At 44.8% G+C, this 50,830-nt stretch carries 42 protein-coding genes and 2 pseudogenes; 25 read left to right on the top strand and 19 right to left on the bottom strand.

The window, feature by feature from the left end; all coding sequences use genetic code 11:
* Positions 1-191, bottom strand: a 191-nt coding sequence (locus H6F77_RS02495) for an IS1/IS1595 family N-terminal zinc-binding domain-containing protein (protein ID WP_190485033.1), incomplete at its 3' end; no start/stop codon positions are given.
* A 57-nt stretch (positions 192-248) separates the two neighbouring features.
* Here H6F77_RS02495 and H6F77_RS28640 point away from each other — a divergent pair.
* Positions 249-2,096 (top strand): annotated as a pseudogene (locus H6F77_RS28640) (alpha/beta fold hydrolase); the annotation flags it as partial.
* A 322-nt stretch (positions 2,097-2,418) separates the two neighbouring features.
* Positions 2,419-5,766: pseudogene (locus tag H6F77_RS02505) on the top strand (amino acid adenylation domain-containing protein); the annotation flags it as partial.
* A 92-nt stretch (positions 5,767-5,858) separates the two neighbouring features.
* Here the strand turns inward: H6F77_RS02505 and H6F77_RS02510 are convergent.
* The 7 genes from H6F77_RS02510 to H6F77_RS02540 all read right to left on the bottom strand — a co-directional run bounded on the left by H6F77_RS02510 (position 5,859) and on the right by H6F77_RS02540 (position 14,286).
* On the bottom strand, positions 5,859-7,037 hold the full coding sequence (locus H6F77_RS02510) for an endo-1,4-beta-xylanase (protein ID WP_190485039.1): 1,179 nt from the start codon (positions 7,035-7,037) through the stop codon (positions 5,859-5,861).
* Positions 7,038-7,050: 13 nt separating this feature from the next.
* Complete coding sequence (locus H6F77_RS02515; protein WP_190485041.1) at positions 7,051-7,809, bottom strand: WecB/TagA/CpsF family glycosyltransferase; 759 nt, start codon at positions 7,807-7,809, stop codon at positions 7,051-7,053.
* Positions 7,810-7,944: 135 nt separating this feature from the next.
* Positions 7,945-9,132, bottom strand: a complete 1,188-nt coding sequence (locus H6F77_RS02520; protein ID WP_190485043.1) for a glycosyltransferase — start codon at positions 9,130-9,132, stop codon at positions 7,945-7,947.
* Positions 9,133-9,195: 63 nt separating this feature from the next.
* Complete coding sequence (locus tag H6F77_RS02525) at positions 9,196-10,224, bottom strand: glycosyltransferase family 2 protein (protein ID WP_190485045.1); 1,029 nt, start codon at positions 10,222-10,224, stop codon at positions 9,196-9,198.
* Between the two features lie 19 nt (positions 10,225-10,243).
* Entirely contained in the window at positions 10,244-11,527 is a 1,284-nt protein-coding gene (locus tag H6F77_RS02530) for an oligosaccharide flippase family protein (RefSeq protein ID WP_190485047.1), read from the bottom strand.
* Positions 11,528-11,650: 123 nt separating this feature from the next.
* Positions 11,651-12,904 carry an O-antigen ligase family protein gene (locus H6F77_RS02535; protein WP_190485048.1) on the bottom strand — a complete coding sequence of 418 codons (1,254 nt, stop codon included), beginning with the start codon at positions 12,902-12,904 and terminating at the stop codon, positions 11,651-11,653.
* A gap of 332 nt (positions 12,905-13,236) precedes the next feature.
* Positions 13,237-14,286 (bottom strand): Rieske 2Fe-2S domain-containing protein, encoded by a 1,050-nt coding sequence (locus tag H6F77_RS02540; RefSeq protein ID WP_190485050.1) that lies wholly within the window; start codon positions 14,284-14,286, stop codon positions 13,237-13,239.
* 429 nt (positions 14,287-14,715) lie between these two features.
* Here H6F77_RS02540 and H6F77_RS02545 point away from each other — a divergent pair, with 429 nt between their 5' ends.
* The 10 genes from H6F77_RS02545 to H6F77_RS02590 all read left to right on the top strand — a co-directional run bounded on the left by H6F77_RS02545 (position 14,716) and on the right by H6F77_RS02590 (position 23,912).
* On the top strand, positions 14,716-15,429 hold the full coding sequence (locus tag H6F77_RS02545; RefSeq protein ID WP_190485052.1) for a hypothetical protein: 714 nt from the start codon (positions 14,716-14,718) through the stop codon (positions 15,427-15,429).
* A gap of 75 nt (positions 15,430-15,504) precedes the next feature.
* Positions 15,505-16,593 (top strand): aromatic ring-hydroxylating dioxygenase subunit alpha, encoded by a 1,089-nt coding sequence (locus H6F77_RS02550; RefSeq protein ID WP_242021852.1) that lies wholly within the window; start codon positions 15,505-15,507, stop codon positions 16,591-16,593.
* A gap of 3 nt (positions 16,594-16,596) precedes the next feature.
* Positions 16,597-17,529, top strand: a complete 933-nt coding sequence (locus tag H6F77_RS02555) for a ferritin-like domain-containing protein (RefSeq protein WP_242021854.1) — start codon at positions 16,597-16,599, stop codon at positions 17,527-17,529.
* A gap of 40 nt (positions 17,530-17,569) precedes the next feature.
* Positions 17,570-18,811, top strand: coding sequence for a P-aminobenzoate N-oxygenase AurF (locus H6F77_RS02560; protein ID WP_190485056.1), 1,242 nt, complete (start codon positions 17,570-17,572; stop codon positions 18,809-18,811).
* Complete coding sequence (locus H6F77_RS02565) at positions 18,808-19,101, top strand: 2Fe-2S iron-sulfur cluster binding domain-containing protein (RefSeq protein WP_190485058.1); 294 nt, start codon at positions 18,808-18,810, stop codon at positions 19,099-19,101. The genes H6F77_RS02560 and H6F77_RS02565 overlap by 4 nt, the downstream gene beginning before the upstream one ends.
* A gap of 101 nt (positions 19,102-19,202) precedes the next feature.
* On the top strand, positions 19,203-20,279 hold the full coding sequence (locus tag H6F77_RS02570) for an aromatic ring-hydroxylating dioxygenase subunit alpha (RefSeq protein ID WP_199321142.1): 1,077 nt from the start codon (positions 19,203-19,205) through the stop codon (positions 20,277-20,279).
* Between the two features lie 84 nt (positions 20,280-20,363).
* Positions 20,364-21,095 carry a sterol desaturase family protein gene (locus tag H6F77_RS02575; protein ID WP_190485059.1) on the top strand — a complete coding sequence of 244 codons (732 nt, stop codon included), beginning with the start codon at positions 20,364-20,366 and terminating at the stop codon, positions 21,093-21,095.
* A 26-nt stretch (positions 21,096-21,121) separates the two neighbouring features.
* Entirely contained in the window at positions 21,122-21,808 is a 687-nt protein-coding gene (locus tag H6F77_RS02580) for an acyl transferase (protein WP_309228787.1), read from the top strand.
* A 29-nt stretch (positions 21,809-21,837) separates the two neighbouring features.
* A complete protein-coding gene (locus H6F77_RS02585; protein ID WP_199321143.1) occupies positions 21,838-23,391 on the top strand; it encodes a GH3 family acyl-acid amido synthetase in 1,554 nt (517 codons plus the stop codon).
* A 131-nt stretch (positions 23,392-23,522) separates the two neighbouring features.
* Entirely contained in the window at positions 23,523-23,912 is a 390-nt protein-coding gene (locus tag H6F77_RS02590; protein ID WP_190485061.1) for a signal peptidase I, read from the top strand.
* Here the strand turns inward: H6F77_RS02590 and galK are convergent, their stop codons facing one another.
* Positions 23,913-24,983 (bottom strand): galactokinase, encoded by a 1,071-nt coding sequence (gene galK / locus H6F77_RS02595; RefSeq protein ID WP_375335913.1) that lies wholly within the window; start codon positions 24,981-24,983, stop codon positions 23,913-23,915. It lies immediately after the preceding gene.
* A 403-nt stretch (positions 24,984-25,386) separates the two neighbouring features.
* On the opposite strand from galK, the gene H6F77_RS02600 reads away from it, so the two are divergent.
* The gene (locus tag H6F77_RS02600; protein WP_190485063.1) at positions 25,387-25,605 is read left to right on the top strand and encodes a hypothetical protein; all 219 of its coding nucleotides are present in this window, start codon (positions 25,387-25,389) and stop codon (positions 25,603-25,605) included.
* 52 nt (positions 25,606-25,657) lie between these two features.
* On the opposite strand, the gene H6F77_RS02605 is transcribed toward H6F77_RS02600, so the two are convergent.
* The 8 genes from H6F77_RS02605 to H6F77_RS02640 all read right to left on the bottom strand — a co-directional run bounded on the left by H6F77_RS02605 (position 25,658) and on the right by H6F77_RS02640 (position 37,809).
* Positions 25,658-26,968: a glycosyltransferase gene (locus tag H6F77_RS02605; RefSeq protein ID WP_190485065.1), complete on the bottom strand. Its 1,311-nt coding sequence runs from the start codon at positions 26,966-26,968 to the stop codon at positions 25,658-25,660.
* Positions 26,969-27,425: 457 nt separating this feature from the next.
* A complete protein-coding gene (locus H6F77_RS02610; RefSeq protein WP_190485067.1) occupies positions 27,426-28,499 on the bottom strand; it encodes a DUF6745 domain-containing protein in 1,074 nt (357 codons plus the stop codon).
* A gap of 173 nt (positions 28,500-28,672) precedes the next feature.
* Positions 28,673-29,773 carry a M24 family metallopeptidase gene (locus H6F77_RS02615; RefSeq protein WP_190485069.1) on the bottom strand — a complete coding sequence of 367 codons (1,101 nt, stop codon included), beginning with the start codon at positions 29,771-29,773 and terminating at the stop codon, positions 28,673-28,675.
* A 249-nt stretch (positions 29,774-30,022) separates the two neighbouring features.
* Positions 30,023-31,123 carry a galactose-1-phosphate uridylyltransferase gene (gene galT / locus H6F77_RS02620; RefSeq protein ID WP_190485112.1) on the bottom strand — a complete coding sequence of 367 codons (1,101 nt, stop codon included), beginning with the start codon at positions 31,121-31,123 and terminating at the stop codon, positions 30,023-30,025.
* 615 nt (positions 31,124-31,738) lie between these two features.
* Positions 31,739-33,646, bottom strand: a complete 1,908-nt coding sequence (locus tag H6F77_RS02625; RefSeq protein WP_190485071.1) for a glycoside hydrolase family 2 protein — start codon at positions 33,644-33,646, stop codon at positions 31,739-31,741.
* 700 nt (positions 33,647-34,346) lie between these two features.
* Positions 34,347-34,712, bottom strand: coding sequence for an STAS domain-containing protein (locus H6F77_RS02630; protein WP_190485073.1), 366 nt, complete (start codon positions 34,710-34,712; stop codon positions 34,347-34,349).
* A 305-nt stretch (positions 34,713-35,017) separates the two neighbouring features.
* Complete coding sequence (glf, locus tag H6F77_RS02635; RefSeq protein WP_190485075.1) at positions 35,018-36,235, bottom strand: UDP-galactopyranose mutase; 1,218 nt, start codon at positions 36,233-36,235, stop codon at positions 35,018-35,020.
* A 296-nt stretch (positions 36,236-36,531) separates the two neighbouring features.
* Positions 36,532-37,809, bottom strand: a complete 1,278-nt coding sequence (locus H6F77_RS02640) for a glycosyltransferase family 1 protein (protein ID WP_190485077.1) — start codon at positions 37,807-37,809, stop codon at positions 36,532-36,534.
* Between the two features lie 24 nt (positions 37,810-37,833).
* Here H6F77_RS02640 and H6F77_RS02645 point away from each other — a divergent pair, with 24 nt between their 5' ends.
* Both H6F77_RS02645 and H6F77_RS02650 read left to right on the top strand, forming a co-directional pair.
* The gene (locus H6F77_RS02645) at positions 37,834-38,001 is read left to right on the top strand and encodes a hypothetical protein (protein WP_190485078.1); all 168 of its coding nucleotides are present in this window, start codon (positions 37,834-37,836) and stop codon (positions 37,999-38,001) included.
* Positions 38,002-38,468: 467 nt separating this feature from the next.
* Positions 38,469-40,961, top strand: a complete 2,493-nt coding sequence (locus tag H6F77_RS02650) for a CHAT domain-containing protein (RefSeq protein WP_242021856.1) — start codon at positions 38,469-38,471, stop codon at positions 40,959-40,961.
* A gap of 104 nt (positions 40,962-41,065) precedes the next feature.
* Here the strand turns inward: H6F77_RS02650 and H6F77_RS02655 are convergent, their stop codons facing one another.
* Positions 41,066-42,121: an agmatinase family protein gene (locus H6F77_RS02655; RefSeq protein ID WP_190485082.1), complete on the bottom strand. Its 1,056-nt coding sequence runs from the start codon at positions 42,119-42,121 to the stop codon at positions 41,066-41,068.
* Positions 42,122-42,275: 154 nt separating this feature from the next.
* Here H6F77_RS02655 and H6F77_RS02660 point away from each other — a divergent pair, with 154 nt between their 5' ends.
* The 5 genes from H6F77_RS02660 to H6F77_RS02680 all read left to right on the top strand — a co-directional run bounded on the left by H6F77_RS02660 (position 42,276) and on the right by H6F77_RS02680 (position 45,971).
* Complete coding sequence (locus tag H6F77_RS02660; protein ID WP_190485084.1) at positions 42,276-43,061, top strand: 5-formyltetrahydrofolate cyclo-ligase; 786 nt, start codon at positions 42,276-42,278, stop codon at positions 43,059-43,061.
* A gap of 397 nt (positions 43,062-43,458) precedes the next feature.
* Positions 43,459-43,656 (top strand): hypothetical protein, encoded by a 198-nt coding sequence (locus H6F77_RS02665; protein WP_190485086.1) that lies wholly within the window; start codon positions 43,459-43,461, stop codon positions 43,654-43,656.
* Positions 43,657-43,852: 196 nt separating this feature from the next.
* Positions 43,853-44,824, top strand: a complete 972-nt coding sequence (locus tag H6F77_RS02670) for a sodium-dependent bicarbonate transport family permease (protein WP_190485088.1) — start codon at positions 43,853-43,855, stop codon at positions 44,822-44,824.
* Positions 44,825-44,828: 4 nt separating this feature from the next.
* Positions 44,829-45,140, top strand: coding sequence for a P-II family nitrogen regulator (locus H6F77_RS02675; protein WP_190485090.1), 312 nt, complete (start codon positions 44,829-44,831; stop codon positions 45,138-45,140).
* Between the two features lie 114 nt (positions 45,141-45,254).
* Entirely contained in the window at positions 45,255-45,971 is a 717-nt protein-coding gene (locus tag H6F77_RS02680; protein WP_190485092.1) for a carbonic anhydrase, read from the top strand.
* 281 nt (positions 45,972-46,252) lie between these two features.
* Here H6F77_RS02680 and ilvA read toward each other — a convergent pair whose 3' ends face one another.
* Positions 46,253-47,797, bottom strand: coding sequence for a threonine ammonia-lyase, biosynthetic (ilvA, locus tag H6F77_RS02685; protein ID WP_190485094.1), 1,545 nt, complete (start codon positions 47,795-47,797; stop codon positions 46,253-46,255).
* 119 nt (positions 47,798-47,916) lie between these two features.
* On the opposite strand from ilvA, the gene H6F77_RS02690 reads away from it, so the two are divergent.
* From H6F77_RS02690 to H6F77_RS02710, 5 genes are all read left to right on the top strand, one after another.
* A complete protein-coding gene (locus tag H6F77_RS02690; protein WP_190485096.1) occupies positions 47,917-48,195 on the top strand; it encodes a BrnT family toxin in 279 nt (92 codons plus the stop codon).
* Positions 48,176-48,418, top strand: coding sequence for a hypothetical protein (locus H6F77_RS02695; RefSeq protein WP_190485098.1), 243 nt, complete (start codon positions 48,176-48,178; stop codon positions 48,416-48,418). The genes H6F77_RS02690 and H6F77_RS02695 overlap by 20 nt, the downstream gene beginning before the upstream one ends.
* Before the next feature lie 537 nt (positions 48,419-48,955).
* Positions 48,956-49,603, top strand: a complete 648-nt coding sequence (locus H6F77_RS02700) for a DUF4145 domain-containing protein (RefSeq protein ID WP_190485100.1) — start codon at positions 48,956-48,958, stop codon at positions 49,601-49,603.
* Between the two features lie 115 nt (positions 49,604-49,718).
* Positions 49,719-49,883 (top strand): hypothetical protein, encoded by a 165-nt coding sequence (locus H6F77_RS28990; protein ID WP_514131582.1) that lies wholly within the window; start codon positions 49,719-49,721, stop codon positions 49,881-49,883.
* Positions 49,884-50,011: 128 nt separating this feature from the next.
* Positions 50,012-50,641, top strand: a complete 630-nt coding sequence (locus tag H6F77_RS02710; protein ID WP_242021858.1) for a LysE family translocator — start codon at positions 50,012-50,014, stop codon at positions 50,639-50,641.
* Positions 50,642-50,830 lie beyond the last annotated feature (189 nt).

Consider the following 50,830-nt stretch of genomic DNA (forward strand, 5'->3'; position numbering starts at 1 on the left):
TCAATGCCTCGAAACCCCATGCCATTAACATACATTTTCAAACATAAAGCTTTGATCTCATCGGAATATCCTTGGGGGGCTGTGTAAACATCAATAAACTGACGACCACAATCTACACAAATGTGATTTTGTTTACCTCGCATCTTACCGTTCTTACGGATATGATTGGAACCGCATTCAGGACATTGCATCAGATTTAGCCTCAATTCATAGCACCATTATGCAACGCCAAAAATTGCACGCTGCACAATCAATATGGCCCTTCCGAAAGCCATGTAGTAACAGCCTTTACCCTAACAGGAGAGCCAAGTGATTGGCCTGCGCTTCCCCCAATTGGTCGCCCCATTGCCAACAACCAGATATATCTGCTAGATCGGCATCTGCAACCAGTGCCCGTCGGCGTACTGGGAGAACTCTACATCGGCGGTATTGGTTTGGCGCGGGGCTATCTCAACCGCCCCGAACTCACCGAAGAAAAATTCATTGCCAACCCCTTTATCGATTTTGGATTGCCGATTTTGGATTTTGGATTGGAGGAAGAATCAAATAATCCAAAATCTAAAATCCAAAATCCAGAGTCCGATAATTTTATGCGCGATCGCGCACAAAATCCAGAGAAAGAAAAATCGCGTTTGTACAAAACTGGCGACTTAGCCCGCTATCTACCAGACGGCAACATTGAGTACTTGGGTCGCATCGACCATCAAGTAAAGATTCGCGGCTTCCGCATCGAACTAGGAGAAATCGAGGCTTGTCTAGCCGCCCATCCAGCGGTGCGGCAAATGTTGGTTATGGCTAGGGAAGACGTTCCCGGCATAAAACGCTTGGTAGCATACATCGTCCCTCACCCAGATCGACCTCCCACGACTGGGGATCTGCGGCGGGGTCTGAAGGAAAAGCTGCCCGACTACATGGTGCCGTCGGCTTTCGTGATGCTGGACGCAATGCCGCTGACGCCTAATGGGAAGGTAGACCGCCGCGCACTCCCGAAGCCGGATTTTGCCGGTTCCGATCCGGAAAAAATCTTTGTAGCACCCAGGAATAAGTTGGAACGCCAGTTGAGTTCGATGTGGGAAAAAGCTTTAGGCGTAAAGCCAATCGGCGTGACGGACAACTTCTTCGATCTGGGGGGGAACTCGCTGATGGCAGTGCAGATATTCGCCTCAATTGACAAAGAATTCGGCAAAAGTCTGCCTCTGGCTATTCTGTTCGAGATGCCGACAATTGAGCAACTGGCAACACTTCTGGGTGAGGGAGAAAAATCGGCTACGCGATCGCTGGTGGCAATTCAGCCCAAAGGTTCCAAACCCCCTTTATTCTGCGTTCACGGAGCAGGCGGTCACGTCCTCAACTACCGCGATTTAGCGCGTTATTTGGGTTCGGATCAACCAGTTTACGGGCTGGAAGACGAGAGACTGGAGGCAAACCAATTCCACCCCATCCAAATTGAGGATATGGCGGCGGGCTACATAAAAGAGATACAGACTATCCAGCCCAAAGGACCTTATTTTCTAATAGGCTACTCCTATGGAGGCATAGTAGCCTACGAGATGGCGCAACAACTCCACGCCCAAGGCGAGAAAGTAGCTATGTTGACGTTGTTAGATACACTCGCGCCGGGGGGACTGAAAGTATTGCCAATTCACAAGCGAATCTGGTGCCACTTGAATAACTTTTTACGAATTGGCCCGACTTACTTTGTGAATAAGGTAAATAAGAGGATGGACACTATCAAAAAAAGCCTCCAGGCCATTTACTACAAGTTTTACCCTCGTGGCGATCGCCCCTTGCCCCGCGCCATCCGCTACTTACTCGTCGAAAAGGCCAACACCAAAGCTGGAATGAATTATATGCCGCAAGTCTATGAGGGTCGTGTTAACTTTTTTCTAGCTGTAGATGAACCTCCCCCTGTTGGACATTACTTTGAACCGCTATTGGGCTGGAGCAATCTGATTGGTGAAGAATGGGCGATCCATGAGATTCCTGGGGAACACACGAACTTGTTAGAAGACGCTTACACGCAGGTGTTGGCTGAAAAATTGCAATCTTGCATAGATAAGGAGCAGGCGGATACTTTAGCCTTCGAGAAGGGATAAATCTTCTCTACCTACTGCTGTCTACCTGATAGAAAATACTTTCGAGGAGCTGCGATGTCTTCATCAGGACATCGCCAAAAATCTTGTCAAAGAAACCCGGTTTCTGGGTATAGAAACCGGGTTTCTAGCCTCAGCGTGCGCGTTCCATTACGCGATCGCAGCTCCTCGATCCGCGAGGGTTCTTGGCGGCTGAATATTTGTATAAAAAATCACCGCTTTTTTCCAAAACGACTATATATTTAGGTAGATGATTTAAACGGTTAAATTAAAGGCAGAGGTTGAATTAAAGAGTATAATGGGCAATCCTAGCTTTGAGAGAGTACATCAGTTATTTGAGTTACAGGTGGAGCAAACCCCGGATGCGATCGCTGTGATATTTGGACAACAGCAGCGGACTTATCGAGAACTCAATGCCAACGCCAACCAGCTGGCGAACTATCTCATCAAGCGCGGCGTGACACCTGAAGTACGAGTAGGAATTTGCGCGGAACGTTCCCTCGATTTTGTAGTAGGAATTCTGGGTATTCTCAAAGCGGGTGGTGCCTATGTTCCCATAGATCCAACCTATCCAAAAGAACGTCTTGCTTTCATATTGGAAGAAACTCAGGTGCCAATCATGTTAGCTCAGAGGCAGTTGGTAGAGAAGTTTCCCCATCATAAAGCATCAATTGTTTGCCTTGACACAGATAGCGCCGATATTACAAGAGAAAGTGAAGAAACTCCACTTAGTCAAGTGACAGCGCAGAACCTGGCCTATATAATGTATACCTCTGGTTCCACTGGCAAGCCAAAAGGGGTGCAAATTACTCACGCTAGCGTGGGGCATTATATTCAGTCAATCAACAATGTGTTGCAGGTAAATGCTGAAGATGTCTATCTCCACACGGCATCTTTCTCATTTTCTTCCTCGGTTAGGCAGTTTATGGTGCCTCTGTCTCAGGGAGCCAAAATTGTCATTGCCAGCTATGAACAAACAAGAAACCCTCTGAGCCTTTTCGAGCTGATTCAGAAACAGGGTGTAACAGTCTTTGACACCGTTCAGTCGGTTTGGCGTTATGGACTTCAGGCATTAGCAAATCTGGACGAAGTATCCAAAGAAGCGCTCCTGAAATCTAACTTGCGACTGCTCGTGTTTTCAGGTGGATTACTGCCATATGAACTGGTCAAAAAAGTACGCGACGAGTTAAAAAATAAACCGCGCATTGTCAACGTTTACGGTCAAACAGAAACGATAGGGGTCTGTGCTTATACCATCCCAGCTGAATTTGACCAAGAACAAGGATATGTACCAGTGGGAAAACCCTATCCCCACATCCAAGCCTATATCCTCGACGAGCATCTCCAGCCGGTTCCGGTTGGGGAGACTGGGGAGCTGCATATTGCTGGGGAAGCATTGGCTCGCGGGTATTTCAACCGAGGCGACCTTACAGATGAAAAATTTATTCCCAATTTCTTTGAAAAGTCAGGGGTCGGTCGTCAGGAGTTGGTCGTCCGAACTACTGCTGAATCTCACGAGCATTTTAATAATCTAAAATCGGCATTCTCTGGCGATCGCCAGGGAACGAGCCAAAGTCCAGAGAAAGAAAAATCGCGGCTGTACAAGACTGGGGACTTAGCCCGCTACCTGCCCGATGGCAACATCGAGTGCCGGGGTCGATGCGACTACCAAGTAAAAATTCGCGGTATGCGCGTCGAGTTGGGAGAAATTGAGACGGTACTATTGCAACACCCAGGTGTGCGGGAGAATGTAGTTGTAGCAAGAGAGGACGTTCCTGGAGATCTGCGCCTAGTGGCTTATATAGTGGCAGACTTCTGGGTTGAGCGCGTGCCGTTCGTGAATACGTGCCTGTGCCAGGTGAGCGGAGGCGAGTGGGTAAAAGTAAGCACGGTGGATCTATCCTTTAGTGGCATCGGGCTGGCAAATGTGCCAGCTACCTGGAAGGAAGGCCAAGACGTGAGGCTGCGCTTGCAACTGCCGAATGTTTCTGACGAGGTGTTGCTCGACGGAAACGTAGTCTGGCGGTCGGGAAAAAACGCCGGGATGCGGTTAGCGATCGCGCCACAGGAACAGGCTTGGCTGCGTCAGACATTCAAGCGCATCGCCCAAAGCCAGCAATTGCTGGTGAGCGACATTCGCCGCGAAGCAGTTCGGGTGCCGTTCGCGAACGTAGCAAGCGTGGAATTCGAGTCGGGTCGCACCATAGAGGTGACTACAGAAAATATCTCATGCGGCGGCATCCGCCTGGTCGCGATCGCAGCCGATATCTGGAAAGAAGGCCAAAGCCTCCGCCTGTGCCTGCAACTGCCAGGAGTTCCACAAAAGCTGTGGTTTGAGGGAACTGTCGCCTATAGCTTTGGGGAAGGCGCTGGGATTAAGTTCAATCTCACGCCGACACAGCAGGCTGTACTCTATAAGAGCGTGGAGTACATCATTGAAGCGAAGAGCGTCTCGCTGAAGCGCTTGCGCTCTTTCCTAACAGAGAAACTGCCTGATTACACGATCCCTTCTGCCTTCGTGCTGCTGGATGCCCTGCCACTAACGCCTAATGGAAAAGTAGATCGCCTATCGCTACCAGCTCCTGACCAGCAAGGCTCTAATATGGAAAGAGCCTTAGTGGCTCCTAGGAACGCCTTGGAACTCGAGTTGACGCAGATTTGGGAAAAAATTTTGGGTATCAAGCCCATCAGCGTAACAGACAATTTTTTCGAGCTGGGGGGGCACTCACTGCTAGCGGCGCAGATATTCGCCTCAATTGACAAAAAATTCGGCAAAAGTCTGCCTCTGGCTATTCTGTTCGAGCTGCCGACAATTGAGCAACTGGCAACACTTCTGGGTGAGGGAGAAAAGTCAGTTTCTCGGCGATCTCTCGTGGCAATTCAGCCCAAAGGTTCCAAACCACCTCTGTTCTGCCTTCATGGGGCTGGGGGCCACGTCCTCAACTACCGCGATTTAGGGCGTTATTTGGATGCCTCTCAACCAGTTTACGGGCTGCAAGACGAGAGGCTGGAGGCAAAACAAGTCCATCAATTGCCGATTGAGGAAATGGCGATCGAGTATATCAAAGAAATACGCACTATCCAGCCATCTGGGCCTTATTTTCTAGTAGGTTACTCCTTTGGAGGTTTAGTTGCCTACGAGATGGCGCAACAATTGCACGCTGCGGGTGAGAAAGTAGCTATGTTGACCTTGTTGGATACACGCGCTCCGGGTGCAGTCAAAGTATTGTCAACCCAGAAGCGAATCTTGTGTCACTGGAATAACTTTTTACGAGTTGGCCCGACTTACTTTGTGAAGAAGGTGAAGAGGAGGTTTGGGAGTATCACAAACAGCATAAAGGAGATTTACTTCAAGTTTTACCCTGATAGCGATCGCCCCTTGCCCCGCGCCATCCGCTACTTCCTCGTCGAAGCGATCAACACAAAAGCTGCAAGAAATTATATACCGCAAGTCTACGAGGGTCGTGTTAACCTTTTTCTGGCTGTAGATGAACCTCCCCCTGTTGGACATTACTTTGAACCGCTATTGGGCTGGGGCAATCTGATTGGTGAAAAATGGGATATCCACGAGATTCCTGGGGAACACCTGAATTTTTTAGAAGACAGTAACGCACAGTTGTTGGCTGCAAAATTGCAATCTTGCATAGATAAGGCGCAGAATTATGAAAGATGAATTATGAATTCATCGCTGAAATGCGAATTTTCCAACAGCCAGACCGTTTGCAATCTAAAAACATCCTCCAAAATCTAAAATCAAAAATGATATTAGCGCTTGGGGGCGCTATCAAGTGCCCTAGCGATCGCATTCCACGCTAGTTTGGGTTTTAGGTCAGCATCCATTGGCAGAGGGCGGACAGCAGCACCATCTGAGCGGGACTGAAAATCGGAAAGCCAGGTTACGCGATCGCTCAGTCCCCAGGTTAGCACGGCGATTACTGCTGGCTCGTCTAGGGCGACTGCGAGATAATCTTCCAGGGAAGCGGCGACAATGCGATCGCGCACTGCCGTATTTTTGGGTAAATTTTTGTCCGTTACATCCAACTCGGTAATCAGAATCTTCAGACCCATACTAGCCACATTACTGAAAAACTCGCGCAACTTTTTAGAGTTAAAGCGAGTTTCACCGCCCAACAAATGAGCCTGAATTCCCAAAGCTTGCACTGGCGTTCCCTTTGATTTCAGACGCTCTAACAACTTTAAAACTGCTGTCCTCTTGGCTTCATCTTCAGGAGTGTCATATTCCAGGCCAAAATCGTTGTAGACTAACAATGCTTTGGGGTCAGTTTCAGCAGCAACTCGAAAAGCGGTGTCAATATAATTTGGGCCTAAAAGTTCCAACCAAGGCGTTTTTCGCAAATTATCCTGTCGTTTTTCGTAAGTAGCGATCGCCTCATTCACCACATCCCACGAGTGCATTTTCCCCGCATAACGCCCTGCTACTGTCTTAATATGCTTCACCAAAACCTGTTCGGCATTTTGGCTGTTTACAGTATCCTTAAACCAGGGCGGTAAAGACTCGTGCCAGACTAAAGTATGTCCTCGATAAAGCAAGCTATTTGTTTTAGCAAATTGAGCCATCCAATCCGCTTCAGTAAAGTCAAATTTATCCGGGTTGGGACGCAGGGGAACGCCTGGAACATACCATTTTAGTCCCCATTCTGGGACAAGAATCCCACACTCTCTCACAAAACAATTAGCAAGTTTGGCGTCTGAAAGTAAAGCCGGGTATCGCATCGCCGCCCCATAAATCAAACCTTTAGCAGCAGCACGCTCCTTTAAAGAAGCTTCCCCAACCGCTGTAAAGTCCCGCTTTGGATCGTCAAGCGCTTCAATTTGGTAGCTCAAATACTTCGATCTACCCATTCCCAGCGTACCCATACTCGCCAAAGTTCCCAATCCTAACAAAAGGGCACGCCGTCTGCTCACTAACGGATGTTTAGGCATTTAGAATAATTCCTTATTCAGACTTAGAAAAACCCAGCCGCTGTCGCAGCACCAGCAAAATAAAGAGGGGATTGCCGATGATGTAACGTTTCCACAAGCGACCGGGTTCAACTATCAGGCGAAAGAACCATTCTAAACCTGTTTTCTGCATCCAAATTGGCGCTCTTGTCACCATACCAGCAACTAGCTCAAAGCTGACTCCAATACCAACTGAAACTGGCACTCCTAGTTCGCGATAATTGGCATATGTCCATTTTTCTTGTTTTGGAGCGCCGAGTCCGACAAACAGGATATGGGGTGCGGCTGCTATTATTTTGGAGTTAATCAGTGCTAGTTCTTCTGGTTTTGATTCAAAGCCATAGGAGGGACAATAAGTACCTGCAATTTTAAGATTTGGATGCCGCGCCACGAGAGTTTCTGCTGCTTTATCGGCGGCGCCAGGACGACCGCCTAGCAGAAATATTTTCAATTTTTTTTCAGCCGCGATCGCGCACAGTTTTTCAAACAAATCTGTACCATTAACTCTATCCTTTAATGGTGTCTTCAAAAATTTAGCTGCCCATAGCAACGGAACGCCATCTGGCACTACTAAAAAAGCGTGACGATATATTTCCCGAAAGTGGGCATCCTCCTGTAAACTCAGAACGTGCTGTGCATTCGGAGTCACCACATATTCTGGTTTACCGCCTGCGATCGTATGCTCCACAATCCGTTCCACTACTTCATTGAAACTATATCTATCAATCGCCACACCGCAGATATTTATCCTCATTTGCTACCTCACTTTTATATTGTGTTAAAAGTCCTCGTCATCTCTACTTCGAGCTTCAGGAATATACCCAGCCTAATTCTCACAATTATTTGTGGTAGTTTTTATCATGCTGAAGCTTTATCCCTGTGGTTTTATTTAAAGTCCCTTTAGAGCTTTAATATCCGACACCACACCTTCAATAACCTTATAACCAAACATAGACTCAAGCAATTCTCGATCTGCATTAGTCGTGACGGAATTTGACAAAGCTTTGATTACTTCTGCTGCAAAAGATTGCGCGTCAGCGGCAATTTTAAAATACTGCCGAACCTCTTCTGGCAACCCCGATACTCCCTCCGGGGTAGAAACAAGAGGTTTCCCGTATATCAGCATTTCTATGGACTTTATCTTAACACCGCTACCTTTTAAAACCGGATTGATCAGAACTCGCCCCGACTGGTAAATTTCTACAGCTGACACCGGATTGATGCTCAGATCGACTCCTTCGACTTCCTCACATAGCTGCTTTATTTCCTTCCCCGGATTTAACCCTGCTATTAACACTCTAATCTTCGGTAAATTAGCGCGTATAATAGGTATGACATCATTCAAAAACCAAACTACCCCAGCCGCGTTATTTTCTAAAGATAAATTACCTAAAAATACAAGATCGTAGATAGGGTATTTTGGCGTGGTGCTGTATTCTGGAAACTCAACAATAGGCGGCAACCAACGCCCATTACTGTAACCCTGACTTTGCCAGAACTTTAAGTCGTCAGCAGATATATCGTAGAATAAAGTACTATTTTTGAGAAGGTTTTTCTCGTATTTTTCTAAATTACTAACTGATAAAAATCTTTTTATTTTATTTTTCAAGCCGCGTGCAGATGCCAGCATTCGACGGTAGTAAAGGTGTTCGATGTTGTGGGAGCGAGTAAATAGGGGCACATTTAAGCGTTTGCTCAAAGCAGTTGCAATTTCTCCGCCGTGAATGCCATCGAGCAAAATAACATCGGGATTAAAAGCGCGGACATCATAAAGCAGGGAATTTAATTGTTTTCCTCTAATAATTCTAGAAGTCACCTCTAAAGGATAATATAGTAAGTCAACGATTCGACGAACGCGATCGCCTAGTGTACGTTTAATCGGTACGATACAGAGTTGTTTCACATACTTGTTAATTTCAGCTATTTCCTCATGTGTCGGTGGAGTATCGTACCACCAGCAGATTAGTTGAAGATCTACACCAAAATGAGAGAAAGCTTTTAGTCGGCGCCACATATCTATCCGTCCGCCATGAATTGGGGGGTAAGGAATTTCGTGACATACTACAGTAATCTTCATAAATTTGGTAGCTTGTAGGATTGCTAGGTTATTTTCTAGATAGAGCGATCGCGAAGCCACTAACTATCTCGCCTGCTCCTGAACAATGCGGCGTTTTTGGCGATCGCCAGTCATCTTTAAAGCAACATTCTCCATCTGAGTGTAGAGTCGCTGCGGTAAAAGCCAAAGCAAATAAGAAGCACCTAATGTCAAACCTGTGCGACGGGGTTCGTCAACAAGAATGCGCCAGTAAGTAGCCAAAGCGCGATGACTTAATTGCACAGCCATCGAACCATCTTTCAGAGTTACTGCCCTTCTAGCTAAATACCTAAGCTGATAAGCCAGAGCCTGATTTCCCCACTTATCCATCAGTTCTGGAGCATAAGAACGAATTTTTTCAATCATCCTTTCCCAAGACTTTAACTTTTTAAGCAAGTTAGCTGAAAATCCCCCCGAATTCACTCGGTAAAGTGTCAGTGGTTCGGAAAGACCTTCGATTTCCCAGTTAGTCTGAATAGCAATACGAACCCAACATTCAACGTCCTCAGACGGGTGTAATTCCCTATCATTATCAAAATAAAAATCTTGCACAGTTCCATAAAGATTGTCTTGAAATTTAATCGCTGACAATACTTCTCGTCTAAATACCGCAGTCGATCCATTTCCAATAGGACTGCGACAAAGGAAATCAAGCGGGGTAATTTCCTTGAGTTTAGACATCTGATAGATACCTAGAGGATTCCCCTCTTCATCGATAAAAGCACAGCGACTAAAACTAACTCCCAACCGCGGGTTACTTTCCAAATGAGCAATATGTTTTTCTAGCTTCTCTGGAACCCATATATCATCCGCATCCAAAAAAGCCAAAAATTCGCCCCTAGCATTGCGAATCCCCATGTTTCTAGCTTCGGAAACTCCCCGATTTTCCTGATGGATAATTTTAATTCTAGGATCTGTAAATTGCTGACAGATTTCTATGCTTCGATCTGGCGAACCATCATCGATAATTAGCAGTTCAAAGTTTTTATAAGTTTGAGCTAAAACAGATTGCACTGTAGCAGCGATGTATTTTTCTACTTTGTAAACTGGAATAATGGCAGAAATTAATTTCATATTGAATTCTTCGATTATGTTAGTTGATACTTTGAGTTTGTTTCCTGTGGTAGAAAGCCACCAAAAACCACAAACCTAGCATTAAAATTCCATCTGAAACCAAACTAGACCATGCTGCTCCTCTCCACGAATACAGTGGAATTAGCCAAATGTTAATTGCGAAGTTGAACGCGGCTACAAGTGCTTGCATTGCACTGCGTATTCCCTGAAATCCTGCTCCTGTAAGCGTGTCCGCAGCAAAATATTGCATGGCTTTGAGAAAGAGTAAAGGTGCTAGCCAACGCACGGCTTCTACGGCATTTATATATTCTTTACCTAATATGTAAGGTACAAATGGAGCGATTAAAAACAACACTATACCAGCAGCAATACCGTAACCGCCTGCAATTGGCGCTAAACGCTTGGCAAAATTCAAACTGCCCCTAATACCAGCTTCTCCCTCCTGAAAAAACTTTGCATAAGCAGCACCTAAAAGCGAGTACACGGGTACAAATGCAACATCAATCAAACGGTAAGCTGCTGCATATATACCTGTAGCTTCTAATGTTGAAAGACTTGCCAGCATTGTTTTATCTATATCGTTATTTATAGTTTGGGCAGATAAGCTGATAGAAAAGTAAAATCCCTGACGAATATCAGGCTTTATCAGCGATAGTGCCAGTTTTGGATATCCCAACATCCGCGTTACAAGCAGACAAGCTATTAATGCCGCAACTGCTGTACTTGCAAGATATAAACAAGCCCATACTAATATATCTGGATTTTTAAAGAAGCTAACCAAAATAAGTGCTGCTATTAAGTTTTTCAGGGTTAGCAAAACGGTAATTTGAGCGGATCTGCTGACCAAATTCATAGCTAGGAAAGCCTTAGAAGCTGTATCCAAAGTTCTTAAAAAGAATAAATCGGATAAAGCCACACAAAATAATACAATTATAGGAATTGTTTTAGGCAGTAAAAATGGTGCTACAACCATGACTAAAATTAGCAACATAAAGCTAGAAACCACTAACATGAATAGGGCATTTCCCCAGTAGTCTTTAAATAATTGTGGGTTTCTAGAGACGTTTTTAATCAGGATATCTCCGCTGCCCAAACTAGCGAAAGGAGCTAAAATTGCTGCCAGTGCTGTAGCGCCAATAAAAGCCCCGTATTGTTCTGCGCCCAGAGCGCGGGCAATAATCACAAAGTAGGCTGCTTGCAAAACTAAACGCAATCCTTGGGAAAGCATCATCCACAAGGTATTGCGTACTAAACTTTTTTGAAATAGGCGCTCGATACGGGCTTTTATTGAGTTCAAATTCATTTTTTTGGGGTTTGGATCTTCAGGGAGCAGAGCTACATGGTTAGGAAAGACAAAATTTGTTTTACTTTTAAGCGCAGATTAAGGATAATTTTTCAACGCTTTGGCAAGAGTCTGGCTGCGCGTTTATGTCAAGGCTTTTGTTTGTTGTTCGGGCGGTATTAATACTGAGAGAGCTACTGCTACATAGAGTACCCAGAAAATATCGTTTTGGATCATCAACGAGCTTTCAGCCATATTAGCTTGCACCATGTATGTCATATACAATAATGGCCAAAGACCCTCGGATGTTCTAGTCAGGCGCACCCATGCCATCGACTTGACTAAAGTTGTCCAAAATCCGATCAAAAATATGACTACTCCTAATATTCCCAAATCGAGCCACAGATCTAACAAGCCGTTGTGGGAATTTGGCGGAGTCCACATCGTTGTATACCAAACATAAGCGGACTCACCCTCCCAACCCACCCAAAATCCTTTGTACCCATAGCCGAGCCAAGGTTGTTTCCAAATCATATCCAATACTGCTGGCCACAGTTCTGTACGTCCGGTGAGTGTTGTATTTTTACCGACTGAACCCAGCAGTGCGTCGGCGTTAGCTACAAACCATAGATAGAAACTTGTACCTGCGGTTGCGATCGCAAAAATTGCAGGGAACAGCAGTTCGTAGCGCCACCTTAAAGTCCGGTAAACTTGTAATGCGGTTAAAATAATTACTAGATTGGCGATCGATGTTGTTGATTTTGCCAGGATTATTAGAACCAGTGACAAGCTAAAGCCCAGCCACAATAGCCAACGATTTTTCTTCGCTTCTGTAGCAAGAAGTAAAAATACTATGATGCTCAGTACCATGACTTTGCCTAGAATATTTTTATGGGTGTAAATTCCTCGCACTGCTCCTGTATGAATTCCACCCATAATGCCATATTTCCGCAATACCACAGCATATATCAGACTTAGAACTACTATTATGCAAAAAGTCCACCCGAACATTTTTAGCTGTTCTTTCATGGTGTAGCGCGTGGCTAAGTAAAGTCCGAATAGGGTTGTCCCGACTAGGGCGATCGTGCGGCGGATGGTCATTTGTGGTGCAAATGACCAAGAGATAGAAACTACAGCAAACGCTACCAATAACCAGATAAATTTATCTTTACTCAGCAGGTAAACTACTTTCTTCCAACGCGCAACAAGCAGGAAAAAGGTGACTGCATAAATTAATAGGAAAATTAGCTGAATTAGGGCGAAATCACCTTCTTCTGCTGCTCCTTCTTCCCCCTCGCTTGCACCTCCCGTTAGAATAACAGTCAGCGGGCCTCCTGAATAAAGCACCAAGGACAAGGCTGTGAATGGCTGTTCAAAAAATTCTAAAATCTTTTTCATAACCCGATCGGGGATATAGTTCTCCTGTCCATCGCTTTGCGGTAAAGCACAAATGTTCGATGGCTCTATTCGACCAGTGTAAATCGAACCGCGAGAGATCCAGCGTTACAGTTCGCATCTGCTGTTGCAAGCTAGAGCATCCAGCTATATGCACCCCAAACAAAGTGGTTTTAGCGGCGGTATACCGCCGAGAATAGTGTTCGCCCCCAACCAGGCTAAAAATACGGACGTCAGCGCGATGTCCGCTAGAACCTGAATCTGTGCGATCGCCACTACAAGACTCTCGCCATTGCTCCCAAGATTCAGGGTTTAAATTACCTTAAAATCTCAACTTATTTTACTTTATTCAAATATTTTGACCATATAGATGGTTCAAGTTGATTTACATATTGCATATACTTTATCAACGGCATATCAATAGAAAGCATTGCATTCGGGTTATAACGGATATTGTCATAAATTTTCCCGTCTTCACCTTTCAAAAAATAGTATGCCAGCTTTGTTAGTAACAATAAAAGCTGCGTCACCAACCAACCACCAATACCTTTTCTCTTCTGTGCAACATAAATTGGCTGAATGCGGGTTTTTCCTGGTGCGACAGGAGTATAGGCGTAAATCATGTGCAGCGAGGGAACCAAGCGCACCTTTTTCATGGTGGTTAAAAGCCCGATGCAGCCGTCAGCATACCTCATCGAGTATTCGTACTTTTCTCCGAGAATTTTCCTAGCAAATCTTTCTCGCCTAGTGGTATTAGGAAAATCGCCACTAAGGGTAAAATCTACCATCGTGCCAGAGTCATTCTGTTGCAATGATAAATTCATATTTATATCTACTTTATGTACGGTTTGAAGATGTTGAGCATCAATTCCATTCATCATACAAATGTGGTGGTGGCAACTGCGCTCAAATGCTTTATCGCGTACTGTTACAATTGATTTTCCTTTAAGTTCTTCAAATTCGGCAACACCTTCAGGCGCTTTTGCATCTGGATACACCCAAATAAAATCATATTTTTCTTCAGTGGCATAAGATTGCAGGCAAGCTTTTTCAGGAATGGCTGACTGGCAAGGGATATCCTGACAGGTTCCTTCTCCATCAAATGCCCAATGATGGAAAAAACAGCGGATTGTATTTCCATCAACTCGCCCAATTGCTAAATCGGTTCCCAGATGCGGACAATAGGCATCTAACGCTCTAATTTTTCCATCTTCTCCTCTAAATAGAACAATTTTTTGTCCGCAAATATCCAAAGATTTTGCCTTGCCTTTAGGTATATCTCGACTAGGACAAGCAATGTACCAGCCTTTGGCAACAACGTCCCAATTGTTAAAGATTTTCATCTGTAAAAGGGGCTGTGTATTTTGATTGTGAAACTGGTTCATTATGGTTAGATGTCCTTAAAACAGCAGGAAGGCGCGATAGCGTCAGCGGAGCGAAGGCGTTAGCCGTTAGCGCTGCTGCTTTCAGCAGATCGCTATAGGTCTTAATTCAGCATTTTAACCGCATGGTTGCTATTCCTGCACGGCTTGGCAATGCGTTCTAGTTGCGTGACAGCTGGCAAAGTGTCACTGTAAATATTTATTTAAGGTTGGTGAATTATGCCGTCTTTTCTATAAGCAGACTGTTTCTTATAGATACCTGGGAAATAGTACTTTTCTCCAGACAGAGGACAGATTAATTTTTGCCACACAGCTATATTGTTTCAGGAAAAAGCTAGTTACCGTTGTCGTAATAAATAGCGGCGATCGCATATAAAGTCATATCCAAATCTATTTTCCAGTTAAAACCGCCAAATTTGGTGTAATTACCCTATGAAAGCTAATCTTGTACGCACAGAAAAGTTATCTCTCGAAGAGCAAGATGCTATGTATTTCCTCCTTAGCTCCCATTTTGGGGGTGTAAAGCGAGAAGTTTTCGAGGCAGACTTAGACCAAAAAAACTGGGTTATTTTGCTACAAGATAACGAATCAAACGCGCTTAAGGGCTTTTCCACCCTTTTAATGTACGAAACCGAATTTGAGGGAGAAATCCTCGCTGTAGTTTATTCAGGAGACACCATCATGGACCCCAGCGCTTGGTCTAGTTCGGCGCTGTCGCGGGCTTGGATTGCCTCCGTGAACAAGCTGCGCCAAGAGTATCCTAGAGGAAGACTCTACTGGCTCCTGATCTCTTCAGGCTATCGTACCTACCGCTTCCTGCCGACCTTCTGGAACGAGTTCTACCCGCGATACGATGCGTCCACACCAAAACGGACGGAGAAACTGATGACGTCCCTGGCTGGCGGACTGTTTGGCAAATTCTACGACGAGGAAGCTGGAGTCGTGCGCTTCCCTCATCCCCACGTCCTGCGCGACGGACTTAGGGGGATTCCCGAAGAAAGGCTGAAAGACCCGCACATCAATTTTTTCCAAACGCAAAACCCCGGACATATGCAAGGCGATGAGCTAGTTTGCCTCACGGAGATTTGCGAGGAAAACTTAACCCCGGCGGGTAGGCGAATGTGGTTCGCAAGTTCCTGCAATTAATTTTGTTGTTGTTCGATTGATGCAAGGAAATTGGGAACTATATAATTAGCCGATTCACTATAAGTGAAACCGTCAATGATGAATTTAAACTATAAAGCTTCTAGCTCGATTCATAAGAGCAAAACTTTCAATAATCCAGAGCGTTTCATTGAGGGTTGGTACTGGGCTATACCCTCGCGGGATATTAAAGTGGGTGAGGTTAAGCCTGTCACTCTTTTAGGCAGAGATTTAGTAATTTACCGGGGTTTAGACGGGAAAGCGATCGCTCTCGATGCTTATTGTCCCCATATGGGCGCTCACCTGGCTGAAGGAAAAGTTGAGGGTAATGGCATTCGCTGTTTCTTCCACAACTGGAAGTACGACGCCAAGGGTAAATGTGTTGATATTCCGTGTATGGAGAAGCCGCTTTCGGCAAAGGTGCAAAGTTGGCCGACTGGCGAAAAATACGGCACGATTTGGGTTTGGACTGGGGAAACTCCTCAACAACCACTACCGTTTGCACCCGAACTTGAGGATGAGGAATGCGAGGCTGCGATCGCAAAAAGCTTTGTAAAAAACTGCCATCCTAATGTTGTAATGATCAACGCGATCGACGCTCAACACTTTAATACAGTCCACAACTTGCCGCTAAAAATCGTTTTTGAGAAGAACGAAATTAACGAAAACGCTATTACTTTTAGCAACACCACGCGGGGAGGGGAAGATTCTTTATTCGTGAAGTTAATTCGCCCCCTATACAAAAAGCAGGTTACATATAGTATGTGCTACTGGTATGGAAGCACTGGAACCGTGACAGTAGGGCCAGATTTTTTGCATTTTTACATAATGTTTGCTCTGCGCTTGCTTGAAGGAGGAAAAACCGAGGGGCAAACTCTGCTAATTACTAAAAAGCGTCGGGGTATTTTGGGATGGTTTTTCAATCGAATCGTGCTGTGGCTAACCAAGATGGTTGGTAACTACTTCGCAAAGGGCGATACTCAGGTTTTTAAAACTATCAAATTTGATTTTAAGACCCCAACAAAGGAGGATAAAGCAATCATTCAGTTTATCCAGCACGTAGAAAAACAGAAAGCGATCGCTTGGGGTACTTGGGAAACCGTTGAGCAGGTGTCCCAACCTGTAACTGCTAACGCACAACCCAAAGATATGCTGAATGTAATATAAATTATGGCGCAGTATTTGATGAGCAAAGATTTTGGGATAGCAGGTTTAAACTTGCCCCATGTCTCAGAAGAAGACAAACTCCGCCGCGTGCTTTCCTCCGCTTTAAAAAGCAGGTTGGGCAACCAAATAGAGTTTTCAAATAACAGCAAAAATCCATATTGGAATGCTGCTCACTTTGGTCTTGATAAAGTAAAGCTTTTCCAGGATTCAAGGGTTGAGCAACAAGCAGAAATTTTGCGACTGTGCGGCGAAAACCTTCTAGAAGAAGCCTATTTTGTCGAGAAGTCTGGTGTTGGCTACATGGCAAAAATGGTTTTGCTAGCAGAGACTACTGAGGAGAGGATGCTTTACGCGCTTTTCAGCTCTGACGAAGTTACCCATCTTGCTCAAATTAGCCAATTTTTGCCTGAAAAAGAGCCAATAGGAACGGATAATGCTTTCTTGCGCTTCCTGGCAGATTTAGTTGAAACTGATGATAAGACAGTGCTTTTATTTGTGCTTCAGGTAATGCTAGAAGGTTGGGGATTGAGTCATTACAGAAACCTTGCTAAGGGTTGTTTAAATCCTGAGTTAAGTAGTATTTTTGAGCAATTCTTGCAAGCGGAGAGCCAGCACCATGCAGCAGGATATACACTTTTTAATCAAAGGCAAGTTACTAAAGAAAGTCGAGCAACGATCGTAGAAACTTTAGCATTATTTTTGCAGATGGTTCAGGTTGGCCCGCAGAGCGTTGTTGCAGCAATAGAGGCGGTTTTGGGTCATTTATCGCGCTCGCAGAAAATCGGGCTGTTCGAGGAACTGGACGCGGAAACTCATAGCGGAACGAGGCTTAATTTGCTGCGATCGCTAATGCGAGGAGAAAAAGCGGGAACTATAGTTCAAGAATTAGAAGAAAGGGGCGCATTCCAGCCTTTCCCAGCTCAAAAGTGCGTTTAAAATATGTGGCTCATAGTTGAAATTATTCGCAATTAGCAAAATGAACGAGAAAAGCAACACACTTTTAGAAAATCAGAAAGTTTATCGCAAGCTTCAGATCAACCACACGCGCAACAAGCAGCAGGATCATACTCAATTGCTGGATGAAGCGGCGGCGTCTTTCCGATATGAAGATTGTAAGGACGAATATTGGAATCCAGAAGAATTTTCTTTATTCTATGGAACTCCTTTATGGGAGCAGGCTAGTCCAAGCCAGAAAGTAGTATTAAACCAGCTATATTGGGTAGCTTACTACTCGCAAATCGTCTCCGCAGAGATTGCCACAATCTACTTTAATCAAACTAGCGCCGCCGGACTTTATGCCCAAGAAGACTTTCGTTTAGTCTGCGATACTCTAGACTTAGAATCTGCTCAGGAACGCGCACACATCAGCGCTTTTAGAACAGTCTCTACTCAGGTAGAATCAGCCTTGTTTGGCAAGCGTGTATTCAGCTATCCTATGCGCGGGCCGTTTGCAGAAACAATGATTTTTGCTGACACCAACGCTTTGAAGACGTGGTGGAAAAAAGTCCAGCTTCAGTGCTTTGGAATGCTATCAGCCGGAAACACATTCTTAGCTTGCCAATATTTTACGGTGCGGGGAGTGCGGACTCTAAACGGAAAGTTAGTTCAGCACAAACTGAGCAATTACTACCAGAAACATCCAGACCAGGAAAACGCGCCTATACCAGCAAAAATTTCTTTTTATCACTTCATGGATGAGAGCTTTCACTTTAACAGCTCTACGATTCTTTCCCATGATGTGGTTAAGTGTCTCAAGCCGCCGACACCTTTTGAGAAGTTAGTAGCTAACTTGGGTTTACGCGGTTGTCAGAGAGATCATTATCACTTTTCCGCTGCTATAAACGGCATATTTTGGTACGATGCGGCGCTGTATTCTGCGATTTACGAAGTGCTGCGATCGCCAGTTTTTGGCATGAGCGATCGCGATGCTAAAGAAATGATGCGCCTGTGTTTTACCCAAGAATCTGATGGGCTGCACCGCAGCTATCAAACTCATCAAGAAGCAATGGAGTCTTACAAAATTTATCTCGAAAAAGTTGACTACGCTTGGCAGAGTAATAAGGAAATGTCTATTATGGCTGCCAATTCTATCCCTAAGTATCTAGCAACTCAAAAAAAGGCTTTCTCCTCTATAGGGAATAGAGAATGGAGGGTAAGAACTGGGGAAAAATCTTCCCAATTCGCAATCCCCAATTCGCAATCCCCGCTCCCTTTATGAATATGCAAAGCTGCAAAGTTGACTTTCTAGGAACAGATTACCAAACTCTTACGCTGGAGAAACACTCCAATCTTTCTGAGTATTTGACGGTGCAAAATTCTCCGGTGCTTTTCGGATGTCGCACCGGAATTTGCGGAACTTGTCTTGTAGTTATCGATGGCGATATTCCACCTCCAAGCGAAGAAGAAAAAGAGCTTTTAGAGACTTTAGCACCAGAAAACTCTAGAGCAAGGTTAGCGTGTCAGCTAGATCTTACAAGCGATATTAAAATTGCTCCTTTTGCAGAGTAGTTGTATCGGTAAAAAGATACCGTTAAAGTGGCTCAACTTTGGGGTAAAGCGGTATTTTTTAATTCCTAAGTTTCACTAGCGAATTTACTTGGTATTAACCATTGAATACACTATCAATTTCTACTCCAGCATCGATAATTAGTAAAAGAGGAACGGTTAAGTTTGAGGACTTTTGGTATGTCGTAGCACTAAGCGAACAACTCCAAGGTAATACTGTGTTAGAACGCACAATTCTTGGAGAATGGCTGGCGGTGTTTCGGGGAGATGATGGTAAGCCTGTGGCGTTGCGCGATCGCTGCATGCATAGAAACAGCCGTCTCTCTAAAGGTAAAATCTGTCAGGGAAAAATTCAGTGTCCCTATCACGGCTGGGTTTATGACAAAAATGGCAAAGTTGTAGCTGTCCCCGCTGAGGGAAAAGACTTCAAAGTTCTCGATTCTCGCAGAGCCAAAACATACGATACAAAAGAGCAGGATGGATATGTTTATGTAAGGCTAGCAAACAACCCAAGCGAACAATTTGAGCCTTTCCCAATGCCTTATTATGGCAAACCTGGCTGGGAGACAGTTCGAGTTATTAACCGCTTCCGAAACAACGTGACTAACTGTGCGGAGAACTTCATTGATATCCCCCACACAGCCTCAGTTCACCCAGGTGTATTTCGCAAGCCTCGCCAACAGCAACTCGAAATGGCTGTAGAGAGACGAAACGGTTCTGTTTTCGTAGAATATCGCAATGAAACTAGCAACCTTGGCTGGTACACGCGCTTTTTAAATCCGAAAGGTTACGAGATTCGGCACACGGATAGCTTTCATATGCCGAACATCACAAGCGTCGAGTACGATATGGCTGCAAAAAGGAGATTTTTTATTACCAGCCAATCAATACCCGAAACTGAGGATTCAACTTTAGTTTATACGGACGTTACTTTCAACTACGGAATTTGGAATAAAATCGCCCGTCCTTTTGTGCGCTGGACGGCTCAACACATTATCAGTCAGGATGTGGCAATTCTTGGTATCCAGCAAGACGTAATCGATAAATACGGCAATCAGATTGCCAACACGCCAGCCGACACAATTCACGTCTTTGTTGAGTCTATCCGGAACAAGATTGAAGCTGGAGAAGATCCTAGAACGCTTTCAGATAAATCAGTCGAAGTAACTTTCTGGGTGTAATAGGGTTTTGGATTAGCAACTATTAGATAGTAAAAAATTATTTCAGCAACCAAGCTACTTTTCCCCAAAGGGGTGTAATTAACTATGGGCGTTTTCGCTGCATTCGTAGTTTTGATGGCGCTGACGGCTTCCAATGAGCGCAGGTTATCCGCTCTCCGAGGAAGAAGCTACGAGGATTGGGTTTTGGATTGTATTGGCCTATTTTTTCAGGGAATTGTTATCCCAATACTTCAAATTACAGCGGTCTATCAGTTATACCGCTATCTCTTACCCAGCTTTAGCGGATGTTTGTCCGTTCACCCTATAGCAGCCGTTTTTCTCAGCTTCGTTTTTGTAGATTACGTTTACTATTGGAACCATCGCTTGCTTCACAGTCGGTGGTTTTGGCCTGTCCATATGGTTCATCATACCAGTACAGAAATGAACGTACTTTCTACCTCTAGGAATACTTTGTGGACAAGCTTCCTAATCGTCTACTTGTGGGTTCATGCTCTGTTTATTTATCTACTACAAGAGCCAACTTGGTACATTGCAGGTGTAAGCCTAACTTGCGCTTTAGACTTGTGGCGTCACAGCGCGATCGCCCCGAAGCCAAAATCATTACTTTATCGCTTGCTATCGGTCTTGCTAATCTTACCCCAAGATCATGCATGGCATCATGCTACTGCAAGCGATCGCGCTAACTATGGAGCAAATTTTAAGTTTTGGGATAAGCTTCACGGAACTTATTATCACTGCGAAAATCCACCTGATTCTTTAGGAGTTAAAACAGACCTCACCTTAATAGAAAAGTTAGTCTGGCCCTTGGGATTTTAGATTTTATATTGAGGATATAAAAAGCAGTGAACGAAGAAATAATAGACGCAGCCCCAACAACGCCAATAGACAAAGCTGAAGAGTCAAAGGCTAATCCCATAACTTTTTTAAGCATTATCCTTTCCTGCTTTCCCGCCTTAGTTATTTTGATGGCGATCGCGTCATTTTTATGGATTTGTTTTTCCCCAGGAATCTTCAGCGTTTTGGCGTTTTTATCTACCATTTATATATTTCCCTTACTTGTATATCGAGTCCATAATGCTGTTTATCCACTAAAAGAAGGGGTTAGCTATTTAGGCGGAAAAGGCTATTCGCCTTGGTGGGGAAGCCACCAAATTCAAGTTATATATATAGCGTTCCCTACACTAGAAGTATTGCTTCGCCTTATCCCCGGAGCTTTTTCATTGTGGCTGAGACTTTGGGGATCTAAAGTTGGTAAAAACGTCTACTGGACGCCGCAGTTTGAAATTGCCGATCGCGGTTTAATCGAAATAGGCGATCGCGTGGTTTTCGGGCACGGAGTCGGTATTTATCCGCACATTATAAAACCCAGAAAAGAAAACTTAATGCTGTATGTAAAGAAAGTAAAAATCGGCAGTAACGTCTTCTTAGGAGCATGGAACCACATTGGCCCCGGAGTCTCAATTGAAGAGGGAACATACCTTCCTGTCTTCACCCACATCTATCCCAATAAAAAATTTTCTCAAACTTAGTAAATTATCAATCCAAAATCTAAAATACTATGATGTCTCCTCTTGTAAAAATATTCGGCAACCTTCTTGCACCTTATGTCTGGAAATTCCATAACGCACTGCAAAATCCGCAAGCAGCGCAGCAATCTGTTCAGCAAGAAATTTTTAGTCATCTCGCCGCTAGTGAGTACGGCAAATCTTTAAATATCAGGTCGTTCGCCGATTGGAATCGCATCCCCATTGTTGACTACGACGACATGAAAGAATGGCTCGATAAACAGCAAAAAAGTAATGCTTCCATCCTCACTCCAGAACCAATTCTGTTATACGAGAAAACCTCTGGTAGTCGCGGGCCAGCTAAGTTAATTCCGTATACTAAATCTCTTAAAAATAGCTTTAACCAGATGTTCTGCATTTGGGCGCACGATTTGATTATGCATGGCCCAAGTTTCTCGACGGGCAAAATATACTTTTGCATCTCCCCCCAGCTTGACAACTCTCCTAAAAATGAGCAAGGAATTACCGTAGGAATGAGAGATGACTCAGAATATCTCGATGGCTGGTTGAGGTCGTTTCTGAGTCCGTTTCTAGTTGCTCCGGCGGGATTGCATCGCCTTAAAAATGCTGAAGAATTTAAGGAAAAACTTTCACAAGCTCTCCTAATAGAAGAAAATCTGGAAGTTATCTCGATCTGGAGTCCGAGTTTCTTAAAAGTTATCCTCGACTACATCCAAACTAACCGAATGCGGCTGCGTGAAAAACTTAAAAATAAAATATCAGCTAAACGTTATAGGCTGCTATTAGAGCCAAACATCGAGTGGATGCAAATTTGGCCAGAACTAAAATTAATCTCCTGCTGGGATAGCGCCAACGCTGCGGATGGTGCGGGTTTTCTGCGATCGCTCTTTCCCCATGTCCTCATCCAAGGAAAAGGACTCCTCGCTACTGAAGCGCCAATGACGATTCCTTTAATTGAAGCGAAGGGATGCGTTCCCCTAGTTGATGAAGTGTTCTTTGAATTTGAGGATAATGAGGGCAAAATACACCGCCTCCACGAGATTAAACCGGGAAATATTTATGAGATTATTATTTCTCAAAAGGGAGGTTTATACCGTTACCGCATGGGCGATCGCGTGCGCGTCAGCCATTTCTACAAAGCTACGCCTTGTCTGGAGTTTATCGGAAGAACTCAAGAAACTAGCGATCTTGTCGGCGAGAAGCTTTATTCTGATTTCGTGCGCGATGTTATTGAAGATTTAGCGCTAGAAGGGACTTTTTTTAAAAGCTTGGTTCCCGCAACTAAACCGAAAGAACATTACATCCTTTTGCTCGATAGTGCGAAGGAATCTCCCGATGCGATCGCTCAACGCTTAGACAATGCTTTAATGCGATCGCACCACTATCGCCATGCTAGACTATTAGGCCAATTGTCCCCGGCGCGGGTGCTGGTGTCGCCGCAAATACCTGAGATTGCGATCGCCTACAAAACGCAATCTGGAATGAAGTGGGGAGACATGAAACACCCAATTCTTATCACCAAACCGCTTACAGAAGAACTCCTCAACAAACTAGAGAAAGTCTCCCAAGAGAAATCTATTTGTTGATAACATAGCAGAGACGCTGATTTATCGCGTCTCTACAACTAACATTAATCTTTTGTTTATAAACATTTGGATTTGGTAAACTACCTACTGGCATGGATGTTTAAATCCAAAATCTAAAATGGTATAAGCCAATGCAACCTAATGTAGTATTTGGAAATGCACCTCTTGAAGGTGCAAATCGTGGTGGTTGGTTCATGGGGCACTTTATCACCCCTAGCGATGACCCTCGTTCGCTCTCAAACCTAGAAGTAAAATGGGGCGTCCACAAAGCAGGAGAAGGTAGAACCCAGTGGGCAACAAACGTCGAAGCAACTACACTTTCAATACTCGTTAAAGGGCGATTTCGATTGCAATTTCCAGAGCAAGAAATCGTATTATCTAGTGAAGGCGACTACGTTCTTTGGTTGCCTGGAGTGCCCCATTATTGGAGTGCTGAGGAAGATTCTACCATTCTCACTGTTAGATGGCCCTCGAAGTCAGGAGATAGCGTAGCAACTCCCACTCAGGGCGAGCAAAGTTAGCTAACTTGCGTCTGGAACCAATATGGTTCCGCTGTAACCTGCACTGTTGTAGCGTGCAAGTACGTCAGCGGCGATCGCTTTCGCCTTCCCCGCCTCAACCAAAGCCACGCACGCACCCCCAAAACCAGCACCAGTAAGCCTTGCACCAAAAACTCCCGGCGTTTCTTGCAACATCGCCACGAGGGTATCCAGTCCTAGAACGGAAACTTCGTAATCGTCGCGCAAGCTGGCGTGAGAAGCGTTCATCAATTCCCCAAACCGCTGTGCTGACACTCCTTGCAGAACCTCCAGCACCCGGTTATCCTCGGTGACGACGTGACGAGCGCGACGCCGCTGGGGTTCGGGTAAATTTTCCACTGCTTGAGGATCTGTGATATCTCTGAGGGCTTTAACCCCCAGCAATCGCGCCGCTTCTTCGCACTCAGCGCGACGCTGGTTGTATCCGCTAGTCGCCAACGTGCGCGGTATGCCACTATCGATCACCAAAACTTCTGCACCAGCAGGGAAAGGGATAACTTGGCGTTCGAGCGATCGCGTGTCTAAAAACAGCATAGAATCCGTGTCAGCCAAGCTCGAAGCCATCTGATCCATAATGCCGCAGTTGACGCCAGCATATTGAATTTCCGCCTGTTGTGCTAGTTCGGCGATGCGGACATCATCGAGATCGAGATTGAGGAGCGATCGCACTCCCCTGAGCGTTGCAACTTCCAAAGCCGCACTGCTAGACAAACCCGAACCCATCGGTACCGACGAACTTACGTGCAGATTCAGCGGCGGTATTGCTTTTCCTTCCTGCTGCAAAAGCCTGATACACCCCAATATATAGCTGGCGAATCCTGGCGGAGTGTGTTCGTTGTCTGAAATGCTTACCCGTTCGTCGAGTTCTTGCGAATAGAAGTGGTGCTGTCCATCCTTGCTGAAACCCAAATTTACCGTTGTCCGTTGTGGAATCGCTGTTGGTAACACGAATCCATCATTGTAGTCGGTGTGTTCGCCTAGCAAATTCACCCGTCCTGGTGCGCTGGCTTGCGTTTCAGGTGTTTTACCAAATATCTGCTGGAAGTCCATCATAATTTATTACGAGCTAGCGTTACATTGACATTTTTTCGTATTTTATTAACGAAAAAGTTTTAAAATTAATTTGTTTGTGGCTGGCTATCCCTAACTGAATTAACTATGATAGTTATATAAAATTATAGGCTTGATTAACATCATATTATGCATCATTTTGTTAACCTTGCCCTCAACCAGCCATAGTTATTCTTTCAATATTTAATCTATTTCCACACCTTTAACTATTTAAAAATAACTATTGTATTGTTTATCACAGCACTGCTTAACGATACATCCTACCGGAGATAGACCTAAAAATAAGCTTGATTAGCTCGTAGAAAGAGCAAATAATAAGTAGAGCTTCTATAAAATAAATGGCACAATCGGAAAGCTTTTAAGGAAACAAAGAGGGCTAGTAACTATGCTTAATATAGGTGATTACGTCCTAAGTCAAAAAACAGGCCACATCGGCAAAGTTATCGGCTACGGCCATCAAATACTTGAGAACACTTACACTTCAACACTCAAAGTGTTAGTCGATCGTACCCCAGATTTTAGTAAGAAAGCTGTTGTGGAGGAAGACGTATATTCGGCATGGACAGCTTGGCAGGGAGCTAATAATTCCAACCTCATGAGTTAACTGCCATGACTAGGATTAACTAAAGTTGAGAACCTACTCCCTGCCAAAATCATTAGGTAGAATAGGCAACCCGTCTAGATACAACTGGCGTTAATCCCGACAGGACTGGATGCCCGGATTTGACAACCTGCTCAACAATATCGGCAGCTCTTTTTACTCCACCTGATTGACGGATAGATTCCTTCAACCTTAAGGCATTATTTAAGTAAGAATCCTCCGTTAGCACCCGTTGAATTGCTGCTTGCAGCTCGGTCGCGTTCAGGCTAGCTAAAGGAAGCACTTCCCCAGTCCCTGTCCACTTAATTCGCGCTCCCGTTCCTGGCTGTTCGTATGTAATTGGAATGGCAACCATAGGAACCCCTTGACTCAGCGAATCTAGTACCGTGTTGAGTCCTCCGTGAGTGATGGTTAACCTAGCTTTGGAAAGCAGTTCTAGTTGAGGGGCATATTTTACAACTAAGGGAGAACCGGGCAGTCCTTGCACCGCTTCTACATCCATCCCGCCCCCAAGAGTGATAACCAGTTGCACATCCAGCCCCTGACAGGCTGCGGCGATGTAGTGATAAATATCCTCTTTAGTATTTTGCACAGTTCCAAGCGAAGCATAGATCAGCGGTTGTCCGGTCAAGCGTTCGTAGGGAAAAGAAATTTTTCGCGGCGATGCATTGCGAAAAGGGCCAACGTAATGGAAGTGCTTTGGTAGGTTGGTGCAGGGGAAATCAAAAGCAGCAGGTTGCTGGCTAATTTGGGCAAGTCGAGAACGCGATGCATACAACTTGCGAACCGCTGGCAACTTCCACTGTTTACGATACTGATTGAGAGCTTGCAGAAGCGGTTGGCTATTGCGATCTAATAGGTAATAAGCAGCCTGATTGCGAAGACGCGCCCACAACTTATTCTCGTAGTTCCAAAGAGTAAAGAACGGAGGAATTTCTGCTTTGCGGTGGATCGCTTGGGCACAGGATACGGTTACAAAAGGCATACCCAAGTATTCGCCTACTGTTTCGCTTGCTGGTTCTAGCTGATCTGCCAGCAGTGCTTCAATTCCCGCTTCTGCAATTGCACGGGGAGCATCTTTGCACATCGTAGCTGTGAAACGTTGGCACAAGTCTACTGAATAACGTAGGGATTCTATACCGCTTAATTTACCTAATTCTGTGAAGCTTTCGGCAAGTTCGCCCGGTCGATAAGCAGACTTTCCAATAGGCCAAAAGTTTAGTCCTTCAGAGAGTACTGCTGTTTCTAAATCGGGTATTTGCAGGAAGGTGATGCGATGACCGCGCCGTTGCAGCTCTCGTCCCAAGGCTGCCATAGGATGAATATGACCAGCAAAAGGTGGGCAAATTACACCAAAGTGTGTCATGGCTTATATAGATCTTTTAACGATGTTTGGGTTTTAGGGGAGTGCTATACATTCAGAAGATAAACTCCAAAAAGCGCTCGCTGGAAAATTTACTTCAAGATCGCGAAGTTAACTTCTGAGACTAATAGCTAAAAGCTAAACTCACTAATTCAAGCACAAAAGATTATAAAAAAACTTGCTTTATGGGATGTACAATCCCACGACAAGTTTTTTATTGGGTGATAATAGCTAACTTTATTGCTAAGATTTAATCTATACTTCTAGCTAAAGAATAGTCTTACTGTTAAAGCAATTTGTTATTTTAAATACAAAGGATGCTAGTATATATCAAATACCGATAAGCGCAGAGTCATTAAACTATAATATAATAAAAAAATGCTTATAATAGTTGGGTTTCGTTACTCAACTCAACCTACGTGGCTTTTATATTTTTAGCCCTAATGTATATGAATTTGGTTCAGGTTTGAATGGCAAACTCTTCCGGATCAATTCCCCAATTCACCCAACGAATAGCCTCCCGTGCCGATTCAATATCAGGTGGCACGCGCAAGGCGTGAATGAATCCGGTGCTTGGGCAAGTCATCTTTAATAAATATATTGGCTCGACATCAACATTATTATCTATTTTTAATAAAGTATATTCTTGATACGAATCTAACTCTATTGCTCCTAATTCCTGGGCGATGCGTTCGTAGCCAATTCCTTGAATTAGCACTCGCCGCAGTTCGGCGTTATCTTCTTCTAAAAGCCATTGGGGTTGCCACTGATTCGGGTGGAGTTTCCCATATTTTTCAGGTAGTGTCACGCCATGATAGGCGTAGAGACTGTATCCATCGGCAAACTGTATTGCTGGTGCGCCTTCCGCGTGGAGACGATATTCGTTATCGAAGGAGAGAATGCGGGGGCGATCGCACACGAAGCAAATCTTTTCAAAGGTGAAAATCCAGCCACTATGTTTGACTAGCTGCTGATATATTTTCCATTTTTCTATATCTGCTTGGTAACTAAGGGCAGAAACACAAAATTCATATAAACTAGCCAAACCAGTCCAGTCTTCTGGTAGGACTAAGGGTTCAGCCGCGTAGTAATCCCTATACTCAAATTGAGTTTCTAATTGGCTTTCTAGTATTTTATTTATGCCCATCTCTAAATAACTCATCAATTCTTGATATTCTTGATCTTGCAGTATGCTTTTCACTTGAATATAAAGGTTACTTTCATACCATAGGTCACACCACATCCGATCCTTCAGCCCGCTACCTAATCCACTCTCTATTTGCTCCCCCATTCTTGTTTCCCATCCACCTATCGGTATATTTTCCCAATAGCTAAAAGCCGAATAAGGGCTATCACAAAAAATAATTTTAGGCTCTTCTTCGCCTATCATTTCATAAGCATTTTTTACCGCTTCAGCAGCTTTTTCTCTATCAATCGGTTCAGTAGAAAGCGCAATCTTTCTCCACTTTTCACGATAAACTGGAATTAAAGCTTCTTGCTCTGGAGTCAGCTTTTCAATCTTTTCGTGTGACATATTGCCCCGCGTTGCTGAATATACCTTTGGCAGAAAATCCCCTAGCGATTATAAATCGCGGCTACACAAACAAAGTCCGCCTGCGCGGACTTAAGAAAAATTGGTATTTTTAACCCTTTGTCAAGCAGGTTTTGTCTGTATAGCCGCGAATGGAATTCGCTAGGACATTTCCATTATCCAACTTCCAAAGGTACGGGTCGCAACCTTCCCTCTACCTCTACGCTAGGCCAATTTGGATCTAAAGTCATATTTTCCAACTTTCCATCATTAGCAAGAACAAAAGTATCTTCAATCTTTGCCCCTGGTAAACTTGGATTCCAAGCAACAGCCATATTCTCCGCCAGAGTGTCATTAGTTGTGGGATTGGCTACAACTTCTCGCGCCATATATCCCGTAGTTCCACCCTGATGATGTTCGCGGATTGCATTAGGAAAACCGTGCTTTTGATAAGCATTAGCTAACGTGTCATAAACTGCATTAAGGGCTACCCCAGGTTTTAAAGAATTCAGCGCTTCCGCTTCAATTTCCCGGACATGGTGGTGCAATTTAGCACGTTCATCGGAAAGCGAACCGAATGATACAAATCGGGTAAGATTCGCATACAAACCATGTGCCCTAGCGCAAAATACCAGCATCGCTTGCTGTCCAATTTTTTCCCCGCTAGCCGTAGCGTGACGGTAAAGCGGCAAACGCCTATCGCCTGCTACTAGCGTCAGGGCTGGATGTATGCCCCTCGCCCACAAAGCCTCTGCACCCGCGCCCGCAAGCTGATATTCTGTCCAATCAGGCTTGGCAGCTTTTAGCACCTCTGTCATCGCTTCGCTAGCCTTACGCCCAAGTTGACGATATCGCTCTAGCTCGCTTGGCGTCATGGTTAGTTTATGTTGTTGTAGAGACGCGGGTAATCGCTTCTCTACATGAGGGATGGGGCGATCGCTCAAAATTTTCCCACCATTAGTAGCTTCTCGCACAAAAGATTCGCGATTTTCCGCATCTGCCCAAGGATTGACGTAAAACTGGAAATTTGCCGGAATTTCCTCATCTTTAAAACGTTGCGCTTCTATTTCATCTGTCAATATCCAAGCATTTTCTAAAGTTACCAGAACCTCTGCAACTCCAGTTTCAGCCGTCAGCAAAACTGTATTTGAACCCCCAGCAGTCGCCCAAGCAAACCAATCTGTACCGCGCAATCGCAAACCCTGGGCGTCATTTTCACTGAGCGCTTTCCGGATTAATTCTATTTTGGATGAAACTTCTTCACTTAATTGATTCATAGCATTTATTGATTCTGCTGTTACATTTTTACTCGCCCCTAGTCCATCTTAAAAAGGGGGATTAATTTCAAGCCATCTTTAAAAGAGGGGTTTATCTAAAGCCGTCCTTAACTAAAGAAAAATCTAAAGATTCCCTTAGCTAGAAGAGGAATCTTAAGCCTCCCTTAAACAGGGATAAATTTAAAGCCATTTTTAACTAGGGGAAAAATCTAACGCCCCCCTTTTTAAGGGGGGTTGGGGGGATCGTCTTCACAAACGCACTGGCGTTTCCAGGGTTACAGCTACAGCCTGTAAATCCTTAGCCTTTTCCTCTGGCAAAGCATCATTAGCAAACATCCCCGCAGCAAGTTCAGTACCCGCCAGATACTTCAGCCTATCTTTAGTACGATAGGGGGGAAAAAACTCGGCGTGCAGGTGTGCTTCTGGGTGCGGATTCCCATCAGTAGGCGCTTGAAACCAAGCCATCAAATAAGGAAAGGGACGATTCCACAAACCATCATATTTAAGAGTGACAGTCTTTAGAGCTTTAGCAAGTGCGCTACGCTGTTTTTCAGTAAGATCCATGAACGTCGCGACTGGCTGAATTGGGGCAACCCAGACTTCATAAGGATAACGGGCGCAAACAGGAACGAATGCGATCGCGTCATCATCCAAATAAATCAGCCGCTGCTTATCCTCAATCTCCTTTTGTATCAAATCTTGCAGCAAACCCCGCTGATGCTCCTGATAATAAGCTTGCTGTTGCGCCAACATTTTTGCTGGAACGGGAGGCACAAACGGATAAGAATAAATTTGTCCGTGAGGATGAGACAAAGTTACTCCCATTTCCACACCCCGATTCTCGAACGGCAGCACATACTGAATGTGTGGATTTTCTCCAATGACGCGAGTTCTATCAGCCCAAACTTGCAACACCAATTCCAGATGATCCAGTTCCAGAGAACCCAATGAAGTCTCCGGATCTTGAGTAAAAACTACTACCTCACAAGTACCGTTTGCCGGAACAGTTTCCACAATGCTGGCAGGCGGATCGTGAGATGTCAAAACCATAGATGGGAAGCGGTTATCGAAAACCGCCATATCATACCGACCTTGGGGTATTTCTGTCGGAAAATCAGGATCTTTGGTGGGTGCTAGCGGGTTATATTCCGGCGGCGGCATAAAAGTCCGCCCCTGTCGGTGACTGGCATAAGCAATCCATTCTCCGCGCAACGGATGCCAGCGCAAGTGTGGATTTGCCTGAACTGGCTCGTTACTTGGACTGGGGGCAATGATGCCCTCCTCTATGGGATATCTGCTGTATAGCGTAAGTTTGCGACCATCCGGCTTTAAGAGTTGCTGGGAGTACATCTTCACTCTGGCTATGTCCGGCTGAAACTCTTGGGAGTATAGCTTTGTACTGATTTTCTTTGCCTCTACCGAGAGTTGCAAATGCTGTAGAGTTTTTAGGACATTGCTACAAAATGAAAACCGCAGATAAACTGAGTTTATCTGCGGGTATAACCTTTGAGAAATTTATGACTCTACCTAAAGTGCGACTAGATTTAAGGCTTTATCTGACTTTTGCCTAGTAGTTGCTCAATTTAGTGTCTTTGGTGTTGCCAATTTTTGGCTAAAGGCTGGTAAATTTTGCGCTCGCCCTCTTGGTAAATTACCCTTATCGGTTTACTCCGTTAGCACTTTTCTAAAGGCAAAAGCCATTCTTTCAAAGCGCTGCACCAACTGTTGACTAAAAATATAGATATCGTCATCCCAACCATCAGCGATTACATCCAAGTGTTTTCTCGAAGGCAACGGATGGGCGGAACATTCAAAGCAATCCATAAACAAGTCTAAAAGACGCGATCGCGGATTCCATCTCTTGCCAGCAGTTTACTCCATTACAAGTGTTGCCCTTATTAGTAGGTAGACTAGGCCACCTACTAATAATTGGCTGGGGGTGGCGGCGTTGAAGAAAAAGAGCTATTACTGGGCACACTGGTGGGCTGGCTGTCCATGATCCGATTGCGACCATGTTGCGTCAACACATCCTTCTATTAGATCTTCCTCATCATCACCCCAGCCCATAGTCGCCGCTTTGATTGCCTCAATTGGGAATTTAGGAGTGCGATCGCCATACAACAAACCGTTAGCTTCCTGGAAAGTATCCGTCAACTGGGTGTAACAAAAACCGCTGAACAGTTCAACTTTGTTAACCACATTCAGAAGCGCAGTGTATCGTATTTGCAGTTCCGATAAATTCTCAGAGCGCACGTATCCCCAAGCTTTGCGATCTTCGCGACCAGCATAGGCAATCCCCCCAAATTCAGTAAGCATGATCGGCTGTCCTTGATGGGGATGACCGTCAAGCGTCAGAACCCGCCCGCCCGGACGCTGGCGATCGAAGAGATCTGCTAGCTTGACTTCAGGCCCATAGCGCTTTGCTAACCGTCTGGGCTTGTTATCGTAGTCGTGGATGGCGAGGATGTCTGTTGCGGCACTTTCCCAACCGTCGTTCCCGATTACTGGGCGAGTCGGATCTAAGGTTTTCGTTAGGTGATATAGCGCTTGGACGCAGTGTTGGTGTGCTTGCGTTGCTGTCAGGTCGGGAACTCCCCAAGATTCATTAAAGGGAACCCACACCACAATGCAAGGGTGGCTGGAATCGCGCTCGATTACCTCTGTCCACTCTTTGGTAATGCGTTCTACTGCTTTGGGAGTAAAGCGATAAGGGCTGGGCATTTCTTCCCAAACCATCAGACCGAGTACATCTGCCCAGTATAGGAACCGGGGGTCTTCGATCTTCTGGTGCTTGCGGACTCCGTTGAAGCCCATAGCTTTGGCTAGTTCGACATCGCGCCGCAATGCTTCATCGGAAGGCGCGGTCATCAGAGTTTCGGGCCAGTAACCTTGGTCTAGAACTAGGCGCAGATAGTAAGGGCGACCGTTGAGCATGAAGCGATCGCGCTGTATTGCCACAGTCCGCATCGCTGTATAGGATTTAACTTCATCCACTAGCTCGCCATCTGACCACAACTGAATTTCAGCATCGATCAAAGTTGGCTTCTCAGGACTCCACAGCAATTCGTTGCGGTAGTCGTCAATACCAGGGTCAGATAGGGCGATGCGTCGGTGAATCTCACCGTTGATCACTTCGTAGGTGTCGTTCACAAGCAGATTACAGCCAACTGTCAATCTGACCTTGATTTGCATACCATCGCGTTTCGCACCCTCGACGAAAGCCTCAAACCCAATCTCCCAGCGCTCGAAGTGTGGAGTCCAGCGTAGACGATGTATATAAGTAGTAGGAACCACCTCAGCCCAAACCGTTTGCCAGATACCGCTGGTGCGCGGATACCAAATGCTATGGGGTTCAAGCTGCCAATCTTGCTTACCGCGAGGTTTAGCCAAGTCTTGGGGGTCGTCTTGTGCCCAAAGTGTCACCCTCTGCGACCCGGTTTTATTCAAATTAGGTGTAATATCAATACTGAACGGGGTATGTCCACCCTCGTGGTCAGCCATAAATTCGCCATTGACCCACACCTTAGCGCGATAATCTACAGCTCCGAAGTGTAACAGCACTCGACCCTGATCTACAGGCACGTCAAATTCACGCTCGTACCAGCAGTTGGGGTGAAAGCCAGTGTCGCCAATGCCGCTTTTTGCGGACTCGGGCGCGAAGGGAACTTGAATAGTATGAGTCCAAGATGAAACATCTTGCGGTCGAACCATTTGACCATCGTCATCAAATGTAAACTTCCACGGGCCGTTCAGAGAAATCCAGTGTTGGCGCTGCAACTGCGGACGCGGATAAGCCAAATCAAAAATAGCCTCAGAATCGGCTCCGGGGGGCTTGATGTAGCAATTTTCTAGCAACTTGCCTAAAGAGTTCATACAGACATCTACCAAAGGTTATATATCTAGCGTACCCACAAGTACACCCGCTTGAACTCTTTTTCGGGATTTATTGAAAACTTTTTTTCAAGCCTTGCACAGTATGGGTTTGAGCGATTTGATGCCAATTAAGCGGTGCTGGCGGGTTGTAGATAAGTGAAAATACTGAGTTATCGCCTTGGCTCAGATACCTAACTAGGTTTTCAAGCCCCGCTGCTGCAACTGCCTGGATAAATTTTTCTAGCGGCGATTTAAAAACCCTGTAACCGTTGTAGTGGCTCGGTATCGCGGTAAGCCGGGAAACGCTCTGCCTCACCCTGACACCTAGCTCGCCATCGGCCAAAAGCTTTGGTTGGCTGCCAAGTGCAGCAAAGCAAAGTATATATATATAGTAACGTTAATGTCTTTCAGTGGCTGGTTAATTAACTTATTGCCAGTAATGTAGAACTGAACGCTCGTTTTAACCTCTGAAACTATAGGATGCTTGCCCATTACGGGCGGTACTATGACTGAGACGATTCCCTTAAGACATTACGCTTGATTGAGAAAGTTAGGGTCACTCAGAATTATGAATCCTGCGTAGCAGCGAATGACTGTTGTCTTTCCGACGAAGAAGATAGAGTCCTTAGAAGCAGGACAAGTGCTTTTGTTTATTCTCTGAGTGACCCTTACTTACGTTAAGTTTAAGCAGTGCTATGCTTCAACGGCCAATAAACTCGCAAACTTGATCTAAACCTGTTATTTCAAATAACATTGTGACTTGCTCGTTTGCTGAACGGATTAAAAGTTTGCCATTAGCTTCTCTAATGGTTTTCAGTATGGAAACGAGAGTCATTAAGCCAGCACTGGACATAAAGGTGACATTTTTGAGGTCAAGCACAATAGTTTTTACTCCAGCCTCAACAATGCTCTCAACCTCGCGGGTAAATTGAGATACTTTATCAGTATCCCAATTATCAGGAGAATGGAGAATTTTAATAACGTTCTGAACATCACGACTGAAGTGAGTTGCCTTTGGACTATCGAAAATATCGCTAGAGGGGACAACTTGAAAAAGAGTATTCATATGCACAAGCCTCAATTAGTAATGTGTAGTTTTCAAATGTTGGTAAAAAGGGAAGCGCGATCGCCTTTTCAAGGCAGGTACAGCAAGTTAGGGGTGTGAGACAACAGCATCAATCTCGACAACTAACAGCTGTTTAGCAATGAGCGATCGCAAAAAGTGAAGAGCGTGGCGAATGCAATCTTGTTATCTATGATGGCGAATTTTATTGCCCTATAAATCCCTCTTAGGGATTGAAAATAGCTCTGATAGAGGAGGCAAGGGCTAGAAAAACCCTTACCTCAGCTTTCTAGCAATACGTCTATCAGCTATTTACTAACAGCTTTTCCGTTACCGTTTGCCACTATGGGTTCCACAGGAATTGCTTTATCAACAATATCAACGCGGCTTCCATTCTGGGCAGAGCCATTCATACTCCCTAGCAGTTCTATCGACGGTTTGGTGCCGATCTGCTTGAAGATTGTGAGAGCTTGAGCGACTACTTGATCCATGTTGTAATACTTGTAAGTAGCCAAACGTCCCACAAAATGTACGCCTTGAGTTGCGTCAGCTAGATCCTTATATTTCTTGTAGAGTTCTGCATTTTCTGGACGCGGTACGGGGTAGTATGGATCTCCCTCGGCACGCGGATATTCGTAAACAATGCTAGTTTTGGAGTGTTCTTGTCCGGTCAGATACTTAAACTCAGTAACGCGGGTGTAAAGATGTTCGTTGGGATAATTCACTACCGCCTGTGGCTGATAGACAGACACATTATGCGTCTCGTGCTTAAACTCCAACGAACGATAGGGTAGCTTCCCGTAGCGGTAATTGAAGTATGCATCGACGGGTCCGGTATAGATCATCTCTTTATAAGGGATCATTCCCAAGATGTCGCGATAATCGGTGTTAAGCATGACCTTGATGTTGGGGTGATTCAACATCTTCTCGAACATCCGGGTATAGCCGTGCAGAGGCATTGCTTGATAAGCGTCTGTAAAATAGCGATCGTCGCGGTTGGTACGAGTTGGTACTCTTGCGATTACTGACTTATCTAGATCGGATGGATCTATATCCCATTGCTTGCGGGTATAGTTGCGGAAAAACTTTTCGTAGAGTTCCCGTCCAACTTTGCTGACAACTACATCTTCACTGTTACGGATATATTCTTTGGGTTCAGCAACAGATGCAAAAAACTCTTGGACTTGGAATGAAGTGAGGTTTAATCCGTAGAGCTTATTAACAGTGTCGAGGTTGATGGGAATGGGGAGAAGTTGGCCGTCTACGCTAGCAAGTACGCGATGTTCGTATTGCCGCCAAGGGGTGAATTGGGAGAGATACTCGAAGACATCGCGAGAGTTGGTGTGGAAGATGTGCGGGCCGTATTTGTGAACCAGGATGCCAGCATCATCGTAATGATCGTATGCGTTACCGCCAATGTGGTTGCGGGTATCAATAATCAAAACTTTTTTGCCAGCCTGAGTCGCCAAACGCTCTGCAAGTACGCTTCCAGCGAATCCTGCTCCAACAATTAGGTAATCAAACATTTTATTATTCCGCCTTTTTTACGATTAATGAAGTTGCTGGCGATCGCGTCTGCCAGCTAAGTACAGCCAAACCCTACTAAAACTTTGAGCAAAAGCCTCGTGCAATCTGCTTTCAAAGTTTTGTTTTACTAAACGTCGAACAACTAACTTTGCTATGCCAATCTCAGGTAGCAAACGCTAAATATTGCGTTTGCTAGCGTGTTAACATCACGCGGCGAACTACTGGGTCGATTGGTTGCGTCGATCGGCAAGCCGCGATCGCTGTTACTATCCAGAACGCTCCGCTTAGCCTGAAGTTAACCCGAAGGCAATGCTACAGGATTTTCTACGGATGCTTTGCGATCCTCAATTGCACCCTGCACCAGTTGCATCATGTGCGCCCAAGTAGCATCCCAGGAATTCTGCGCTAGGAACGCATCTACTCTATCCAACCATCCCGATTCATCGGGCTTTTGATTCATCGCCGCTTCCGCTGCGGCAACGAAATCTTCTACTGTGTCTGCAATCGCGACTAAACCCTCGTCCCCGTAAGGACGAACTACGTCGCGGATTGAAGTGGACACAACTGGCTTGCCTGCGGCTAAGTATTCTGGGGTTTTTGTGGGGCTGATGAAACGTGTTGACTCGTTACGGGCAAAGGGCAGCAATGCCACATCCCACCCAGCTATATATGCAGGCAACTCTTGATATGATTTGCCCCCAAGATAATGAATATTTTGGGGGCGCGGCAGAATTTCTGGATCTATTTTGACTACTGGGCCAATAATAACTAGATGCCAGTCAGGACGCGCACTTGCAATCCCGCCTACCAGTTCGATATCCATCCGCTCGTCGATCACGCCGAAGAATCCTAGACGCGGGTGGGGAATATCCACTTGATCTGCTGGTTCCTGTGCAAGCGTCCTGGATTGTGCGAAGTGTTCTTTCTCAATGCTGCTAGGAAAGGCGTAAACGTTGGGGTGCTGGTTGCGTTTGCTCTCGTAAAGGCTCTGTCCCCCAGTAAACACCAAGTCTGCACGTTTAAATAGTTCGGCTTCGCGTTCTTTCAAGGCAGGTGGTGCCCCCTTGAATGCAGACAACTCATCCATGCAATCGTAGACAACTACCAACGGCTGCAAGTGGCTCGTGAACGCGATCGCCATCGGTGCGTAGTACCAAAGGATGTAGTTGCGTATATTTTCCTTGGCGAACAGTTCATCTACTAGCGCTTTTTGAGCATCGATCAGCTCTTGTTCGCTCAATCCTTCCGGTAGGTGCGGAACTGCAACGCAGACTCCAGACTCGCGTTTTGTAACATCAAGCCGTCTTGATGGATCGGCACTAAACATCGGTTCTTCGATAATGAATACACGTCTTCCTTTTGCACAACGCGAGAGAAGATGTTGCGGTCTTTGGTAGACGAAATCCCAACGCAAATGGGACAAACAAACGAGATCGGGTGCTTCTGAATCAGATTGCTGCAAACTTCGTGAGGAGGCTTCCTTTTGTGGCGTTGGGTCTGGGAAGTCAAATTGCGTTTCCCATGCCACGACTTTATTAATATTATTATTTTTTTGCTCTTCGGGTCGGGACATCGGTAGCCTCAGATAGTAAGTTTGATGGGAACTTTTCAGCAAATGTGTTACAGGCTGGGCGCAACACATAATCTGGGAGGTTCAATATTCCCCGGCGCGACTAAGGCGGGAGTTCTACGGCAAAACCTAGCACAACCAGCAAACAAGATGATCTTCCGGGGCGATCGCTCCAATACTCAGCTTCACAACTAACCCCCGGCAGTTATTCTTTTTTCGATGTGCTATTGCTCTTAATCATAAGTGTTAAATTTTTCCGAAACTTCTCCCAGAGGGATGAATTTTCTGCTAAGGCTTAACAAATAACTCCTAATGTCTATCTTTTAGCTTCTACCTCAAGAATGGATCTTCTTGTTCTAAGGTATAGGCATAATGTTAAGCCACGTTGTTACGATTAATACAAACTTTCCCCCAGTGATATCACTGAGGGTTGCATATAGAGGGTTAGAAGCAAAATTAAAAAAGGCTGAAATTCTTTCGCAGCTTAGGTTTTAACCTTTAAAAACAATTTTATATACAAAATCTAAAACCTAACATCCCTCAACCTCACGAGCCACCGCAGACTGAGATAGGGTTGAATAAGGTGAGATCTAATTAGTAAAAACTAAAAACTTGCGTCTTAAACAGCCTAATTTTGCCAAATGTCAAAATTTTACCGCAATTTGCTTCGATTAACCTTGTTATTCTTAACGGGATTTATTCTTAGTCTTAGTATCAGCGTTTTAGATATTAGAGAAACCGCCGTTGTCGCGCAGTCGAATCCGCAGGATGGGTTGGTGCGTGCAGCGATCGCGGAATATAAAGAGGGTAAATACAACTCGGCGATCGCGCTGTGGCAACAATTACTAGGACAAATCACCTCACCCAAAGATCAGGCAGTAGTTCGCAACAACCTAGCACTAGCCTATCGCCAAATCGGACAACCCGCCGCAGCGATCGCCCAGTGGGAGAAGGCAATTCAGATTTACCAGCGTCTAGACGATGATGATGGGCGTCGCCAAGTTCCCAAACTAATGACCGAACAGGCGCAAGCTTACCACGATCAAGGACAGCACCAACAGGCGAGCGCACTTTTGCAAGCAGCGCTAAAACTTGCTGGTAAAAACCAAGACTCCCGAACCCAGGCGGCGGCGCTGGGAGCATTAGGCAATACCCATACAGCTTTGGGGGACTACGACAAAGCATTAGAGAGCCATCAAAATAGTTTGCAAATTGCCCGTCAGCTAAACTATCCAGACTACATCACAACATCCCTAAACAATCTGGGCAATGTCTACATCAGTCGTTCAGAACGGTATCGCTATCAGGCAAATGTTGCTGGTCTCGAAGCTGATGATAAGGAAAATGCTCGGTTGACGCAGTTGGCAGAACAAGAGATGGTTGCAGCACGTTCGGCGTTTGAGGAAAGCGTGCGCGAAAGCCAACCAATAGGAGGCGTAGCGTTAGTCAGAGCTTTATTAAATCTGAATCGAATGCTAGAAGAACAGCGATCGCCTGACTGGGATGCTATTAACAAAAACCGCGAACAAGCGATCGCACTGGTGGAAAATTTACCAGACTCGCGGGATAAAGTCTACTTCTCGATCAACCTAGCAGAAAATTTAAGGCGTCAGGGTTCAAACACTCAGCAACTGCTATCCAAAGCGATCGCAGTTGCTAGGAATATTGGGGATAAGCGGGCTGAATCTTTTGCTCTTGGTAGCTTAGGGTTAATGTATCAGCAGCCAGGTCAAGAACCAAAAGCTATGGAGTTAATTAGACAAGCACAGTTAGCTGCACAAGAAGTTAACGCTGCTGATAGTTTATATCGCTGGCAGTGGCAAGCTGGGCGTTTGATGAAGACTGCTGGAAATACAAAAGATGCGATCGCTTCTTACGAACAAGCGATCGCTACCCTCCAGAGCATTCGCAGCAATCTACTTGCTGCCAACCAAGACTTACAATTTGACTTCCGCGACTCGGTTGAACCTGTTTATCGAGAATTGATGGAAATTTTGCTCGAAGCGGAAGCTAATAACAAAAATCTATCTAAAGTTATTGATACTTTAGACTTGCTCAAATTAGCGGAATTGCAAAATTTCTTTGGCGACGAGTGCGTACAAGTAGCAAGAGTAGATGCCAAGAAGGGCGGGAATTTGTTAGATGCTGGTGCAGCAATTGTTTACTCGGTGATTCTCAAAGATAAAACCGAGATGATTCTGCGATCACCTGATGGTAAGTTAACCAATTATGCTGTCTCCAAGCCGCAAGAGCAAATGCAGCAAGAGATTAATAGTTTACGGCAATTACTTGAAAAACGTTCTACTAATGAATATTTAATTCCAGCCCAAAAAGTTTATGATGCGCTGATGCGCCCCCTAGAGGTAGAGTTGGCGAAAGCTAACCCTAAAACGCTAGTTTTTATTCAGGATGGAGTATTTCGACAGGTGCCAATGGCAGCTTTACATGATGGCAAACAGTTTTTGATTGAGAAGTATGCGATCGCCACAACTCCTAGCCTTAGTTTGACTACTCGCACTAACCCTAATCCAGGAAAATATAATGCATTAATTATGGGGTTAACTGTCGAACGTCCTCCTTTTGATGCTTTGACTAATGTGCGTGCTGAAGTTGCTAGCGTCCGCGAAATTATGGGTGGTACGGAGCTTTTAGATAATAATTTTACCTTAGCAACTCTGCAAAAAAACCTGCAAGCAAAGAGTTATCCTATCGTACATTTAGCTACTCATGGCAAATTTGGCAGTGATGCAGCGAGTACATTTTTGTTAGCCTTCGACACGCGGATTACTCTCGATCAAATGGATAATATGTTGCGATCGCGAAGCGTCTCAGGAGGAAATTTGGGGACAAGCAGAGAACCACTAGAGTTGCTAACTTTAAGTGCTTGTCAAACAGCAGCAGGAGATAATAGAGCAGCTTTGGGCATGGCAGGCGTGGCGATTCGTGCTGGTGCGCGTAGTGCCCTTGCTAGCTTGTGGTATATCAATGATGAAGCGACAGTGCCGCTAATTAAAGAATTTTACACTCAATTAAGACAACCAAATATTACTAAAGCCTCGGCTTTGCAAAAGGCGCAACAAAAAGCGATCGCTAATTTAGAATACAGTCATCCTGCTGTTTGGTCGCCTTTCATTTTGATTGGTAATTGGCTTTGAAATTATAGTTTAAAAAGATGCGATCGCGCTTTATTGTAAGAGCGATCGCATTTTTAAGATAAATTTTGTGCCAGCATTACTTATTGGTAGAACTTTCTCAATTGCTAGGAAAGGTTTTGCTCTGATAATGTCATAAGATTGCACAGCTTATAAACTGCTCTAGCTCCAACATTACCATCCCACTCGCTATTCCCCACTTCACAGACATCAAAGCCAATAATTTGTCTTCCGCTATTGACAACTTCGCGGAACAAGAAAAAAGCTTGCTCCAGTTCTAAACCTCCAGGAACCGGAGTTCCTGTATTCGGGCACAGTTTGGGGTCTAATCCATCAACATCGAAACTAATGTAAACATTCTGCGGTAATTCTGCAACGATTTGTTTGCAAATTTCCAGCCAAGAAACTCCAGCATAAAGCTTTTGTTTTAACTGAGGATCGTAGTAGGCAGAAACTCGCCCTTCTGATTGGTGAATCAGATTAACTTCATCTTGAGAAATATCGCGAATGCCCACTTGAACTAACTTTGAGATTTGGGGTAATTTCAGTGCATTAAACATTATTGATGCATGAGAGAACTCGAAACCCTCATAAGCATCGCGTAAATCCGCGTGAGCATCGATGTGCAAAATTCCGAATTCCGGGTAACTTTCTGCCAATGCCTGAATAGCTCCCAGAGGTACGCTGTGATCTCCTCCGATTGCTGCAACCTTTTTACCCTGTTTTATAGCAGCTTGAGCCTGTTCAAACAGCCATTGATTGACAGCTTGACACTCTTGATTAACTGTTTTCAAGACTTGCGTGAGATTTGGGTCATCTTCGATACGCTTCCCTTGTTCCATATGCTCAATAATTTGAGCCGCATCCTGCCTCAATACCTCATTTTTCTGCTGGATATCCTTGGGAATTTCAACCATAAAAATACCTTGCTTCCAGCCTTCTGGATTGTCAAAGTCATACAAATCCAGTTGACGAGAAGATTCTAAAACAGCATTTGGCCCAAAAGCTGTGCCGGAACCATAGGAAACAGTCACTTCCCAAGGAATGCCAAATACAATGATATTGGCAGAGTCGTAGTCAAATGGTAGTCCTAAGAGATTACCGTTATCGACACCAATACCGCTAGGATCAAAGTTTAAAAGGATTTCTTCTCTGGTAGCCATTGAGTATGTCCTGAATCAAAGTGGGTTAGCAAAAAGTGGCTTGATAAATGTTAGCGTTGATATTGCAAGTTTTGGGATGGAGCAAGGTGAGTCGGTTGCTATCCCAGTCTATCTTCCACAAGGACTCTTTAACATAACAAATTAGCGATCGCTGATGCCAAATAATATCAAGACAAGTTGGAGCGGTTATCATGCCGATAAGGACAATCTGAGGGCTGATATTTGGTCGTTGCTGAAGCAAAAGGGGGTAGCTGTCGGAGATCCGCAAGGTCACATTCCTAACTTTGTCGGTTCCCAAACAGCGGCTGAACAGCTAACAAATTTACCAATTTGGCAACAAGCAAAAGCAATTAAGTGCAATCCGGATTCACCGCAGATTCCAGTGCGATCGCGTGCTTTAAAAGATGGTAAACGCTTATATATGGCTGTACCGCGCTTAACTAATACTCGCTGCTTTGTTGAATTGACGGCTGAGGATTTACAGCAGCGCAACATCCCATTTGAAGAAGCCGCGATCGCGCGAAAAGCCCTAAATTATGGGCGATTGGTAACTTTTAAAGAGATGCAGCCTATCGATTTAGTTATGGTGGGTTGTGTGGCGGTAACGCGCAATGGGGGTAGAACTGGTAAAGGGGCAGGATTTGCAGATTTGGAACTGGCGATGTTAAGGGAATTTGGGTTAGTGCAGTCGGATACTCCAATTGTGACAACCGTCCATTCGTTGCAAATTGTTGAAGCAGAACGTTTGCCAATGCAACCTCATGATTGGGCGCTAAATTGGATTGTTACTCCCGATGAGGCGATTGAAACTAATACAACTTACCCACGACCATTAGGGCTAGACTGGGATACAATTCGTCCCGAACAATATAATAAAATCCCGATTTTACAGAAATTGAGGAAGAAATTTACAAATCAAGCAATTGAACCTGGACAATGACATTAGCGGTAATTGCCGACTACAAGAGATTAAAGGATAGACAGAAGTTGCATCTTTTTATACTAAATTCCAATAAAAAAACTTATTTTATAGGGGCTATCGCCCCTCTTATTAAGATTGCTTGATAGATGGCGATCGCCTTAATAAAGATTTGACAATTCAGGTAATGCTTTCCACTTTTATTTAATAGTCAACACGCGCCATGCGATGAATAAAATAAACGATATATAGCCGAAAACAAACACCCAATCCTGCCAGCGATCGAGAATTATCAAAAAGTTATCGTCCACAATCAACCCTCACCACTTTCATCAACCATTAACTTCGACCTTGGCATAGCCCGCGCAAAGCACGCATAACCCTTCTATTATTCCAAAAACAGGTTCTATGCCATTTTATGGTTTTCATCGCAATAGCGGGGCATCGAGAAAGCCCTGCTGCTCCTCCAACTCGCCCGCCCCTGCATCCGCAAGACAATTGTTATACAGTCTGCCCTGTTGTTGGGGTAGTGAAAGAAGCTGATATCTTATACAGCCACTTTGCCATAGCAGCCCTCCAGTACCTCGGCGTGAATATTGCTAGATTGCATTGCTAAAGGGAATCTTTGGCTGGCTTCTAGGATTAAAGAGGATTTTCTTATATAAAACATAAAAATTTATTATATTATTTTCGCGGCCTAGTTGCCATACAGTGGTTCTACGCAATCTTTGAGGTTTGATATTCAACTGGGTGAGTGCCCTTATGATTAAAGTCTTTTTCAAATTCTTCGTTTTCTGAGGTGGGAAGTCGATATGGATACGAGCCTAATTGTTTCAAATATCCTGAATCCGCCAATCTTATTCTTTTTTCTGGGGATGATAGCAGTTTTAGTCAAATCGGATCTTGAAATTCCGGCTCCTTTCCCGAAACTATTATCCCTTTACCTGCTATTATCCATTGGCTTTAAGGGAGGAGTGGAACTGATTAAAAGCGGTGTAACCCAGCAAGTAGTTTTGACCCTCGTAGCAGCGATGTTGATGGCATGTGCTGTCCCTATCTACACATTTTTTATTCTCAAGCTGAAGCTGGATACCTACGATGCTGCTGCGATCGCCGCGACTTATGGTTCCATCAGCGCCGTAACTTTCATCACAGCTGGATCGTTTCTCAACGAGTTGGGGATTGATTATGATGGTTATATGGTGGCTGCTCTGGCACTTATGGAATCTCCAGCCATCATCGTCGGGTTGATTTTGGTCAATCTATTTACTGCCAACCAAGGAGATCGAGAGTTTTCCTGGCCGGAAGTCTTGCAAGAAGCGTTCCTGAACAGCTCTGTTTTTCTCTTAGTCGGCAGCCTTATCATCGGAGTCCTAACCGGAGAACACGGCTGGAAGGTTTTAGAACCCTTTACCCAAGGACTGTTTTATGGCATCCTCACCTTCTTCCTACTCGATATGGGACTGGTCGCTGCCAGAAGGATTAAAGACTTGCAAAAAACAGGTGTTTTTCTCATCTCTTTTGCAATTCTGATTCCACTAATCAATGCAGGTATTGGGCTGCTGATAGCGAAACTAATTGGAATGCCTCAAGGCAATGCGCTCTTATTTGCAGTGCTGTGTGCCAGTGCTTCTTATATTGCTGTTCCCGCCGCAATGCGGTTAACGGTTCCAGAAGCGAATCCCAGCCTGTATGTTTCTACCGCCCTAGCTGTAACCTTTCCCTTCAATATTATTGTGGGAATTCCGTTATATCTGTATGGGATTAATATGCTCTGGAGATAACATCATGCATTCAGTTAAACGAATAGAAATCATCGCAAATTCAATTGAACTTGGCAAAATTTTGGCTAGCTTAAAAAAAGCAGGCGTAACGGGTCATTTAGTCATTAGAAATGTTGCCGGACAGGGATTTAAAGGAAGTTCTGAAGATTTGGATGCGACCATGTTAGACAATGTTTACGTGATTGCATTTTGTCCCCCAGAAATACTTAAAACTGCTGTAGAAACGATTCGACCTATACTTAACAAGTTTGGAGGTAGCTGTTACATTTCGGATGCGATGGAAATTCGCTCGGTAAGATGCGTTGCCTCACTGTAAGGTGACTGCTTCTGTTAAATTGGAAATTTCAAGAACTAAAAAAAAGCTGGAGTCAAGGCTAAATCTAGCTTTGGCTCTAGCTTTTAATAACAACGTTTACTGTTCTTAATTGCCATGAATCAAAACCATAATTTGATAAATCGTCGGAGTTTCTTGAACTTAACCGGAACTAGCGGGATGGCTTTGATGGCTGCTGTGATGGGAAGTGGGTTCTGGAGTATGCACTCAGATCGAGCGATCGCAGCCCCCCTGGAAACTCTTACCCCTGATGCTGCTCTGAAGCGACTGATGGATGGCAATCAACGGTTTGTGCAACAAAAGAGTCAGCATCCCGATCAATCGCAGGCACGCCTTGTAGAAGTTGCCCAAGCACAACACCCTTTTGTAACTGTACTAAGTTGCGCTGACTCGCGGGTGGCTCCGGAGATTTTATTTGATGAAGGAATTGGCGATATTTTTGATATCCGCATTGCCGGAAATATCATAACTCCGGAGGTGCTTGGCAGTCTGGAATATGCCGTTACTCTCCTCAACACGCCTCTGCTCGTAGTGTTAGGACACGAGCGCTGTGGTGCTGTCACAGCCGCTGTTGCAGGGGAAAGTCTGCCCGGTAATATTGGTTCTTTTGTTAAAGCTATCCAACCTGCTCTTTCCAAAATCGATAATGAATCGGGCGATCGCGTGGATGCGGCTGTAAGTGCAAATGTTCAGTATCAAATTGAGAAATTGAAACGAGATTCAACCATCGTGTCTGAGCGATCGCGCGATGGCAAACTCAAAGTTGTCGGCGGACGTTATGACCTCGATACTGGAACGGTTACTTTGATTTAGAATTGAGCCACACTATCGCAAAAATATTTTTTAGGCTGGATTGTGGCTTTGTAGCAATAGCGATCGCTATTGCTACAAAACTCCCGCCTTGCTCAAACAAAGCTTGCGCCGTTGCTTATTTAAAGTATGAACCGGATATTGTCAGAAGCGAAGCAAAATGAAGCATCTGCCCAGATCTTCTCCCGTCCCCTCATTTACGGTGAATTGTCAAATTTATACTTTGCTTCAGCAATGCACTAACAGACTCAAGGGCGAGGGTTTCGCTCTTGAGTCTTAGTTGGCTAACGATATGGCAAAGGCGGCGTACAATTTTCTTGCCCCAAAAATAACTTGTAGGCGGGATTTTTGCTTTCATCCCAATAGCGATAACCAAGGGTATCGAGAAATGCTTGCCACTCTTCCATTTCGTGGGGAGGAACCTGCATCCCCACCACAATTCGCCCGTAGTCTGCGCCATTGTTGCGGTAGTGGAACATACTAATATTCCAGTTGGGACTCATGGAACCGACAAACTTCATCAACGCGCCGGGACGTTCGGGAAACTCGAAGCGATAAAGCAATTCATTGCAAGCGAGGGGAGAACGTCCGCCAACCATGTGGCGCAAGTGCAGTTTTGTCAGTTCGTCATCGGTTAAGTCTAGGGTTTTGAACCCGCAGGCTTCAAAGGTTTCAGCCATCTTGATGGCGTCGGCGCGGTTTTGAATTTGCACGCCTACAAAGATATGGGCTTCTTTTGCATCGGCGATGCGATAGTTAAATTCGGTGAGGTTGCGTCTGCCAATACATTCGCAAAACTTGCGGAGGCTGCCTGGTTCTTCGGGAATGGTGACGGCAAATATAGCTTCGCGGCGTTCGCCAAATTCTGCCCGTTCTGCAACGAAGCGCAGGCGATCGAAGTTCATGTTAGCACCGCAAGCAACGGCGATTAAGTTTTGTCCTTCGATTTGTTCTCGTTCGACGTAAGCTTTCGCACCCGCGATCGCCAATGCACCCGCTGGTTCTAAGATCGATCGCGTATCCTCAAATACGTCTTTAATTGCCGCACAAGTATCATCCGTACTCACCAAAATAATCTCATCCACGTACTCTTGACACAGGCGGAAGGTTTCTTGCCCGACTTCCCGCACGGCAACTCCATCGGCAAATAAGCCTACTTGAGACAAGCGCACCCGTTTCCCGGCTTTGAGAGATTGATGCATGGCATCGGCATCGACTGGTTCAACGCCAATAATCTTAATTTCGGGACGCAACCGCTTCACGTAGGCTGCGATCCCAGCAATTAATCCCCCACCCCCAATTGCGACAAAAATAGCATGAATGGGTTGCTGACATTGCCGCAAAATTTCCATCCCGATTGTCCCTTGTCCGGCAATTACGTGCGGGTCGTCAAAGGGGTGAATGAAGGTTAAGCCTTTTTCAGCTTCCATCTGACGGGCAAAAGCATAGGCATCGTCGTAAGTGTCCCCATGCAATACAACTTGTCCCCCACGCGCTTTAACCGCATCCACTTTAACCTGGGGCGTTGTTACTGGCATGACGATAATCGCTTGCGTTCCCAGCCGACTTGCACCGAGGGCGACTCCTTGGGCGTGGTTTCCCGCAGATGCGGCAATAACGCCCTGTGCCAGCATATCGGGCGACAGGTTCACCATTTTGTTGTAAGCACCCCGCAGCTTGAAGGAGAAGACTGATTGCATATCTTCTCGCTTGAGCAAGAGTTTGTTATTTAATCGTGCGGATAGATTTGGGGCGTACTCCAGGGGCGATTCCTGGGCAACATCGTAGACGCGGGCGGTGAGGATTTGTACCAGGTAGTCGCAAAGCATGGGGTGAAGGGGAGTGCGAAAGGCGGATGGAAGACAATTTTACTTCACTCGCATTACAATACAGACAGCCTTAGACCACAAAAGCACGGAATAAATATGTAGAACATTACGAGCTGGGTATGCAGTTTGAATGGGACGAAATCAAGGCAGCTACTAACCAGAAGAAGCATGGTGTGAGCTTTGAAGAAGCAAAGACAGTTTTTGACAATCCGCTTGCCCTGATCTTTGATGATGAGAAACATTCAGTAGATGAGCATCGGGAAATTATCATCGGTCACTCTCAGAACAATCGGTTGCTGCTAGTCAGCTATACTGAACGTCCAAATGCAATTCGTATCATTAGTGCCCGCCTCGCCACTCGCAGGGAGCGTGAAGATTATGAACAAAACGCCTTTTGATCAACCTTCAAACTCTGAGGATGAGCTTTTGCCAGAGTACCGCTTCGATTACAAGAAAGCAAAGCCTAACCGCTTTGCAAATCGCAGTGTAAAGCCAAAGCTAACAGTCGTTGTTTTGGATGAGGATGTTGCCGAGGTTTTCTCAACATCGGAGTCAGTAAACAAGGTGCTTCGGGCACTCATTGAAGCGATGCCTCAAGCAAGTAGTGGTGAGACAGCCTAACTGTAGTGCGATCGCCCATCGCAGTAGGTCGGTTTTGACTGTACTAGGTAATGGCGCGATCGCGCTTTTGTGTAGTGTTAAGTTGTAGGTTGTGTCAACACAAACATATTTCTTAGTGCGATCGCGCTCCACACACTGACAAGAGCGAGCGCAACTTTTAGCCCAGATTCATTCTATTTTGCAGCATCGCTGCTGCCATCTGCTCAAAGCAGCAGCGCTTCGCGATCGCACACCAGAACCATCCCCACTCCCTACCCAGAGGCGGTTGAGTACTTTTATATCAGAAGGCAGATGCTGTAAAACTCCACTATAGGGCTGAGTTAAGCTGCACTATTTCTGTATAACCCCCAAAATTCAGGGGTTATACAGAAATAGTGCGGGGTAATATAACTACTTTAATCGTGTTACACTTATACTACAGACTGCTGCTTCCCAAATTTTCTTTGACCTTATTGTAGAGGAGACATGATGGGCAGATTTAAGGACTATGACTTTAATCCTAAATCGTGCGAAGAGGTGTGTAGATGCGGCAACATTATGAAGTGCCTAACAACCACTTCACACACTCAACTTGATGATAGTTATTATACACATAGGACGTTAAAAATTTTGATGTGTTCAAGATGTGATTTTCCAACAGTATTGCTTTATGAAGTAGAAGGAAATGAAGATCAAGAGGAAGAATCCAATGGTTCTCCAATAGAGCGTGAATGGGAACGTTTAATTCTTTACGGACCAAAGAGACAAGTTCATCAAGCAGTTCCCAACGATATCTCCGAAGTCTTCAATCAAGCCGAAGCAATCCTTGCTAGTTCTCCGCGTGCAAGCTTTATCCTATGTAGAAAAGTATTAGAAGAAATCTGCACCAACTTCGGCATACCAACCGAGGGGACAAACAACAAAGGTAAACCATCCTTCGTCAATTTGCATGAAAGGCTAACCCAGTTATTTCAGAAGGAGATGATACCAGCAGATTTGCAGGACGTTATTCAAGGTATTAAAGAGCTTGGTAATGAAGGCGCACATTCAACTCATGCAACCTTTACGAAACAGGTGACAAGTCAGGAGGCAGAAAAACTATTGGCTGTACTGGATTTTGTAATTTATAGCTTGTATGTCCATAAAGCACTTCAGCAAGAAATTACAGAAAAATTAAATAACTTGAAAGCTATGTTTTCGCCATAGAACCTTGCATAGCTGGCGTTGTGACATACTCCTATACCAACTGAGTACTTTATGGTGTAGGCTTCTCAGCAACTCCAGCTATTGCTTCGGACATTAACTTAGCTTTAAGAACGTGATGACCCAGCGCTCTATTTTTGATGTTTATCGCTGCATCATGGTCGCGGTCAAGACTACGCCCGCAAGGAGGGCAGTTGTCCCAGCAAACATACAGCTTCTTGGTAACTTTGTCTCCACAACTGGAGTGCGATCGCCCATCGCCGTAGGTGGGTTTTGGCTGTAGTAATTAGTGACGCGATCGCACATCTTTTTAGTGTAGGATGATGGCCGCTATCTTAATCAAACCAAACTAATAATAGAATATTTAAAAGGTGTTGCAACTTAAAATTTATAGCGACTCAAATAATTGTTATGCCTATGCAAAGCAGTATGACATTTAGCAGCATTGTTGCATTATTCAGTGCAATGGTTGTTCTGGCTTCTATTCCCAGCGTTAGTGTAGTGGCTGTCTCCACAAGAGCAGCTACCTCTGGATTTATTCATGGTGTTTTCACCACCATAGGTATAGTGCTTGGTGACATCATTTTCATAATAATAGCCATTTGGGGTTTATCGTTTCTTGCGGAAACGATGGGGAGCCTATTTGTCGTAATAAAATACCTTGGCGGTGCTTATCTTATATTGTTAGGAATAGGGCTATGTAGGTCAAAAGCGAAGGAGCTGGAGACAGAGGAAGTTATAGAATCTTCTTTGTTGTCCAGTTTTTTGACTGGGCTGTTTATTACATTAGGAGATCAAAAAGCCACCTTATTTTATCTTGGGTTTTTTCCAGCTTTTCTCGATCTTTCTAAAATATCTTATTTTGACACCAGCATCATTATAGCGATTACTATATTGGCTGTAGGCGGCGTAAAACTTGGTTATGCATTCATGGCGGACAGAGCTAGATTGTTTATTAGTTCCAAAATAAGAAAAGGAATGAACATTGCCGCTGGCTGTGTAATGATTGCTGTTGGAGTATTTTTAGTAACAAAGGCTTAATCGTATGGCTAAGTTGAGCGTACCTAACAACTTACGGTTCGCTCTTTTTTTATTTAGATAAATTGGCGGTTCGAGATTACAGCAAATTGCAATCAGATGTACCACAAAATAAATTATCTAATTGGTTCTAAAAATAGACCACAATGATTAAACCAGTTGAGAGCATTTTCATCTGTAATCCCATTGATT

It is taken from the genome of Microcoleus sp. FACHB-831, assembly GCF_014695585.1.
Classification (GTDB): Bacteria; Cyanobacteriota; Cyanobacteriia; order Cyanobacteriales; family FACHB-T130; genus FACHB-831.

Excerpts from the sequence above, each read along its gene's own strand:
- H6F77_RS02665 (WP_190485086.1), top strand. The coding sequence starts at position 43,459 with ATGGTTTTCATCGCAATAGCGGGGCATCGAGAAAGCCCTGCTGCTCCT.
- H6F77_RS02575 (WP_190485059.1), top strand. The coding sequence starts at position 20,364 with ATGGGCGTTTTCGCTGCATTCGTAGTTTTGATGGCGCTGACGGCTTCC.
- H6F77_RS02630 (WP_190485073.1), bottom strand. The coding sequence starts at position 34,712 with ATGAATACTCTTTTTCAAGTTGTCCCCTCTAGCGATATTTTCGATAGT.
- H6F77_RS02625 (WP_190485071.1), bottom strand. The coding sequence starts at position 33,646 with ATGAACTCTTTAGGCAAGTTGCTAGAAAATTGCTACATCAAGCCCCCC.
- H6F77_RS02645 (WP_190485078.1), top strand. The coding sequence starts at position 37,834 with ATGGGAACTTTTCAGCAAATGTGTTACAGGCTGGGCGCAACACATAAT.
- H6F77_RS02675 (WP_190485090.1), top strand. The coding sequence starts at position 44,829 with ATGCATTCAGTTAAACGAATAGAAATCATCGCAAATTCAATTGAACTT.
- H6F77_RS02695 (WP_190485098.1), top strand. The coding sequence starts at position 48,176 with ATGAACAAAACGCCTTTTGATCAACCTTCAAACTCTGAGGATGAGCTT.
- H6F77_RS02525 (WP_190485045.1), bottom strand. The coding sequence starts at position 10,224 with ATGAAATTAATTTCTGCCATTATTCCAGTTTACAAAGTAGAAAAATAC.
- H6F77_RS02545 (WP_190485052.1), top strand. The coding sequence starts at position 14,716 with ATGAAAGCTAATCTTGTACGCACAGAAAAGTTATCTCTCGAAGAGCAA.
- H6F77_RS02680 (WP_190485092.1), top strand. The coding sequence starts at position 45,255 with ATGAATCAAAACCATAATTTGATAAATCGTCGGAGTTTCTTGAACTTA.
- H6F77_RS28990 (WP_514131582.1), top strand. The coding sequence starts at position 49,719 with ATGACCCAGCGCTCTATTTTTGATGTTTATCGCTGCATCATGGTCGCG.
- H6F77_RS02535 (WP_190485048.1), bottom strand. The coding sequence starts at position 12,904 with ATGAAAAAGATTTTAGAATTTTTTGAACAGCCATTCACAGCCTTGTCC.
- H6F77_RS02600 (WP_190485063.1), top strand. The coding sequence starts at position 25,387 with ATGCTTAATATAGGTGATTACGTCCTAAGTCAAAAAACAGGCCACATC.
- ilvA (WP_190485094.1), bottom strand. The coding sequence starts at position 47,797 with ATGCTTTGCGACTACCTGGTACAAATCCTCACCGCCCGCGTCTACGAT.
- H6F77_RS02520 (WP_190485043.1), bottom strand. The coding sequence starts at position 9,132 with ATGAAGATTACTGTAGTATGTCACGAAATTCCTTACCCCCCAATTCAT.
- H6F77_RS02670 (WP_190485088.1), top strand. The coding sequence starts at position 43,853 with ATGGATACGAGCCTAATTGTTTCAAATATCCTGAATCCGCCAATCTTA.
- H6F77_RS02510 (WP_190485039.1), bottom strand. The coding sequence starts at position 7,037 with ATGCCTAAACATCCGTTAGTGAGCAGACGGCGTGCCCTTTTGTTAGGA.
- H6F77_RS02700 (WP_190485100.1), top strand. The coding sequence starts at position 48,956 with ATGAAGTGCCTAACAACCACTTCACACACTCAACTTGATGATAGTTAT.
- galK (WP_375335913.1), bottom strand. The coding sequence starts at position 24,983 with ATGATGGACTTCCAGCAGATATTTGGTAAAACACCTGAAACGCAAGCC.
- H6F77_RS02585 (WP_199321143.1), top strand. The coding sequence starts at position 21,838 with ATGATGTCTCCTCTTGTAAAAATATTCGGCAACCTTCTTGCACCTTAT.
- H6F77_RS02655 (WP_190485082.1), bottom strand. The coding sequence starts at position 42,121 with ATGGCTACCAGAGAAGAAATCCTTTTAAACTTTGATCCTAGCGGTATT.
- H6F77_RS02710 (WP_242021858.1), top strand. The coding sequence starts at position 50,012 with ATGCCTATGCAAAGCAGTATGACATTTAGCAGCATTGTTGCATTATTC.
- H6F77_RS02660 (WP_190485084.1), top strand. The coding sequence starts at position 42,276 with ATGCCAAATAATATCAAGACAAGTTGGAGCGGTTATCATGCCGATAAG.
- H6F77_RS02605 (WP_190485065.1), bottom strand. The coding sequence starts at position 26,968 with ATGACACACTTTGGTGTAATTTGCCCACCTTTTGCTGGTCATATTCAT.
- H6F77_RS02565 (WP_190485058.1), top strand. The coding sequence starts at position 18,808 with ATGAATATGCAAAGCTGCAAAGTTGACTTTCTAGGAACAGATTACCAA.
- H6F77_RS02560 (WP_190485056.1), top strand. The coding sequence starts at position 17,570 with ATGAACGAGAAAAGCAACACACTTTTAGAAAATCAGAAAGTTTATCGC.
- H6F77_RS02690 (WP_190485096.1), top strand. The coding sequence starts at position 47,917 with ATGCAGTTTGAATGGGACGAAATCAAGGCAGCTACTAACCAGAAGAAG.
- H6F77_RS02550 (WP_242021852.1), top strand. The coding sequence starts at position 15,505 with ATGATGAATTTAAACTATAAAGCTTCTAGCTCGATTCATAAGAGCAAA.
- H6F77_RS02640 (WP_190485077.1), bottom strand. The coding sequence starts at position 37,809 with ATGTCCCGACCCGAAGAGCAAAAAAATAATAATATTAATAAAGTCGTG.
- H6F77_RS02540 (WP_190485050.1), bottom strand. The coding sequence starts at position 14,286 with ATGAACCAGTTTCACAATCAAAATACACAGCCCCTTTTACAGATGAAA.
- H6F77_RS02590 (WP_190485061.1), top strand. The coding sequence starts at position 23,523 with ATGCAACCTAATGTAGTATTTGGAAATGCACCTCTTGAAGGTGCAAAT.
- galT (WP_190485112.1), bottom strand. The coding sequence starts at position 31,123 with ATGTACTCCCAGCAACTCTTAAAGCCGGATGGTCGCAAACTTACGCTA.
- H6F77_RS02530 (WP_190485047.1), bottom strand. The coding sequence starts at position 11,527 with ATGAATTTGAACTCAATAAAAGCCCGTATCGAGCGCCTATTTCAAAAA.
- H6F77_RS02615 (WP_190485069.1), bottom strand. The coding sequence starts at position 29,773 with ATGAATCAATTAAGTGAAGAAGTTTCATCCAAAATAGAATTAATCCGG.
- H6F77_RS02515 (WP_190485041.1), bottom strand. The coding sequence starts at position 7,809 with ATGAGGATAAATATCTGCGGTGTGGCGATTGATAGATATAGTTTCAAT.
- H6F77_RS02610 (WP_190485067.1), bottom strand. The coding sequence starts at position 28,499 with ATGTCACACGAAAAGATTGAAAAGCTGACTCCAGAGCAAGAAGCTTTA.
- glf (WP_190485075.1), bottom strand. The coding sequence starts at position 36,235 with ATGTTTGATTACCTAATTGTTGGAGCAGGATTCGCTGGAAGCGTACTT.
- H6F77_RS02555 (WP_242021854.1), top strand. The coding sequence starts at position 16,597 with ATGGCGCAGTATTTGATGAGCAAAGATTTTGGGATAGCAGGTTTAAAC.